The sequence below is a fragment of the Pseudomonadota bacterium genome, from assembly GCA_039024915.1.
GTDB lineage: Bacteria > Pseudomonadota > Alphaproteobacteria > Rhizobiales > MH13 > MH13.
On the sequence record JBCCPK010000005.1, the window covers coordinates 287,894 to 345,380 of the forward strand.

The following is a 57,487-nucleotide window of genomic DNA, read 5'->3' on the forward strand; positions in this document are numbered from 1 at the left end:
CCGCGCTTCCCCTGACGACCTGATCGGCAAAAGCCTGTTTGAAATCATCGAAAAGCGGGGCATCCCCCAAAATAAGTCGCGCTTCCAAAAGCGCGGTTCGGATTGTCATATCCTGCTTGGCAAGCTTCACGCACTCATCGACCGTACGCGTCGCGTGGCCGACCTTGAAGCCGCAGTCCCACAGAAAATACAGCAAGCTCTCGACGATCTGTTCGCCCCAGGGCGTCTGTTTGGCGGGGCGCAGAAACAACAGGTCAATATCGGACTGGGGTCCGAGGGTTCCCCGTCCATATCCGCCGACCGCACAGATGGCCAAGCGTTCGCCTGCTGAGGGGTTTTCAAGCGGGTACCTGTAATGCGTGACGATATCGAAAAGCGTTCGGATCAACACATCTTCGGCCAACGACAACCTTTGCGCGCACGCGAGGCCGCCGCCATCCTGCATCAGCCTGGCTTCTGCGCCCTTTAAAATATCAACAACAGCACCCTTGGTCAGTGCAATCAGCGTCGGATGAGCCGCGTCATAGCCGCCGGCCTCCTCGATCGCAGCTACCATGCGTGCATGAAGTGCATGGCCGTCGAGCAATGGCGGCGCATCATCGCGCTTAACGAGCTTGCGCATGGAACGGGTCTCATGAAGAGCCATAAGTGGGTGTTTTCCTCAATCGTCGCGCGATCACATCTTGCGAAGCTTTGCGGCGAGATCATAGACGAAATCAAGGGCCTGCCGTGGTGTCATTTGATCGGGGTCTGCCTTGGCCATCAGCTCTGCCAGTCTGGCCTTGGCCGCAGCTTCAATATGTTCGTCGCTCGGCTGCGCTGTTGGAGCAGGCGCCTTAGCCGCTGCAAACAAGGGCAGGCCTTCAAACAGATCATCGTCGCTTTGTCCGTCTGTGCCGTCGACGCGTCTTTCAAGATGATCAAGGACAGCCCGTGCGCGCGTGATCACCGGCGCTGGAAGTCCGGCGAGTTTGGCCACTTGTAGTCCGTAAGACCGGTCGGCAGCGCCGGGTAGAACCTCGTGCAGAAAAATAACCTCGCCTTGCCACTCCTTGACGCTGAGTGTGCGATTTTCGAGGCGAGCAAGACGCTCAGCCAATACAGTCAACTCGTGATAATGGGTGGCAAAAAGGGCGCGCGACTTGCACTGCTCGTGGAGATGCTCAACGCAAGCCCATGCGATCGACAGCCCGTCATAGGTCGCTGTTCCGCGGCCAATCTCATCGAGAATGACCAGGCTTTTTGGACCTGCTTGGTGAAGGATCGCAGCCGTCTCCACCATTTCGACCATAAAGGTCGATCGCCCGCGGGCGAGATCATCTGCAGCCCCAACCCTGCTGAACAGGGCATCGACAATCCCAATTGTAGCGCTGTCAGCGGGTACATAGCAGCCCGCTTGCGCCATGACGGCGATGAGCGCGTTTTGCCGCAGGTACGTCGACTTGCCGCCCATGTTGGGGCCGGTGACGACGTGCACCTTTCCCAACTCATCGCCCTCGTCCCCCAAAGCGCAATCGTTGGAGACAAACTGCGCTCCGCCTTGCCGTTTTAACGCTCGCTCAACGACAGGATGGCGGCCGCCGACGAGGCTGAAGCAGGTATCGTCGCGCATGATAGGACGGATATGCCGATCAAGGATCGCCGTTTCGGCAAGGCCAGCGGCGACATCGAACGTGGCCAAAGCATCAGCGACTGCTTGCAACGGTTCGCGCGCCGCTATCACCGCCTCGCACAGGTCGTGAAACCGATCCAACTCCAGTGCCAGCGCACGGCCGGTCGCGCCTGCTATCTCCGCTTCGAGTTCGGACAGACGCTGGGTTGAAAAGCGCATGGCATTGGCCATGGTCTGACGGTGAAAGTAGGTGTCGGGCGCAGACTGAAGGGGTCCTGCCTGAGCGGAAGGCACCTCAATGAAAAAGCCCAGAAGGCCATTGTGTTTCACCTTCAGTGAGCGCGCGCCGGTCTGTTCACAATAGGTACTTTGAAGCCCTGCGATTACTTTGCGCGTGTCATCACGTAGACGGCGGGCAGCATCGAGGTCGGCATCAACCCCCTCGGCGATAAATCCGCCATCACGCGCAAACAGCGGAAGCTCGTCCGCCAATTCGCTTCCCAGACGGGTACCCAAGCCTTGAGGTCGCGCTTCGAGCTTAGCTCGTGCTTCTTTTAGCAAGATCGCTTCGGTGGCAGCGGGCCAATGTTCAAGCAGCGCCTCAGCCTGAGCGATCGCGGTACCAATGGTCTGCAGGTCGCGCGGTCCAGCCCGCGCGAGCACGACCCGTGCAAGGGCACGCGAAAGATCGGGAAGACCGGCGAGGCTGTTTCGAATGGTCTGACGGGCCGCCTGCGCATCGATGAAGGATGCGACGGCATCCAGACGCGCTTCGATGGTATCGCGCTCCGTCGACGGAGCTGATAGTTGGTCGGCGAGCCGCCGCGTTCCTGCGGCGGTCACGCATCGGTTGATTGCCGCAAGCAAGGTGGTGCCGTCATCGCCGGTTTTCGAGCGGACGATGTCGAGGCTCGTGCGCGTCGCCTCGTCGATCGCCATGGCCGTTCCCAAGCGCTCGCGCACGGGAGGCTTCAAGGCTGCGAAAGCCTGCTTTTGGGTCTGTTCGACATAACCGATTAAGGCTGCAGCCGCCCGGAGTTCGCCACGACTCAATTCCCCAAACGCATCTGCGCTTGCGACGCCGAAGGCCGTCGCAACCCTCTCGGCGGCGTCACCACCATGGAAAAGTACGGCCGGGAGTGGCGACAACGCTCCACCGAGGCGTTCAAGCGTCATGAAGAGGGGAGTTGTATCGGGCGTTAGATTATCTGGGTAAAGCGTTTCCGCTGGCGCGAGGCGCGCGAGCTCGGCATCCAGCCGGGCAGTGGGAAGCGTGGCGAGGTGAAACGATCCCGTCGACAGATCGAGCCAAGCAAGCCCCAGCGAACTGTCGTCAGCTGCGGGTGCAACAGCGGTCAGCCAGTTCGCCGAAGCGGTCGGCAGAAGCCCGTCCTCGGTCAAGGTTCCCGGTGTCACCAATCGCGTGACATCGCGCTTTACAACCGCCTTGGATCCGCGTTTTTTCGCTTCTTTCGGATCTTCGATCTGCTCGCAGACAGCCACCTTGTGACCAGCAGCAATCAGCTTGTGCAGGTAGTCCTGCGCGGCATGCACCGGTACGCCGGCCATTGGGATGTCTTGGCCGCTATGTTTGCCGCGCTTCGTCAGGGCGATGCCAAGCACCTTGGCGGCGATGTGTGCATCGTCAAAAAACAGTTCATAGAAGTCGCCCATCCGAAAGAATAGGAGGCTGTCAGCGTTGGCGGCCTTGATCTCAAGATATTGCGCCATGACCGGCGTCGCACCCTTCGCTGTCGGCGGTGGCTCGTTGAGTGCCGGAGCACGCGCGATTTCATCGGTAGATGGCGGCTTGGTCATGGTGCGTAAACTATCAGAGCAGCGCTGAAAGACCAGTTTGAACTCGGGTTGCACCGCCCCTCACTTGTGGTCAACGTCCCACCAAAAGACGGACAAAAAAGTCGCGGGCGACCGGTGGTTATCGGTGTGCAGCGCATCTAAAGTCCGGCGCTTAACAAGAACAAGAATCCCACAGGACCACGCTGCCATGGCCAAGAAGCTTCCGGGCGATACCCATCTGTCCCGCAACACCTTCGGCTCAAACCGTCCAGCCATTACAGACCAAGATGCGCTCGACTTTCACGCCTACGGGCGCCCCGGAAAACTTGAAGTCATTCCGACCAAACCGATGGCGACGCAGCGCGACCTTTCGCTCGCCTACTCGCCCGGAGTGGCGGTACCGGTCAAAGCGATCGCGGCCAACCCGGACGTCGCCTTTGATTACACCGCCCGGGGCAACATGGTGGCGGTGATATCCAATGGCACCGCGATTTTGGGATTGGGCAACCTCGGCGCGCTTGCATCCAAGCCGGTGATGGAGGGCAAGGCCGTCCTTTTCAAGCGTTTTGCGGACGTGGATTCGATCGATCTTGAAGTCGACACGCAGGATGTGGACGCCTTCATAGATGCAGTCAAACATCTCGGGCCGTCCTTTGGCGGCATCAACCTCGAAGACATCAAGGCCCCCGATTGCTTCATCATCGAATCGCGCTTGCGCGAGGAGATGGATATCCCGGTCTTCCATGACGACCAACACGGTACGGCAATCATAGCACTTGCAGGCTTGATCAACGCACTCGACCTGACCGGTCGCGACATCAAGGAAACAACTTTGGTTTGCAATGGCGCGGGCTCGGCGGCAATCGCCTGCATCGAACTGATCAAGGCGCTCGGCATGCCGGCCGACAACATCATCCTGTGCGACACAAAGGGGGTCATCTACCAGGGTCGTGAAGCGGGGATGAACCAATGGAAGGCAGCCCACGCCACGCGAACCGATGCGCGTACGCTTGAAGAAGCCGTGAAGGGCGCGGATGTCTTTTTCGGCTTGTCTGTCCAAGGCGCGTTGACCCAGGAAATGGTCATGTCGATGGCCGATGATCCCATAATCTTTGCCATGGCCAACCCGGATCCGGAGATTACACCGGAGCAGGTGGCGGAGGTACGCTCGGATGCCATCGTCGCAACCGGGCGGTCGGATTACCCCAATCAAGTCAACAATGTTCTGGGGTTTCCCTACATTTTTCGCGGCGCGCTCGATGTTCGTGCGACCACAATCAACGATGAGATGAAGATCGCGGCCGCGCGTGCGCTCGCCGACCTGGCGCGCGAGGATGTCCCCGACGAAGTGGCCTCGGCCTATCAGGGTGCAAGGCCCCGCTACGGGCCGAACTACATCATCCCGGTTCCTTTTGATCCGCGTCTAATTTCGGCCATCCCAGCGGCGGTCGCCAAAGCTGCTGCAGACACTGGCGTCGCGCGCAGGCCCGTTATCGATGATGCAGGTTACCGCGCCGAACTATCAGCTCGGCGTGATCCTGTCGCTGGGGTCCTCAATCGTATCTATGAGCGCGTCAAGCGGCTCCAAAAGCGCGTTGTGTTCGCTGAAGGTGAAGAAGAGCAGGTCATGCGCGCCGCGGTATCGTTCAGCCATCAGGGTCTCGGTCACGCGATTCTTGTTGGGCGTGAGGATGAGATACGCCGGGTAGCTGAAGATGGTGGTATCGACCTGACCGGTATCGAGATCGCAAACGCGCGCGTATCTTCGAGACAGGAAGACTATGCGGAGTTCCTCTACCAGAGGCTCCAACGCAAGGGTTTCCTGTTCCGTGATTGCCAGCGCATGGTGAACACGGATCGCAACTACTTCGGCGCTTGTATGGTTGCGATGGGCGAAGCCGACTCCATGGTGACGGGAACGACGCGCAATTATTCGGTGGCGCTGCAGGTGATCCGGCGTGTGGTCGATGCGAAGCCCGGGCACAGGGTGATCGGGGCATCACTGTGTCTGGCGCGCGGGCGAACGGTCCTGATTGCAGATACCGCCGTGCACGATATGCCGACGTCTGAAGAACTTGCCGATATTGCCGAAGAAGCAGCTGGCGTTGCTCGACGTCTTGGCTACGAGCCGAGAGTTGCGATGTTGGCGTACTCCACCTTCGGCCATCCTCCCGGCGAGCGGTCGGAGCGTGTGCAAGAGGCGGTACGCATACTCGACAAGCGCCGGGTCGATTTTGAGTACGACGGTGAAATGAACGCCGATGTGGCGTTGAACATGCAGATCATGGAGCAATACCCATTCTGCCGATTGTCTGGTCCTGCGAACGTGCTTGTCATGCCAGCGTTCCACTCGGCCTCTATCGCTACAAAAATGCTTGAAGAACTGGGTGGGTCGACCGTGATCGGCCCACTGCTTGTCGGCATAGATAAACCGATCCAGATTGCGCGGCTGGGCGCAGGCGATAGCGAGATCGTGAATATGGCGGTGCTATCCGCCTATAATGTTAGCGCTTAGTGCGGGTAGCGTTTAGGCGGCCTTGAGGATGCGCACGCGCAAAGCCTGGGGCATGGCCATCAGCAGTTTTTTGGCAAACGGGCGTAGGCCTTGCAGGATGCCAATTCGATAGGCCCAACCCTTGAGGCTGCGCGGCACCATCACGTCGGTGACCGGCAGCGCATTGGTGCTCCATGATTGCTTGTAGTCGGCCATGGGAGCAAGCAGATCGTATGCTGGCCAACCATTCTCCAATCCGTGGCGAACCGTCAGTTCCATCTGCACCTTGCCCGGGCTGCGCGCCTCATAGGCCGGATCGTACATTCCCATGAATGCCATGCTGGCCGATCGATCAATGAGGGCTATCTCGATGGCAATTGGGGTTTCGTCCAACCAAAGTACCCGGAGGCCTAGTGGATTGTCCGGGTCCTGGCATTCCGCCAACGCCTCAAGAGTTTTAAGGGACAGAGTGTCCATGAATGCGCGGCTAGAGAGACCACGCGCAGCGAGCCAGTCTTTCTTCCACGCAAGCGCAAGTTCGCAAAGCTGCCGGGCCTGTCCACCAGGTTTGACCAAGGAAAACCGTAGTTCGCCCATTTCCTCCAGCCGCCGGCGTTTGAGACGCAGTCCCTTGCGCGTCGATCGTGAGAAGCGGGCGAAGTATGTTTCTGCCGATTGAAACCCGCGTAAGTCGGCAATTGCCGCCTCGCGGCCCTCACCTACCTGCCAGCGTTCGGTCGGCATCACGAGCGCGACGCGAGCGTCCGCCCGAACACTCCGAAGCAACAGGCCGTCGATTTTCCATCCATCGATGGCCTCAAAAAGGGCTTGCCGAACCTTCACATGATCCGCCTGGGGATCAAGGAGTACATCGCCATACTGGATGAGTGGTTCCCCGACCCACTCAACAATCGAGAGGCCTCGATTTTCCCGTTGTGCAAGCGGTGCAAGGCAGACCAATTGGCCCGCGCTGTTACGTATGCAAACGATCCGAGCGCGGTATCTAGGGTCATCGCCAAAGGCGTAGTTTTCAAGCCAAGTCAGGCAAAACGCGAAGACTTGGAAACCCGTTGAGCCTTCGCTTATGCCTTCAAGTCGACACCATTCCTCCCCCAGAGCAGCAACGGCTTGGCGGTCGTGGACCTCGCTGAAGGTGTAATTACCCCCAACCCCAGTTTTACCGTTCGCCTCGATCGCGGAACTTGGTGCATCGGTCAGGGTTTGCAGAGTTTGGTCGATGCTGAGCATGGAGGCATATGGATCGAATCGGTTGCGAATCCACACACCCTTAGCGCCAGCTGCTTAAGATTTGAGGAAACCGGATTGTTCTCAAATCCTTAAAACGACACGCGCGTCCTGCAGCTGGGATGGCGAAAAGCCCTGATATGTCTGGATTTGAAACATCGTGCGGTCCAGGCATCGTAAGGTTTTGGTAACGCTGGCAGCACTTTACAAACCCGCCATTCAACCAGAACACAGCCATCGGTTCTGGCGCGTTAGCCGGGCCCGAACCCCTCGGGATTGAGGGTTGACGCTCCGGTAGCTAATCGCAGACATCTATCCCCCGAAGAAGTCCTTGACCTTGGAAAAGAAGCCATCCGTCTCAGGATTATTGTGCGCACCGCTTTCTTCTTCGAACGCTTCGAGCAATTCGCGTTGTTTACGCGTCAAGTTCTGCGGTGTTTCAACAACCACCTGAACGTACATGTCTCCGGCATCGCGCTGCCGGAGAATGGGCATACCCTTCCCGCGCAAGCGAAACTGCTTCCCGGTTTGCGTGCCGTCTGGCACTTTTACCCTCGCGCGCCCACCATCAAGCGTTGGGACTTCAAAGGCGCCCCCCAAAGCGGCCGTTACGATTGAGATTGGCGCGCGGCAAAACAGATCAGCACCGTCGCGCTGAAAAATCGAGTGCGGGGTGATCGAGACAAAAATGTAAAGATCGCCTGCTGGCGCTCCCCGGACGCCTGCTTCGCCCTCTCCTGCGACGCGTATGCGGTTGCCATCATCGATACCTGCAGGGATGTTGACCGATAAGGTGCGCTCCTGCACGACGCGGCCGGAGCCGGAACATGTCTCACAGGGATCCTTGATAACCTCGCCGCGTCCACCGCACGTTGGGCAGGTTCGTTCGACGGCGAAGAAGCCTTGGCTCATCCGCACTTTGCCCATCCCGCCGCAGGTTCCGCATGTAACCGGGCTGGTTCCCGGCTTGGCTCCCGAGCCGCTGCAGGTCTCGCAAACCACTGAGGTCGGTAACTGCAGGTCGACGGTTTTTCCTTCGAAAGCTTCTTCGAGCGAAATCTCTAGATTGTAGCGGACGTCCGATCCGCGTGCTGCTCCACTGCCACCACGACGGCGGCCGCCCATGAACTCACCAAATATCTCTTCGAAGATGTCGCCCATTCCGGCGCCACCCATGCCCGCGCCGCCAAACCCGCCGCCCATCCCGCCTTGTTCAAACGCTTGATGGCCGAAACGATCGTATGCCGCGCGTTTCTGGTCGTCGCGAAGGACCTCATAGGCCTCATTGACTTGCTTGAACTTCTGCTCCGCCTCCCCATCGCCAGGATTGCGATCAGGGTGGTACTGCATCGCCTTTTTGCGGAAGGCGCTCTTGAGCGTCTTTTCATCGGCATCGCGAGCAACGCCCAAAAGGTCATAAAAGTCGGGTTTAGCCATGGAGATCGGAAAGGCGCGTTGAGTGGGTTCAAAGGCTTCGGTGAGCAGGTGGACGTTCGGTGTCAGTCTCGCCCATACCTGTCAACTGGGACGGGCGGCTGTACGCAGCAAATGTAGGTACCCAACCGCCTCATTCTAGTAGGGGTTGCCAGCTTTGCGCAGCAAGCATGTACAAAGGTTTGCCGAAAGATCTAGGTTCATTCCGTCAAGATGCGAAGTATCAGTAGCTTGAACGTCATAGCCCTCCGCGATAGGTGCGTGGGATGGCGAAGAAAAAACACCGCAGCAAACCGGGCGACAAGCGCTCAACAAAACGCGACCTTGATACGAGGGACGCTGGCGAAAATCGGACTGATATGGGCGCTGAAAGGCGTGCTGTAGCGACACAGACCTCCGCACTTGTCGATCTGCTCGAGCGTTTCGAACCTCTCTGGCGAGCTTACCAGGCTGGGAGCCTTCCCAAGACCACCAGCGTTTCGCGCATGCGCGTTCTGTCCTTGCTTGCTGATCAAGGTCCGATGACCATGACGGAATTGAAGCTGGCAATGGGCGTTTCGGCGCAGAACATCACCGGGCTTGTCGATCGATTGGAGGCCAGCAACGAGGTGGAGCGTCAGCCTGATCCGGCAGACCGGCGAAAGATCATCGTCAAGTTATTCAAGCCACTCAAGGACACCGTTCGAGCGTATCGCGATGATCACCGGCGTCAGGTTGGCCAAGTATTCGACACGCTATCGTTCAAAGAGCAGAAGCAGCTTTCGCGGGCTTTATCAAAGCTTGTGAACATTCTGGAGGATAGGGCCAACGCGCAATAATGCGCAGCCTAGCGGACTCGGCAACCGGCAAGACGACACCACGGTAAGATTGGGACAGACCGGCAATGATTGGCGTCTTTGAAACAGCGTCTAAGCCATGAAGGATCGCAGGTACAAAAAAACCCGGCGCTTTGGAGCGCCGGGTTTGTCTAAGCCATTAGCTTAATAGCCTCCAGCTACGACGCTTTCTTCTGATCGTCATCGTCGACATCTTCGAACTCGGCGTCGACGACATCATCATCCTGCATCGTATCGGCAGCCTCGTCTGCTGCAGCGTCGGCAGCGGCATCAGCTTCCGCTTGGCTCTCGGCGTACATCGCCTCGCCAAGCTTCATCGAGGCGGTCGCGAGCGCCTGAGCTTTCTCGTCAATGGCGTCTTTATCGTCACCTTCAAGCGCAGACTTCAGATCAGCGATCGCAGCTTCAATGGCCGACTTGTCATCGTCGCCGACCTTGTCGCCATAATCGGATAGGGCTTTCTCGGACGAGTGAACCAGCGCTTCGCCTTGGTTCTTCGCCTCCACAAGCTCACGCCGCTTCTTGTCGTCCTCGGCATGGCTTTCGGCGTCCTTGACCATTTGCTCGATGTCATCATCGGAAAGACCACCGGAGGCCTGGATGCGGATTTGCTGCTCCTTATTGGTGCCCTTGTCCTTCGCCGAAACGTTCACGATGCCGTTGGCGTCGATGTCGAAGGTCACCTCAATCTGCGGCATGCCACGCGGCGCCGGTGGAATGCCCACCAGATCGAACTGGCCGAGGATCTTATTGTCCGCCGCCATTTCGCGCTCGCCCTGGAAGACGCGGATCGTCACAGCTGACTGATTGTCTTCGGCGGTCGAGAAAACCTGGCTCTTCTTGGTCGGGATCGTCGTGTTGCGGTCGATCAGGCGGGTGAACACGCCACCGAGCGTCTCGATACCCAGCGAAAGCGGCGTAACGTCCAGCAACAGAACGTCCTTGACGTCCCCCTGCAGCACGCCGGCTTGGACGGCTGCACCGATGGCAACAACCTCGTCAGGGTTCACACCCTTGTGTGGCTCCTTACCGAAGAACTCTTTGACGGTTTCCTGCACCTTGGGCATGCGGGTCATACCGCCTACAAGGACAACCTCGTCGATGTCGCCTGCCTTCAGGCCGGCATCCTTGAGAGCTGCGCCCATGGGCTTGACGGTCCTCTTAACGAGATCGTCTACCAATGTTTCGAACTTTGCCCGGGTCAGCTTCATCGTCAGGTGCTTCGGTCCCGAAGCATCGGCGGTGATGAAGGGCAGGTTGATCTCGGTCTGGGTCGAAGAGGACAGCTCAATCTTCGCTTTCTCAGCAGCTTCTTTCAGGCGCTGAAGCGCAAGCTTGTCCTTCTTGAGATCGACGCCCTGCTCTTTCTTGAACTCGTCCGCCAGATATCCAACCAGACGCATGTCGAAATCTTCGCCGCCCAGGAACGTGTCCCCGTTGGTCGACTTCACTTCAAAGACCCCATCGCCGATTTCGAGAATCGACACGTCGAACGTACCACCACCAAGATCGTAGACGGCGATGGTCTTCCCGTCATTCTTCTCAAGCCCGTAGGCAAGGGCAGCGGCGGTCGGCTCGTTGATGATGCGCAGAACCTCAAGGCCTGCAATCTTGCCCGCGTCTTTCGTGGCCTGGCGCTGTGCGTCGTTGAAGTAGGCGGGAACGGTGATCACGGCTTGATCAACGGTTTCGCCGAGGAAGGCTTCGGCTGTTTCCTTCATCTTCTGCAGAATGAAAGCCGAAATCTGTGACGGCGAATAATCGGTGTCGCTGACCTTCACCCACGCATCACCGCCTTCAGCTTTCACGATTTCAAAAGGAACGAGCTCTTTGTCTTTTTTGACCGCTGGATCATCGTAACGCCGACCGATCAAGCGTTTGACCGCGAACAGCGTACCGTCAGGATTGGTCACGGCCTGACGCTTCGCGGGCTGCCCGACCAAACGTTCGCCATCGTCGGTAAAGGCGACCATAGACGGTGTTGTCCGTGCACCTTCCGCGTTCTCGATGACTTTAGGGCTCTTGCCGTCCATGACGGCGACGCAGGAATTGGTTGTTCCCAAATCAATACCAATGACTTTCGCCATGGATGTTACCTCATACAGTTTCGGCAGATCGCCCGGACCCGTATCATCGATCGTTTCGATCAACAGCGTTCCAGAGAAGCGCGAGCGGATATCAGAAAAACCGCAGCGAAGCGATCCCCAAGGGAAATATTGAAGACTTTGGCAGACCGGCAAACAGCGCCAGTCGGCGACGAGCGATATATAGGAAGGTGCTTTTCGGGCTGCAAGGCGCAGTGACGATGGCGCGGGGATGCGGTGTCGTTTCCATCGTTATTGCGGCATGATTGGACTAATCGCCCGGTTACGCCCCAATCAAATTGACCTATCGTAATGTCCAGCTTACGCGCTTGGACGGGGGTCTACATGCCGCAATACCGGCTCTTGAATGGCATTGTACTGGCTAGCTTGGTGCTGGCCCTTGTCGCACTAGCCGCGCCCATGCCTGGTCAGGCACAATCGTTTAGCTGCGCCAGCGCGGGCACGAGTACTGAGCATGCGATCTGCGCAAACAAATTCTTGGGTAATCTCGACCTCGAAATGGTTGCGCAATACCAGCGCCTTCGCAGCGTCATGAACGCAACCCAGCGCGCGGGCCTGCAGGAGGATCAGCGGCGCTGGCTTCGTCAACGCAACCGGTGCGGCGGGGCTTATGGCTGCCTAGAAGTCGAGTACAGCAATCGGATTTCTGCACTGATCGAGTGGCGCGCTGATCTGTATTAAGCTCCGCGCAGGCGCCGTAAGCGCATGTGCGAAACGCAGATATTTTCAGCTCACCTTGCGCCGTGCCGCGTCGGCTCCATAGAAGCTTATATACCTGTGCGAAATCTCTTCGACCGGCAGCACGATCAACACATCGGTCGTCCCGAACTGATGATCCACAACCGCTCCCTCGCCCACCTTCCCGCCAAGGCGCAGATAGCCTTTGACCAGAGCGGGAAGCGCGCGAAGGGCTTTTTTCGGATCAATCGCTTCGACAGGTAGCTTCTCCATCGGCTCGAACCGGCTTTCAACGGCATTTGTACGCCATCTTGCATCCGCCATGGCAAAATGATGCAGGTAGGCAAGCGGCAGTGCGAGCGCGTTCGGGTCTGTCCCTTCGAGGCTGGCGCATCCGAAAAGAACATCAATCTTTCGGCTGACAACGTAGCTCCAGATGCCATGCCACAGCAGCTCTACCGTTCGTTTCGACCTGTACGGTGCCCGAACGCATGACCGGCCCAATTCGAGAAAGCGCAGGCTGGGGTGTCGGCCAATCAGCGTTCCGATGTCGAATTCGCTTTGGGAGTAAAAGCCCCGGTTCTGCTCGGCGACCTGTTGGGTCATGAGCCTGTAGGTGCCAACAACCGCCGGCCCACCGGTATCTGGATCAGGCGGCCCCTGATGGTCGAGCACAAGCAGGTGATCGCACAATCGGTCGTAGGCGTCGAAGTCGCGCCGCAACAGGCGGCGCATCGGCCCCGGCCTGGCCTTCATCTCCTGGTAGAAAATTTCATAGCGCAGCCTCTGGGCACGGTGCAGATCCGTTGCGGACTGAGCAAGGCGTACCTCAAGCGACCCGATGGACCCTAATACAGGGTTCGATAGGGCTGCCTCGGCGTCGGCCTCATCTGGCAAATACAGAGGGGTCCCTGGAAGCGGCAGACTGTTGCTGCGCCCTTTGCTTGCCATCGGATCAGGCGCGCTTGATGGCCGGTTTAATTTTCCTTCGGACGCAGCTTGGGACCGGGGAAAACGGCCATAGCCTGTCGCTAGAAGGGCGGTCCACGCATCACCCTTGGATCGCAGCATATCCGAGACGATCGAGAACGGACCGCCAGCCTTCTCGAAAGGCGCTTCTGCTTTGCAGGCGGCAGCTCTTTTTTCTGGCGTGACAGTTCGTGGCATTTCCATCGCCGGGCGTTTCGGGCGGACTGATCAATGGTGTGTTCGCTGCCCTGTGTTTAGCCAGTCGATCGGGTTTGCGCCACCGATTTGAGCAGTGATTAAGTGTGCTTTCGACGTTAATCGGGCGCGGTATCTGGCTGGACTTTACCCGTCCACGAGCTTCTCGAGCTCGTCAGGCGTCACTGGCTTTTGCGCGAAGCCGTCAAACCCCGCTTTAGCCAGCTTGCTGTCAATTTCCGGGTCTGTGTTCCCCGAAATAGCAATAATACGCCCGGTAAATCCCTGCGCTCGGATCTGTCGAGCGGCGGCAAAACCATCGAGAACTGGCATGGAAAGATCGAGAAGGATCATGTCAAACGGTGAGCCTGCTTGATCGTGAGCTAACGCGATCGCCCGCGCACCATCGTCAACAGTCATGACGGTGTGGCCTGCCCGCTCCAGCGCTGCTTTGACGAGAAGTGCGTTCACCGGACTATCGTCGGCGAGCAAGATGCTTTTGGCTTCACTGATTGCAACGCAGGAAGAGGGTTCGCGATCAGCTGGATCGTTGCGGAAGCCGCTGTCCTGGTCTGACTGAAAACGGTCAGTCAGCATGGCTATCATGGACGCCCGGCGAACCGGCCGCATCAGGTAGCCACCGAAGCCGGCCCGTTGAAGCTCTGCGAGTTCGTTGCGCTCCTCAGCGTTGATCAATACGACAGGTCGGATTCCGGTTCCGGGCAGGCATAATCGCGCCCATAGGACAGCGTGGCTGAACCGATGATCGATCAGGACGTGGTCGGTGTTGTGCGGTGGGCCGTTCAGCTGCGCAGCATCGCTCACCAGCCGGGTCGTAGCACCAGCGGCTCGCAGGGACGCCGCCAAGGTCTCTGCTTCGATGGAGATCTGCTCATCTTCGTCTGCTAGCATCGCGATTAAAACACGAAGGCCATCAAGCGGCCCGACGTCGGCAGAAAGGGCGATTGGACAATCCTCGATCGGGATGGCCAATCGCATGCACGTCCCGCTGGCTGGCTCTGAGTGGGCCAACTCAAGTGTCCCACCCATGGCGGTCGCCAAACCCCGAGAAAGTGGTAAGCCTAGCCCGGTACCCTGGGTTCCCATGATATGGGCGCTTTTTGATCGACCAAATGGTTCGAAAATCAAGCCTTGTTCACCAGGTTCGATGCCATCGCCGGTATCGCTGACTTCGATGATAAGCGTTGCGTCCGCGTCAGGTGATTTCGCCGTCACCGGTTTTGCCAGGAGCGGCTCAAAATCATGATGCGTTGCAGCCGGCTTATGGCTGAGGCGAACATCGACGCGAACACCTCCGCTGCGCGTGAATTTTACAGCGTTTGAAACGAGATTTGTAAGAATCTGACGCACGCGAGCGGCATCGACACGAAGGGGGTAGGCGATACTTGGATCAACGAAGCTGCCCAGCGCCAGGCCGTGTGCGTGGGCCGCAGGCGCGGCAAGCTCCAAAGTCTGGTTCACAAGCTGATCGATATCGCAAGGCGTGCGCTTGATCGGCACCGCGCCAGATTGCAGCGCCGTCAAATCCAGCAGGTCATTGACGAGGGTCAACAACACGTCCGCGCTGCTTTGTATCGCTTCAAGATAGTTGCGCTGGGCCTTGTCGAGGGTTGTGTCGGCCAGAAGATGGGCCATTCCAAGGATGCCATTGAGCGGATTGCGCATTTCATGGCTGACAGCGCCTATGAGACGCACGGCTTCGTGACGCGCTGCGCCGTCATCGGTGCTTGGTGATGCGGCGTCGGCCGAGCCGGCTTGACCTTGCCGACCGTGCTCTGTCGCGTTTGAACGATCCGTTGCGCCGGCACTCTGCATGGAGCGGCCGCGGTTGTGTGGGGTGCGCGAGTTGCTTTGCGTCTTGGTTGGCGAGCGGCTCATCGATCCTGCGCCTGCGTTCGTAATCGACAGGTGACGCCGAATGCCGAAAACGCGGCATCTGAGGGCGACATACGGTTCAACATTAAAACCGTATGGTTAACAAGCGTTCACTACGCCGGCTTGGTATCGGATGAACGGTGACCACGCATAAGCTGCAAACCAGCTGCGCGGGGGCCGCTACAGGCTGTTGTGCTTTACGCAGCGACCCGGATTCCGGGCTCAAAGCCACGATATCCAAGCGCTTCCGCGAGATGTGGGCGGCGGACCTCATCGCTTGCAGCGAGATCGGCGATGGTCCTGGCAACCCTGAGGACCCGGAAGTAGCCCCTCGCTGACAACTCGGCTTGATCAGCTGCCTGCGCCAGAAGTTGCTGTGCTGCATCGTCGAGAGAAATCTGCTTCTCGATTTCCGACTGGCTGACCCTCGCATTGACCGTCGCTCGGGCCATCTGGCCTTGTCCGGCTTGTTGACGCGCGGAGCGACCCGTCATGTGATTGTCGTCGCCAGTGTACCGGTGCAGTTGCCGCTCGCGGGCGTCTGCCACACGGGCTGCCACCTGCGAACTCGTCTCGCGCTGACCCGGGTCTGAGAGATCGCGTGCTGTGACCGCAGGTACATCGATGCGCAGATCTATCCGATCCATCAATGGACCTGAGACCCGGTTTTGGTAATCGGATGCGCATTTAGCCCCCCGGCTGCAGACATGGCCGGGCTCTCCAGCATGCCCGCATCGGCACGGATTCATGGCTGCGATCAGCTGAAAAGCAGCCGGATAGGTCACATGATGGTTGGCGCGCGCGATCTGACAGACGCCCGTCTCAAGCGGCTGGCGAAGGCTGTCGAGGACCTGGGGCGAAAACTCGGGCAATTCGTCGAGGAACAGAACGCCATGGTGGGCCAGCGAGATTTCGCCGGGTCTAGCCCGCATGCCGCCGCCGACCAGTGCCGCCATCGATGCCGAATGGTGCGGCGCCCGGAAAGGCCTCTTGTCGCTCAAGGCACCTGCCTCAAGCGTTCCCGCGAGCGAACAGACAACGGAAAGATCCAGTAATTCACGCGGGCTGAGCGGCGGGAGCAAGGCGGGTAACCGTGCCGCTAACATGGATTTGCCCGAACCCGGAGGCCCAATCATCAGAAGATTGTGGCCACCGGCGGCCGCAATCTCCAGAGCGCGTTTGGCGCCATGCTGCCCACGGACATCGTGCAGATCGGGCAGCCCTTCGGTCCACTGGTTGCGGATGGCCGGTCGCGGCCGACTGAGCAGCTGCCGTCCTTCAAGGTGATTGGTTAGGTCGATCAGCGATTTGGCAGCGATGATATCCAATCCCTCGCCCGCCCAGGCTGCCTCCGAACCTGACGCATGAGGGCAGATCAGCCCCTCTTGCCGACCCACGGCCATCATCGCTGCTGGCAGGACGCCCGAGACAACAGCAAGCTGGCCGTCCAATGACAGTTCCCCGAGCACGACATGTCCGGCTATGGCGTCGGCTGGTACCGCCCCCATCGCCGCCATGATGCCCAGTGCGATAGGCAAATCGAAATGGCTTCCCTCTTTGGGCAAATCCGCCGGAGCGAGATTGACCGTGATGCGCTTGGCCGGCAGCGCCATGCCGCAGGCGACCAGCGCCGACCTGACGCGCTCCCGGCTTTCGGCGACAGCTTTATCGGGCAGTCCAACAATCGAAAAACCGACCAGGCCCGATGAGATATGCACCTGCACATCCACGGGGACTGCATCAACTCCTTGGAATGCAACGGTGGTTACGCGCGAAACCATGACCGCGATCCTTTCGTTTCCAGAAAAGATCAAACCATGGCTGGTTCGAACAAACAAGAACAAAAATAGAACATTAGTCGCTTCTAAACGATCGTAGACGCTGCTCGACGAAGGTTTGAGATCAGCTGTCTGCAGATTTGCGCTCGCGACGCCGGTTGAGCCAACCACCAAAATCGATGACGGTCATCAATGCGCCAGGTATAGCAAGAAGGACAGGTAAGCCGGTGAAAGCGCTCAAGAGAACCACGTTCAGCGTAATCCCTGCGAGGAAGGATCCGAAAGCACTGTCGCACGAAAAGGTCGCGCCGGCTGGCACGCACAGGCCGCTCGCCGGCAGGAACCAGAGCATCAAAAAGCTCAATACGACCGCAAACAGGTCACGGTAGCCGACAAGCCGGCAGAGCCAAAGGAGAACCCGCTTGAAGACAGATGGTTTGTCGCGCCTCGCCCTCACCATCAGTGCCGATAGTTAGCGCGCCAATCTATGCTTCTCTTCAATCGCATCCCACATTGCCGCCGCTGCGTTGCCGCCACCCAGGTTTGCCAGCGCGCGAATGCCGGTCGGAGAGGTCACGTTGATCTCCGTGATGAAGCGGCCGATCACGTCGATGCCGACAAACAGAAGCCCCATCTCCCGCAGAGTGGGCCCGATGGCCGCGCAGATCTCCCGATCGCGATCGGTCAGCTCGGTTGCTTCAGCCCGACCGCCGACCACCATGTTGGATCGCAGGTCGCCCTGAGCGGGCACCCGATTGATGAGGCCAAACGGCTCCCCCTGAACCAGCAAGATCCGCTTATCGCCCTGCGCGATCTCCGGCAGGAAGGTCTGCACCACCCAGGGTTCGGGAAAAAGATCGCCGAACAGTCCAAGAAGCGATCCCAGATTCTGGTCGCCCTCCCGCAGCCGCACAACGCCCTTGCCGCCATGGCCGTAGAGCGGCTTGATGACGATATCCCCATGCTCTGCCCAGAAGGCCTCGATGGCCGCTTTGTCTTCGGTGATCAGTGTGGGGGGCATCAGATCCGGGAAGCGCATCACGAGAATTTTTTCGGGCGCGTTGCGAACCGCGGTCGGATCATTGACCACGAGCGTCGGTCCGGTTGTCTGCACGGTCTCAAGCATGTGCGTCGAGGTTATGTAGGCCATATCGAAAGGCGGGTCCTGGCGCAGCAGGATGACGTCAAACTCAGTCAGTTCGCGCCGGACCTGATCGCCCAAAGTGACGTGATCACCCACCACATCGCGGACCTGCGCACTGTGCACCGACGCGGTCACGTGACCCGCCTGAAAGGCCATAGTTTGGGGCGTATACACGCTGAGCGTATGACCACGCGCCTGTGCCTCAAGCAGCATGGCAAAGGTCGAATCGCCTGCAATGTTAATCGACTGAATGGGGTCCATTTGGACCGCAACGGACAAACCCATCGCACGTACCGTCGTCTGGGCTGCTCAGAAACCGTCGTCCTGCGCAGCGGGGAAAGCGTTGGGGATATGGACGGGATCAACGCCCGGCGCAACCAGCACGACATCGCAGCGAATGGATCTTGTCGCGGCGCGCTCTCCGCTCGGATCGTGTATCGCCAGCCAGGCACGCAGCCCCGTGCGAATGCGCGCCTGCTGGCGGGCGCTGAGCGATTCCGCACCCGCAGAGAGCTTCGCGCGCGCTTTGACTTCGACGAAGATCAATGTCTCGGCGTCCTCCATAATCAAATCGAGTTCACCGCCCTTCATCCGGGCGCGCCTATCGATCTCGACAAACCCCAGCGCTTCCAGCCACCGCGCGGCCACATCCTCGGCGTCGACACCACGCTGAAACGCAGCCTGCCGGTCGACCGGGTCGCGCGTTCGTGGTTTACTAATCGCCTTCTTCATCATGCTCGTCCGCGGTGAGTTCCAGAGCTCTTTGATAGACATCGCGTCGGCGCAGTCCAAAGCTCTGTGCAACCTGCTTGGCAGCGTCTTTTAGGCTTTCGGTCACCAGGGCTTGGCGCAATGCTGCGTCGAGCTCATCGGCATCTGGCGCCGTCGGCGGGGCTGGCCCGACCAGGATCACGATCTCCCCGCGTGGTTTCTCCTGCAGGCGATAGTGGTCCGCAAGCTCGGCGAGGGTCTCGCCTTGGATGGTCTCAAAGCGCTTGGTGAGTTCCCGTGCGACACGTGCCGGCCTTCCGCCTCCGAAAATATCAACCAAGCTCTCCAAAGTGTCCGCGAGGCGGCTGGGGGCTTCGTAGAAGCACAGAGTGTGTCGTTCCCTATTCAACTCTTCCAATACGCGCCGACGCGCAGAGGCTTTGGATGGCAAAAAGCCAGCAAAAAGAAACCGATCGGTCGGTAGACCAGCAATCGACAGAGCGGTAATGATCGCGCTCGGACCTGGGATGGCGACAACGGAATGCCGGGCGTCTCGCGCCGCCTCGACCAGCTTATAGCCAGGGTCCGCGATGAGCGGTGTACCTGCATCAGAGATCAGAGCAACCGATTGCCCCTGCTCGAGCCGCTTAAGCAGCGCAGGCCGCGCGCGGTCGCCATTGTGATCATGATAGGCGGTAAGCGGCGTCGAGATCCCGTAACGATCGCACAATGTTCGGCTGGCCCGCGTATCTTCGCACGCGATCACATCACAGGAAGCGAGGGTTTCCAACGCTCGCACGGTGATGTCACCGAGGTTACCGATTGGTGTCGCCACGATGTACAAGCCAGCTGAAAGAGACGGCGCCTCGTAGGTGGCAGGCCCGATCGAAAAGCGACCCTGTGTTTGCAAATCGTTAACCATCCGCTGAACAAAGAGAGTGTTAACCCAGATTTCGAGGAGTTTGCCCGTCCATTTTCTTGCTTTATCTGTTTTTTTCGCCCGATTGTCGTTAAAGCGACTGGTTAAGGCAGGGTTTGAAGCTCCGGGCGGGGGTTGAAGTCGGGCGAACTGAGATTGTTGGTCTGCCCATTTGTGGTGAAAAGGATGGACACCATGGCGAATAAAAAGGCGCCCCGGAAGCCGGACGAAGACGGCGTATCGTCGGCCGCCTCTCATAAACCGATGACCCGGCGTGTGGCCTCCCGAGGAATGCTTGGTGCGGGTTTACTCGGGTTAGCGGCGTGCAGCCCTGCAGGTTTCCCGGGCCTTGGCTCCGGAGGCAGAACGACAGGACCGCTGGTTGGAGCGACCCCATCCGTTCAACCTCAAGGGCAGGTGCTGGGCACCGGCTCGGCGCGGGTGGCCATGCTCCTGCCGTTGACCGCAACCGGAAACGCTGGGCAGGTCGGCCCGAGCTTCCGTAATGCGGCTGATATGGCAATTGCGGCGTTGGGCGGCTCGGATATTTCTTTGATCATCAAGGACACTGGTGGAACGCCTCAGGGTGCGGCTGCGGTGGCATCTCAGGCGCTTGCCGAAGGTGCGCAGCTCGTCTTGGGGCCTATTTTTGCGGCCGAAGTGCGCGCAGTTGCCGGGGTCACGCAGCCAGCGGGCGTGCCGGTGATCGCATTCTCGTCCGATGCGTCGGTCGCGAGCAGCTCGGTCAAGCTTTTGAGCTTTCTGCCAAGCTCTGATGCGCGGCGGATCATCAACTACGCCGCGGCGCAGAACCGGACATCCCTGGGTGCGTTGCTTCCCAACAATGCCTACGGGCAGATCATGGAAGCGGAAATGCGCCAGGCCGCTGCAACAGCCGGGCTGCAGGTTGCGACAGTGCAACGCTATGATTTGACGACGGTCGCCGTTTCCGCTGCTGCATCAGACATTGCGCGCAATCGGGCGCAGTTCAATGCCCTCTTCGTGCCCGAAGCGGGTGACATCATGGTGTCTATCGCGCAGCAGCTATCAGCCGGCGGGCTGACCCCGGAGAACACACTGTTTCTGGGTTCCGGGCAGTGGGAGGACGCAAGGGTTCAAAACAGCCCGGCGCTTGCCGGCGCTCTCTACCCGGCGCCCCCACGCGCGCAGTATCAGGATTTTGTCAGCCGTTACACCAGCCGCTACGGCAGCCAACCAACGCGGATCGCCTCGCTTGGTTACGATGCCGTTACGCTTGCCGCCGCACTGGCGCGGGCTGGCAACGGCCGGATCGACCCTGCCCAGCTTGACGCACCATCGGGCTTTTCTGGTCTCGACGGTATCTTCCGATTCCTTTCGAACGGCGTTTCGCAGCGCGGTCTCGCGGTTTATCGCGTGACAGGCTCGGGTACGGAAATCGCTTCCGCCGCGCCGCGCTCGTTCCAGGGCGTCTTTTAGGCTGCCAGATCGGCGACAACCGCGTCGAGAAGAAATGATCCCTCTCGCGTTGCACGCAGGCCATCGCCGCCATCGGTTTCGATAAACCCTTGCTCAATAAGCATATCGACCTGCTTTGGATCAAACGTCCTGCCACCTGAGAGCGTTTCGTAACGGGCGCGTGAGATGCCTTCGCGCAAGCGAAGCCCCATGACCAGATACTCATCGCCCATCTCTTCGGCGGTCAGCGCATCGTCTGCCACAAGGCCGTGACCAAACTGCTCGACCCGTGCCAGCCAGTGTTCCGGGTAGCGTTCGGTGGAGGTTGCGACACGCGGACGGAAAGGGTCATCGGCCTTGATTAAACGGCCATGAGCGCCCGGTCCGACTCCAACATACTCGCCGTAACGCCAGTAAACGAGATTATGCCTCGACGCAGCTTCGCTCGCGGCGTGGTTGGAAATCTCATAGGCTGACAACCCCCGAGCCGACGTCAGTGCCTGCGTCGATATGAACATTTCTTCGGCGATTTCTGGGTCGGGAACCTTCAGACGGCCTGCCTTGTGCAGGATCTCAAACTGCGTTCCGGGCTCAATGGTCAGCTGATAGAGCGATAAATGGTCAGCGGCGTAACCAAGGGCCGTGCCAAGCTCTTCTTCCCAGCGGTTTACCGATTGGTCTGGACGCGCATAGATCAGGTCAAACGAAATCCGATCGAACGCATCGCGAGCGATCTGAACAGCGCGCAGCGCATCGGCCGCGGAATGGGTCCTACCCAGAGCGTGAAGATCAGTATCGTTGAGGGCCTGAACGCCAAGTGAAACCCTGTTGACCCCAGCCTTGCGAAACCCTGCAAACCGGTCCGCCTCAACGCTTGTGGGATTGGCTTCGAGCGTGATTTCGGCGGATTTGCTGACCGCCCAGAGTTCGCGGATGGCGCCGAGGATCGTCTGAACCGTTTCAGGGCTCATCAGGCTTGGCGTGCCGCCGCCAAAAAAGATGCTTGAGACCGTGCGTCCCTTCGTACGCTCCGCCATCGCTTCCAACTCGGTTCGGAAGGCTTGCGCATAGCGCTCTTCGTCAACACCCTTGGCGCGAACATGTGAGTTGAAATCGCAATAGGGGCACTTCGAGGCGCAGAACGGCCAGTGCACGTAAACGCCGAAGCCAGCATCTTCGTCCCGCTTTATCGGCTGAAACCGATGATCCGTCGCCGCGCTGTCCACGGTCAGGCCGGCCCCGCCGATGCGATGGCGTTGAACAGTTTTTCGAACGCTCGCGCGCGGTGCGACAGGCCGCTGGTTTGTCCGGGAATCCAGCCGTGCTTCTCTTCGGCGGTCATCTCGCCAAACGTGATCTCAAAGCCCTCCGGCTTGAACATGGGATCGTAGCCGAAGCCCTTTTCGCCCCGTGGCGGCCAGACAAGTGTGCCTTCAACCTCGCCTCGGAACGTCACCTCAGAACCATCGATCTTGATGAGGGCAAGCACGGCAACGAAGCGCGCGGTTCGTTCGTTTGGATCGCGAGCACCGACGCTTTGGAGCTTTTCCTCCACCGTCCGCATGGCCATGGTGAAGTCGCGATCCGGACCGGCCCAGTCGGCGGTGTAGACCCCCGGGTCTCCGCCCAACGCATCAACGCACAAACCCGAGTCGTCCGACAGGCTCGCGGCACCCGTCGCGGCATAGCCCGCCCGTGCTTTGATCAGTGCGTTCTCTTCGAACGTCGTGCCGGTCTCTTCCGGCACCTCCAGTTCGAGGTCAGCCGCCGAGGTCACCGGCAGACCTGTCGGCTCCAGTAACTGCCGTAGCTCGTCGATCTTGCCGCGGTTGTGGCTGGCGATCAGAAGTCGCTCGCCAAACCCCTTGAGCGCGACCATTCTGTTAGCCCCCAACCGTCTGGGTTTGCAGCTCGATGAGTTCGCCAATGCCTTTCTTTGCAAGCGCAATAAGCTGAGCCAACTCGTCCTCGGAAAACGGCGCGCCTTCCGCCGTGCCTTGCACTTCGACAATCCCGCCGGAACCGGTGAGCACGAAGTTTGCGTCGGTTTCGGCCGCCGAATCTTCCAGATAGTCCAAGTCTAGAACCGGTTGGCCCTTGTAGATGCCGCAGGAAACTGCAGCCACCTTGTCCTTCAGCGCTGCGCCCTTAAGCATGGAACGGTGCTCCATCCACTGCAGGGCATCGTGCAGTGCCACCCAAGCGCCGGTGATGGACGCTGTACGCGTTCCGCCGTCGGCCTGAATGACGTCGCAGTCGACCGTGATCATCACCTCGCCCAGAGCCTTGAGATCAACCACCGCCCGCAAAGACCGTGCGATAAGACGTTGAATCTCGAGTGTTCGGCCAGACTGCTTACCGGTGGTCACCTCACGGCGCATGCGCTCATGCGTTGAGCGCGGCAACATCGCATACTCGGCCGTAACCCAACCTGAACCGCGACCGCGCAGCCAGCCAGGCACGCGGTCTTCCACGCTCGCAGCGCAAATCACCTTGGTGTTGCCAAAGCTCACCAGGCATGAGCCCTCGGCGTGGCGGGCAAAACCGCGTTCGAGTGTAACGGGCCGAAGGGCGTCGGCAGCGCGATTGGAAGGACGCATGGTTTCGCCTCTGCGAAGCAATGTGAAGGAATTGCCCGCCTTTACGCGTCACCGATCAAGCTTGCAAGACGCTTTGCAACTATGGAAGTCTCAGAAATCTTCCACTAAATCGTCCTTATGAGTGTAAACCCGCCCGGCTCCCGCCCTTTTGGAACCCTGTCAACTGAGGGTGACGCGACCTCACCGAGGCTCGAGGATCTCGATGAGCGGTCGCGCGACATTTTCAGGCGCGTCGTCGATCATTATCTCGAAGCGGGCGAGCCGCTTGGCTCGCGGACGCTGAGCCGCGACCTGGGGCGCAGCAACGCGCACACCTCGCTTTCTCCTGCGACTATCCGAAACGTCATGAGCGATCTGGAGGCGTTGGGACTGGTCTTCGCGCCTCACATCTCAGCGGGTCGGCTCCCGACCGAACTTGGGCTGCGCTTCTTTGTCGATGCCTTCATGGAGGTGGGGTCCATTGCGGAGGATGCGCGCAAGTCGCTCGACGCGAACCTCAACGCTAAACGCCAGACAGGGTCTGTTGAGGATGTCTTGGCGGAAACGTCCTCGCTCTTGTCGGGGCTCACAGCGGGCGCCGGGCTTGTGTTGGCATCGAAAGCGGATCGTCGGCTCAAACACATCGAGTTTATACGCTTGGAGCCGACAAAGGGTCTGGTGGTGCTGGTTGGCGAAGACTCACAGGTTGAAAACCGTCTGATTGACCTGCCGGAGGGATTGCCAGCATCCGCTCTGTCCGAGGCGAGTAATTTTCTGAACGCGCATCTACGCGGGATGACGCTCAGTGAGGCGCGCAAGGCGCTCGCCGAACAAGAGAAAGCACTGTCCGAAGAAGTTGGCAGGTTGACCCGCGCACTGGTCGACGCGGGTCTGGCCAGTTGGGCCGGAGCGGAAGAGGGCAACCCTCAACAGCTCATTGTGCGTGGGCGCGCTAACCTGCTCGAGGATGTATCGGCACTAGAAGATCTTGAACGTATCCGACTGCTTTTTGAGGATCTTGATTCAAAGAAAGAGTTGACGCGTCTTCTCAACGCTGCGGAGACGGCGGACGGTGTGCGCATTTTCATAGGTTCGGAAAACAAGCTGTTCTCCCTGTCGGGTTCCTCAATGATCGTTGCGCCCTATCATGACGATGCCGGCACGATTGTTGGTGCGGTCGGGGTCATTGGCCCGACACGGCTGAATTACAGCCGTATTGTCCCGGTGGTTGACTATACGGCGGGCCTCGTAAGTCGGCTAATGTCCTCAAGCTGACCTTGTGTGACGTTGCACACTTGATTTTTGGTGCCCTAGCCCTGATATCGCACACCCGATACGCGAACTGTGCAAGCGATGAGGATAATCATGAGCGGTGGGGACAAGTCAGCGGAGCAACGCGCGGCGGAAGACGCAGCCGCTGCCATCCATGCCGACGAGGCTGCCGAAGCCGCTGAGGAAGCCATCAACGAGGCCCTTGGAGACCTTGATGAGGGCGGAGAACCGAGCGCGTGGGAGACCGCACCGACCGAGGGCCCTGACTACGAGGCTGTGATCGGCGCGCTGCAGGATGAGATGGAGCAGATGCGCGAGATGCGTCTGCGCGATGCCGCGGAAATGGAAAACCTGCGCCGCCGCACGGCCCGTGAAGTTGCGGACGCCAAAAAGTTCGCAGTTTCCAGCTTTGCGCGCGACTTGCTTTCGGTTTCCGATAATCTGACGCGCGCGCAGACTGTCATCAGCGACGATGACAAAGCGGCTGCATCCGATGTTTGGCGTAACCTTCTTGAAGGCGTCCAGATGACAGAGCGCGAGTTGCTTTCGGTGCTCGACAAAAATGGTGTCAAAAAAATCGACCCCAGGGGCTCGCGTTTCGACCCCAACCAGCACCAGGCCATGTTTGAAGTGCCTGATCCATCTCAGCCTGCCGGAATGGTCACCGAGGTGGTTGCACCCGGTTTCATGATTGGTGAACGCGTTCTGCGGCCCGCTATGGTCGGTGTCTCGAAGGGTGGCCCAAAGATGGACCCGAAGGTTGAGCGGCGCGGAGCCGCTGAACCCGAGCAAGCGCCGAAGCCGACTGACGGTGCGCATACCGAAGGCGTCGATCGTTCGGTCTAAGCGGCGGAACTGTGACTCCCTGCCACTGTCATCTTATGCTAGTTTAACGGGGTGGTCCCGGGCGACCGGAAGACCTGTCGACGCTTACTGCCTCGGGGGAGATGCACATGACCGACCATGGCTATTTTCACTGGAATGAATTGATGACCCGTGATGTGGAGGGAACAAAGGCCTTCTACACCGATGCCTTGGGCTGGGATTGGGAGTCGATGTCGATGCCTGATGGTATGTACCACTGCGCTGTTGTCGGCGGTCAGATGGTTGCCGGGCTGTTCGACATCACCGGCCGGGACGAGTTTGCCAACGTACCCGCGTCATGGATGGCCTACATTGCGGTCGATGATGTGGATGCGCGGCTCGAAAAGGCGACCGCAAGCGGTGCCAAGGTCATGGGTGAACCATTTGACGTGCCCGGCGTTGGGCGGATCGCGATGGTCATGCAGCCTGATGGTGCCATGATCGGGTGGATGACCCCATCAGACGAGCCGATGCCAGCCGAAGGCTAAGCTAACTAAGCTTTGGCCCGGTCCAGAAGCCTGTCACACTCAAGTCCACCGCATAAAGGCTGGTCGAAGACGTGATGTAGAGCCGGGCCAAGTTTGGTCCGCCGAAAACGACGTTAGCGGTTTTCTCGGGTACCTTGATCTTGCCGATGAGAGTCCCGTCAGGCTCGAAGCAATGAACGCCATCGAATGCGCTGGTCCAGATGCGGCTATCGGTGTCGAACCGAAAACCATCGAATAAGCCTGCTTCGCATTCGGCGAACACCTCTCCGCTCGAAAGTGACATCCCATCTTCGGACACTTTGAAGCGACGCATATGATGCTCGCCGCTTTCAAAGTGCGTTGCGCCCGTGTCGACGATGAAAAGCTCGCTCTCATCGGGTGAAAACGCGATACCGTTGGGGCAGGTGAAATCGTTGGCTACCCGCGTGACCTCGCCGGATGGATCAATCCGATAAACGTGCCGCCCATCCTGCTCCATCGGGGCTTCGAACCCTTCATGGTTGGAGATGATTCCGTAGAACGGGTCGGTGAACCACACCGAGTCATCTGATTTCACCACCACATCGTTAGGACTGTTGAGCTTCTTGCCATCATACTGATCGGCGAGGGTGGTGATCGAGCCGTCGTGCTCAACGCGCGTAATCGATCGTGTGCCGTGCTCACACGCGACGATCCGGCCCTGGCGGTCCAGCGTCGAACCATTTGTGTAAGCGTCTTGACCCTTTCGGATTTCGCCGACCGAACCCGTCAGCTCGCAGTACCGCAGGCGCCTGTCGTTCGGAATGTCGGACCATATGACCGAACGCCACGCCGGAGAGTACACCGGTCCCTCGGACCAAACCGCGCCGGTCCAGAGTTTCTCCAGTGGTGCATCGCGGTTGATGCAAGCTTCAAAACGCGGATCGCGCACCTCGTAGATGTCGTGGCTCATTGTGTTTCCCCCAAGATGGCTGGGCTGGGTGTAACCCGCCTCATCGTTAGATTGATCCGCCCGGGCGCGTCGAGCAGCGTCGACGTTCCTGGATAGATGCGGCTCACGCCGTGATAGCAAAGCCGCGCCGGGCCGCCCAGCACCAGAACGTCCCCAGACGTTAGGCGGATCGCTTCGGTTTTGCCGCCCCGTGTCGGACCACCCAGCCGGAAAAGCGCGTCATCGCCCAGCGAAACGGATACAACTGGCGCGCCGAACTCTTGCTCATCGCGGTCTTGATGCAGCCCCATCTTTGCGTCCGGCCCGTACCAGTTGATCAAACAGGCTTCCGGCGGTGGCGCCGTCGGTGCCACGCTCTGCCACAGCGTGATCAAGGCGTCTGGGATCGGTGGCCAAGGCTCGTTCGTGGTAGGGTGATGGCTCTGATAGCGATACCCGGACCGATCGGCGACCCAACCGAGAGTTCCGCCGTTCGACATGCGTACCGACAGCGGCTTTCCGGTCCGCGGCATGGATGGAACGAAAAGCGGCGCCTTGCGCAGCATCGCGCGAATGTCCGCTACAAGTGAGCGTTGCGCGTCTCGATCAAGCGCACCGGGGAAGAGAAGGCACCCCGGTTGAGATGTTGTGACCGAGACAGTTGGACGAAGATCCATCCGATTAGGCCACCTTTATCCGATCCGTGGAGCGAACTGATCGTGGCGTGGCTTTCAAGGGCAGCACAGTGTTAAAGCTCCTTTTCAAGACGCTTGAGCGCTAAGCTCCATCCCTGTGAAGTTCAACATCGCAATGACACCTCGTTCAGCAAAGACACCCGACATGCCAAAGGTTCGGGTGGCCCATATTCATGTCCCAAAGTGTGCCGGTTCAACGGTCGAAGCCCATCTGAAAGCCTGTCTTGGTGAACGATATCTGACCGCGCCTGCCCGCGGTCGGAAAGCCGTTCTCGCTTATTCCGGCAGGAAGTACGATCAGCGAAAGCTGGCCGCCGAACGGACGAAGCTTGACGCCATTTCCGGCCATTTCATCGGGCGCTCGATCGCCACGGTGCTCAGCGACAGGCCGCTCGTCACGACACTCATCCTCCGCGATCCGATTGACCTGATGCTGTCTTGGGTCAACTTCCGAAACATGCGCTATGTCAGTCAGGGTCGAGGCGCAATCCCTCTTGAGGTTGCCTTGCGAGCCCTGCCCGATGAGCCAACAAGCAAGTTTCTGCTCGAGCGCTGGTGCGAGGTTCCGTGGCCTATACTCGCCACACTGTCGCGGGACCGCAAGCGCGCCATGCTTGATGAGGCGCTCGGAGACGTCGATACCATCGTGGATATCAGTGAAGCCGATCAGCTTGTTCGCTCCATGGGTGATCTCCTGGACATCGCTGCAAAGGCCCAACGGGAGAACACGTCGCAACAGTGGATGGCGCAGACCGGGTGGCGACCAATAATGCGTGACCAGCTTGATGATCGGCTCGTTGCTGATCTTTCCAGTCGCACGCAGCTCGATAGCTATATTTGGCGCCGCTGGGCGCTGAAGCAGGATATCGCGTTCGAGCCGCGCCCTGCCCGCCCATTTCTCGTCAGCGAATCGACCCGCGCAGTCGCACAGCTCCAGCGCCGTTGGCACCGCAGCAAAACTGCGTGAATAGGCCCTAGCCTCGCAACACAATTGCCGCATTGGTTCGCTTTGCTGAACGCAATGTTGTCGAAGACGAGGCTAGCTTTGCGAGAGCTTTGGTCTAAGTCACCGGCTATCGAATGCCGATTGGGGCGCGTCTGAAGATGATGCTCCGGCAACGCACAAGGAGCTATCATGTCCAAAGTTCAGCCTACCCGATCAAAGCTGAGCACCGCTTTGATCATCACAACAGCGCTCGCCGGCTTTGCGATGCCCGCGCAAGCTGCCGACCTCGCTATCCCCTCAGGAACCTACACCAACGACCCGACACACACATCGTTCCTCTGGTCGGTGAACCATCTCGGCCTGTCGGAATACACCGCACGTTTCAATACCGTTGAAGCAACTGTGGAACTCGACGCAGATGACATCTCGAATTCGACCCTCACAGCGACCATTGATATGGGCTCGGTCGATACAGATTTCCCGTTCCCCCAGAATACCGATTTTAATGCAGAGTTGCGCGGATCGGACTGGTTGAACGTGCCCGACCACCCGCAAGCAACCTTCACATCGACGCAGGTGACCAAAACCGGTGATACCACCGCGACGGTCGCAGGTGATCTGAGCTTTCGCGGTTTGACCTTGCCGGTCACGCTGGACGTCGAGCTGATCGGCGCCCTTGAGCAGCATCCGTTCATGCCGGTCGCCGCCTTCGGTATCCAGGCAACAGGGACAATCGACCGTTCCGAGTTTGGGTTTGATCGCTTTGTGCCCAATGTTGGTGCCGCTGTCGCCATAGAGATCAACGCTGAGTTCTTGCAACAGATGTAATCTCACAGCTGCCGCCAGAGGCCTGTACGCAATGCGTCAGCCCTTCGTTCGAAGCGGCGATCTGAAAACAAGCGCGGCCATTCAGGTTCGAGGAGCGAAAGATGGCAGTATCTGTATCCGGGTCTGTGATCGACCAAGACCGTTCCGACCAACGCTATTCGGCGGTGGCGATCGTCCTGCACTGGGCAATCGCCATCGCCATTGCTTTTCAGGTCATTGGTGGCAAGTGGATGGTATCCGCTGGGGCGCAGGCGACCCAAAGTGTTTTCACAATCTTCCAAATCCACAAGACCATCGGGCTGAGCATTCTTGCTCTGACCATCGCCCGGATTATCTGGCGGCTCGCCAACCCTGCGCCAGCCCTGCCTGAGGGCATGACGAAGTTAGAGATCGTCGCCTCGAAGGGCACCCACATTGCGTTTTACATCCTGTTGATTGCACTCCCGCTGACGGGCTGGGCCATGGCGTCGGTTTCCCCTACTGGCGTGCCGACGCTGTTTGCGTTGATCGAAGGGCTGCCGTTCGCGCATTTGCCCTACGGTGATCTGAGCCTAGACATGCGGCACACCGTCGAAGGCGTTTTCAAGAACGCGCATGCGTACCTGTCCTTCGCGATGGGCGGTCTGATCGCCCTGCACATCGCTGCGGCGCTCAAGCACCAATTTGTTGCCCGCGATAACTTAATTGCGCGGATGGTGATTTCGGCGCGTACGGCACCGATACGAGCGGGAAAGTTTTCGACAGGTTGCGCGGCATTTGGTGCTGCAGCGGTTTTCCTGGTTTCGGGCATTGCTTGGGGCATTGCCCAACGCGCGCCCGCTTCATCCTCTGTGGCTGCGGTGTCCTCTGAGCCGGTCGCATCAACACCGGGCGAGGCTTGGGTTATCGATCATGAGGCCAGCTCGCTCGGCTTTTCGATCACATTCACAGGTTCGCCCGTTGAAGGCAGCATCGCCACATGGTCTGGCGATGTCGTGTTTGACCCTGCCAATCTTGATGACGCGGAAGCCGTCATAACGATCGACGCGGCGTCCATTTCCATTGCCAATCCTATGTTGCAACCTCAGGCCGGAGGCGCAGATGGCTTTGATGCGGTCAACCACCCCGTCGCCATTTACGAGGCAAATGCGTTTCGCGCCAACGATGACGGCAGTTTCTCCGCCGAAGGGGAGCTGACGCTGCGGGGCGTTACAGCAGATGCGCCATTAACCTTCACCTTTGAAGAAACGGACGGGGTGGCGCGGGTGATCGGCGCAGCCGAGATCAACCGCCTCGACTTCGGCATTGGCGCGGTTGGCGCGGCCGATGAAAGCTGGCTGCAGCACACAGTGACAGTTGAGTTCACCCTTCAGGCAAATCGGCCCTAGGACTGCGCATGGGCCCATCATTGTTCCGTCATGGTGATCGGGCACGTCTCATCTGCGTAGAAGGTGGGTGTGTCGCGGTTGACAGGCGGAGAGAGGCACGCTTTCCCATCGCCAGACGCAGCCATGATGTGTGATTCTTGAACTTTGAAAAGCCTATCGGCGATGCCACCTAGCCAGCGATTGAACAAGCGTTCCACTCAGCACGATACGGATCGTACCCTGGCTGCAAAGCTTGTCGATGACGGGCGTTTTATTCGGCAATGGCTGGACAACCCCTTGTCAATTGGCGCAATTGCCCCGTCGGGTCCTGAGCTGGCCGCCGCCATGGCGCGGGCGGTCGAACCGAACGTTGCTGGGCCGATTGTTGAGTTGGGGCCGGGCACAGGCGTGGTGACCCAAGCACTGGGCGCGCGCGGCATTGACCTTGATCGCCTGGTGCTGATTGAAGCGTGCGACGGGTTCGCTCATCTGCTTCGTAAACGATTTCCAAACGCGTGTGTCGTGCAGGGCGACGCGTTCGCGTTGCGGTCGCATCTTGCTAAGGAAACGCTTCCCCTCGCAGCTGTGGTATCCAGCCTACCGCTGTTGACGCGTCCGTATGACGAGCGTCGCTCGCTGCTCCTTGACGCGCTTGATCATCTGGCGCCCGGTGGCGGTTTTATTCAGTTTTCTTACGGACTTGGACCACCCGTGCGCCCTGAGTCCGGCCTGTTCTCGGTGACACGATCGGGTTGGATTGTCCGAAACATGCCCCCTGCCCGTGTTTGGGTCTATCGTAAGTGCCTGACCTGACGCGATAGTCCCCGCCACCTCCTGACGAAAGCAACTGCCATGTCCGTCTCCTTTCTCGCTCTGTCCGGATCGACGCGTCCGGGATCATTGAACACGATGTTGGCGACCACGATGACGAAACTCGCCGCCGATATGGGCGCGGACGCGACCCTGATTTCTCTGGCGCAGTACCCGGCCCCACTGTTTGATCAGGAGTTCGAGGCCGCTAATGGCATTCCGCAGCCAATCCAGGAGCTTTATACGCTCATAGCCGCGCAGGACGCGGTTTTCCTAGCATCGCCGGAGTACAATGGCGGCTACACGCCGCTGCTGAAGAACACGATTGATTGGCTCAGCCGGGTGAAACCGGACGGACGTCACGCCTTTCGCGATCCGGTTTACTCATTGGGCGCCGTTTCGCCGGGCATGCAGGGTGGCGTGAATGGGCTTTACCAGCTGCGCCCGACTATCGCGCGGCTCGGCGCGATCGTGATGCCAGAACAATTGACCATCGGTGGAGGCGCGTCGGGCTTTGGCGAGGCCGGTGGTTTCAGCAATGACCGCACCACAAGTCTGGCGCAAGCTCAGCTTCAGCGATTGCTTGCGGTGGCAGGCAAGCTGAAAGGCTAGGCAGGCATGCCAGCAATGACGTCTGCTTCACCCGCAAAAGACCGCCTGGCCCTGGCTTTGGATGTGTCGGGCGCGGATGAGGCGCGTCGCATGCTGGATCGGGTTGGCGATGAGGTCGGCATCATCAAGATCGGCTATCAACTCGCTTTCTCGGGCGGGATGGATCTGATTAGAGAGCTGTCGCACGCGGGCAAGTCAGTGTTTGCCGATCTCAAGCTGCTCGATATCGACAACACCATGGCCCACGGCATTCGATCAGTGGCTGCGTTGGGCGCCACATTTCTCACCATTCACGCCTATCCGAAAGCGATGCGGACCGCCGTTGATACACTTGGTGATGATCACGCGCTAACGGTCCTGGGTGTGACCGTTCTGACGTCGATGGACGATACAGACCTATCCGAAGCCGGTTATGCCGGTTCGACCCAGTCGCTGGTGCGCCTGCGCGCTACCCAGGCGCAGCAGGCAGGCATGCCAGGGCTTGTTTGTTCGGCGCGTGAAGTTCCACTGCTTCGCGAACTTGCCGGGTCAGACATGCTGCTCGTAACCCCTGGTATTCGGTTTGCCGATGATGGGGCGAGTGATCAAAAGCGTATCGTCACCCCGGATCGCGCGATTGCTGATGGTGCTGACATTTTGGTCATGGGCCGTCCGATCACAGGAAGCGGTGATCCTCGTTCTGCGGCACGGCGCGCCGTGGAGGCAATTGAAGCCGGCCTAGAGGTCAGAGCCTGATCCTCGGATACGCGGTTGCGCGGATCGCTGGCGGTGCGCTAGATGCGGTCTGCTTCAACCCCTTCTTTTCGAATTGAGCGCCCCTTGTCCGATGCTGCCGCGCCCTCAACGTCCACCAGAGTAGCTGTTGTCGGTGCCACGGGCCGCATGGGCAGGGCGCTCGTACGGGCGGTCGAGGAAGCCGGTGGCGCAAAACTATCCGGCGCAGTCGAGCGAGAGGGCTCTGAGCATCTCGGCAGGGACGCGGGACCTCTCGCGGGGCTCCAGGAAACCGGTGTCGTGGTCACGGATGACCCTTTGCCTGTTTTCGCCGCTAGCGACGCCGTGCTCGATTTTACGGCGCCAGAGGCAACGCTCTTCTACAACGAACTGGCTGCTCAAGCCCGGATTGTTCACGTCATTGGTACAACCGGCATGATGCCTGTCGATGAGGTCAAGCTAGACGCAGCTGCGCGCCACGCCGTCATCGTCAAGTCTGGAAACATGAGCCTTGGTGTTAACGTGCTCGCCGTGCTCGTGGAGAAAGCGGCCGCGGCATTGGGCCCCGAGTGGGATATCGAGATCATCGAGGCGCATCATCGGGGGAAGGTCGATGCGCCTTCTGGCACCGGCTATTTGCTTGGTGACGCTGCCGCCCATGGCCGCGGCATCGACCTTGCAGACAGGGCGGTCTTCACACGGCACGGTGAGACCGGAGCAAGGCCCGATGGCGCCATAGGATTTGCCTCGGTTCGTGGCGGCTCCATAGTCGGGGACCATACGGCGTTGTTCGCCGGCCCGGCAGAGCGCATCACCTTAGGCCATCATGCCGAGGATCGAAGCTTGTTTGCGCGAGGGGCCGTAAAGGCTGCATTATGGGGGCACGGTCGCAAACCCGGGCGGTATACCATGCGCGATGTCCTTGGCTTAAACGACTAGACTCAACCCTCTGGGCAAAGGAAACGCTATGGAACGGCTACTTGTTCTCGTCCGCCACGGTCAAAGCGAGTGGAACCTGAAGAACCTCTTCACCGGTTGGAAAAATCCAGACCTGACCGAAAAAGGCGTCGAGGAGGCACGTCAGGCCGGCCGTTCTCTTAAAGAGATGAAACTCTCTTTCGATGCGGCCTACACCTCCGATCTCTTGCGTGCGCAAAAGACGCTGGCATTGATGCAGGAGGAAATGGGAACAGATCTTCCGGTTACGAAAGATCAGGCACTGAACGAACGCGACTATGGCGATCTAACAGGTATGAACAAGGATGAGGCGCGCGAGCAGTTCGGTGAGGACCAGGTTCACATCTGGCGCCGCTCCTATGATACGCCGCCTCCGGGCGGCGAAAGCCTAAAGATGACTGCTGAGCGTGTGTTGCCATACTTTGAAGCGGAGATTTTGCCTTTGGTCCTGGCGGGAAAGCGCATTCTCGTCTCAGCCCATGGTAACTCGCTGCGCGCACTCATCATGAAGCTTGAAGGGCTGACGCCCGAGGCTATTCTGAAGCGCGAATTGGGTACCGGTACCCCGATCATTTATCGCCTTGATGAAGAGGGCGGCATTATCGAGAAGATCGACTTGGCCGAGTAAGGTTGCACATTTACCGGCCTTAAAGCCCGAGCTCACCTTGCGCTGGTTCACCAACCTTGCCGACGCTGGCAGCTTCCCATCCAAGCATGGCGCGTTTGCGCGTCAGTCCCCAGTGGTAGCCCGTGAGATTCCCGGTCGCTCCGACCGCGCGATGGCACGGGACGACGAAGGAGATCGGGTTCTTGCCCACCGCCGCGCCGACCGCTCGTGATGCTTTTTCCTTGCCGATATGGCGCGCGATTGCGCCGTAAGTCGTGGTGGAGCCAAGGGGGATTGCAAGAAGGGTTTCCCATACCCGCACCTCGAAATCGGTGCCGATCAGTGTGATGCGAACCGGCTGGTCCTGCCTCCATATCCCCGGGTCGAAGACGGCCCGCGCGTCATCGGCGGTTCCCGCGTCGTCGCGCACATAGTTCGCCGCGGGCCAGCGATTGGCCATGTCGTCGAAGCAGGCGATCTCGCCACCCTGATCACAGAATGCGAGGCCAACCAGGCCATGCTCGGTCATCATCACCAGCGCAAGGCCGAAGGGTGAAGGATGAAATCCGTAGCGGATCTCCAGCCCTGCCCCCTTTGCCCGATAAGCGCCCGGTGGCATGGCCTGGTGGGTGACGAACAGATCGTGGAGCCTTCCCGGTCCCGACAGACCGCTGCCATAGGCCGCGTCGAGCACCGGCTCGCCGGCTTCGAGGAGCCGTTTGGCGCGATCGAGCGTCACCGCCTGCAGGAAGGCCTTCGGTGTCAGCCCCGCATAGGCGCGGAACTTGCGCGTCAGGACTACCGGATGTTCGCCCACCGCGCGCGCGATGGTCTCAATATCGGGCTGATCGATGGCCTTGTCGGTGATAAACGCGATAGCTTCGCGGACCGCCTCATACGCGGCGCACCGTTGATCGTAGGAGCCCAAGGCGCCGTCATCATCCAGCTCTGCCGGACTAGCGGCGAGGCCTGAGGGTTCACTTTGAGCGGTTGTAGCGTGGGTCATGGGCGCCTTGTGGCCTATCGATGAGCCACCCGCCACCCGAAACCGAACCGGAGACGAAAGCTAGGCAGGAAGCGCGCCCCGTCTGATCCGCGAGAGGACATCGCCGAGAGCATTGGCGAAGCTCTCCTTGTCGGCCGGGTTCATGAAGGAACCAACCGGGAACTGCTGGCCCTTACTTTCAAGCTTGATTGCGAGCACACGCTCTTCCTCATGATCGTAGGCGGTCTTCAGCCGTGTCCATACCGGATGCAGGCTGTCCGTCGTTACGCGGCCCCAGCCGCTGACCCGTTTGATGGTCAGGCAGTCGGGGGTAACAACAACCTCTTCGTAGGCGCGGCCGGCGCGATAATTGATTTGGAAGGCGGCCCAAACGATGAGCACATCGAGCACGAGAAACGCAAGAACGGGCCATGCGCCAACGGCCAAGAACATGATGCCCGATGAGGTGGCCAAACCCGCGATTACAACCATCATCACAACAAACCCGTTGCGCGAAAGCGAGCGATGCGGTGTCAGCTTTGCCGAGAAGACCGGGGCACGTTGACGCTCGTTGTGAGCACTGCCTGCTGTCGGGTTGTGATCGTCCATAGCGCTCTATATGCCAAACAAATGCGGGCGATTGAACCGCGGCCTCTTGCGACAAACCATCTCTAGTCAACTCATCATGCAGCCGACCAGTTCCGTAAGTCCTGCGCCTGTACCGGCGAAGCCACCGCGTAAGCGGCGGCCGCGGTCCAAATTGTCGCGTGATGAAATTGGACAGCTTTTTGCTGCGTTCCACGCGATTGAGCCTGACCCGAAGGGCGAGCTTGAGCACGTTAACGCCTACACATTACTGGTGGCCGTGGTCCTGTCCGCACAAGCGACCGATGCGGGTGTGAACAAGGCGACTGAGCCGCTCTTCAAGATTGCCGATACGCCCGCCAAGATGCTTGCGCTTGGCGAAGAGACAGTGCGGTCCCACGTCAAGACGATCGGGCTCTATCGGGGAAAAGCGAAGAACGTCATCGCTCTGTCCCAGCGCCTCTTGGACGATCACCCTGACCTGCCTGCGGGCGAGGTGCCGGAGGATCGCGACTATCTCGAAAGCCTACCTGGGGTGGGACGCAAGACGGCAAATGTGGTGATGAATATGGCGTTCGGCCATCACACCAATGCCGTCGATACCCATGTCTTTCGGGTGTCAAATCGCACGGGCCTTGCGCCCGGCAAGACGGTTGAGGTGGTGGAGAGTATTCTCGACCGCGTCATTCCAGAGACCTACGGCTTGCACGCCCATCACTGGCTCATCTTGCATGGCCGCTATCTTTGCAAGGCACGAACGCCCGAATGTTGGCGGTGCCCAGTGATCGACGTTTGCCGGTTCAAGGACAAGGTGCTGGAGCCGAAGTCCAAGTCCTCTGCCCGCTAGAACTTGAGAATAACCAAGCCTACTGGCGCGTCTTGTCCGAGGAGCACGACCGCAGCGTGTCAGCTTGCTCCACGCGTCGCAGCGCCTCCCCGATCACACAACAAGAATCGGGGAGTTCGTTGCGACGCGGCCGTACAAATCGATGACGTCCTGATTGAACATGCGAACGCAGCCTGACGACACCGCTTTTCCGATAGACCAGTCTTCCGTTGTGCCGTGGACCCGGTACAGCGTGTCGACATTGCCCTCAAAGATGTACAGAGCTCGTGCACCCAGTGGGTTTCCAAGACCGGGGTCCATGCCACCATTCTCGATCGAATAGGGCTCAAGCTCAGGTTGGCGTGCCACCATTTCATCCGGCGGTGTCCAGCGCGGCCAAGGGCGTTTCCAGGCGATGCGCGCGCGGCCCGACCAATCAAATCCCTGACGGCCAACGCCGATGCCGTACCGCATCGCCTTGCCGCCTTCCTGAACATGATAGAGGTAGAAGTTGCGCGTATCGACGACCACGGTGCCCACACGTTCATTGGTCGGATAGTCAACCTGCCGTCTAAGAAAGCGCTCCTCGACCTGGGTGAGATCGACAGCTGGCACAGGGAACTGCTCGTGCGGCAAGGGGCCGTACATCATCGCAAAGCGGCTGGGGGCGACGGGCTCTGCCGGCGCAAAGCTGGTTTGCGGTGCGGCGGTCATGCAGCCCGAGACAGCAAGGCCGCTCATCAGGGCTGAGCCGGCCATAAACTGCCGGCGTGAAAGAACTGGGTTACGCATAGATACTCTCCAGCGGATAGGAACAAATAAATGGGAACGAGGCGCAAGGGCCGCGCGCACAGTTTCGTTTCGCTGGTTAAGGGCGCGGTGGCCGCAGGCGTTGCTTGACGCGGAATTCTGCGGCCGACATTTGGCCCGTGCTGCGCCCGCCCATCATCGCGGCGAGCTTGGGTTCTTCGGGCTGTGGTGCCAGCATCGGGCAATCGCCGGAACAAACCGATGCGCTACCGCGTGCGTCAATCCTCTGCTGGGGCTCGCAACACGCCTCGAGCGTGACCATAGAATCGCCTGCCGCCGCACTCTCATAGACAAGCGCATCGGACGCGCCACTCTCGGACGCAACCGCTAATGCCCCGCCGGGTAAGGCAAGGATCAAAAGCGCCAGTGCAAGACTGACAAAGGATTTCGCACCCCATAACATGGTGTGTGCTCCGACACGGCAATTGAGACAATCCTGAGGCATGTAAAATGCTCGCAAGACAGCAGACATTGGTGTTGCCTGTGCGCAACGCCTATCACGGGATCATTTAAGGTTTGATCAATTTCGGGCGTCCGGCACCTCAAAATTGCGCGAGGATCATTAAGCCACCGCGCTGTCGCGCCGACCCTGCTCATCTTGATGCGATAATCGCTTGTGTAGATGGACCATCAAGGCTGTTGCAAACAGTGGGGTCAGGAGGTTGACGATCGGGATAGCGACAAGACCGGCTATCACGAGGCTAGCAAGGAAAACCTGCCCTCCGTTGGCTTTGCGAAGTGCTTGAACCTCGCGTTTTGAGCGATGGCGCAAAGCGGCGAGTTCGAAATACTCCCGACCCAGCAGATAGCCATTGGCAAGCAGGAAGATGATCGCGTTGACGCCTGGCACCAAAAGCAATGCCAAGGCGCATACATTCACAGCGAGGACCACGAAGAAGAAACCGACCGCTTCCCTCAGACCTTGCAGCAGCGGCAGAGGCCGGCCTGGTGGTTCAGCGCCGTAATGTGTGCGTTCAACGGTCTCGGCGATGTCATCGAGAAAAAGGCTGGCAACCAGCGCCGTCACCGGGACAACCAGAAATATCGCGCCGACGATGAGCGCCAGACCGGACAGGACTTGAATTGCGCCGTCCATCCATCCCGTTTCGATCTGCACAAGATGATCGATCAGGGTCGCGAGGCCGAACCACGCGACAATCAAGGTTAGGACGGTAAGGCCGAGCGACTTTGCCAGGACACCGCGGAAAGGCGGTGACAAGACGTCGAGGAAAGCCTGGCGGATCAGCGCAAACACGAGCGCGTGTCCGGGAAGCGGCAGTTTACGGCGACAATCATCGCAGGCACATAGGCAGTTGTCGGCAAACCCACAATGGTCCATGACCAGCGACAGCAAAGACTGCAACTTCAACACTTAACCGATCAGGCTCGCAAAGCACCGCCATGACCAACACGACCGAAACACGTTTTGACGTTGTCGCCATAGGCAACGCTATTTTCGACATCCTTGCCCACGTGGAAGATGACTTTCTGGTGCGCGAAAAGCTTGTGAAGGGCTCGATGCGCCTGGTTGATGCTGCCGAGTCGGCGCGGCTCTACAACCGCATCGGACAGGCCACCCGCATGTCTGGTGGTTCCGCAGGCAACACTGCCGCCGCCATCGCCTCGCTGGGAGGAAGCGCCGCTTATATCGGGAAAGTGGCGCAGGATGACACCGGGCGCGCCTACGCCCACGACATGCGCGGCATCGGCGTACACTTCGATGTTCAGCCCCTGTCGGCTGCGCAGGGCATTCACACGGCCACGTCGGTCATCCTTGTCACCCCCGATGGCGAGCGGACGATGAACACGTCGCTGGCGGCCTGTCAGGAACTAACGGTCCAAGACATCGAGCCCAACGTCATCCGTGCGTCCGCCATCACCTACATGGAAGGCTATCTGTGGGATCCGGCCAAGGCCAAGGAAGCTTTCCGCTATGCGGCGAAGATCGCCAAGCAGGCTGGCCGCCGTGTTGCCCTAACCTTATCCGATAGTTTCTGCGTCGACCGTTTTCGCAGCGAATTCATAGATCTGATGCGCTCAGGTACCGTCGATACGCTCTTTGCCAACGAACATGAGCTGAAAGCGCTGTACGAAACGGCTGACCTTCCAACGGCGTACAATGCCCTTGCGCAGGACTGTGATCTGGGCATCGTGACGCTTGGCGCGAAGGGGTCGATGTCGATCCAGGGCGAGGAGCGTGTTGAAGTTGGGACAAAGCCCGTCGAGGATTTGGTTGATCTTACCGGTGCAGGGGACGCTTTTGCCGGGGGCTACCTGTTTGGTCTGGCCCGGAAGATGCCGCTGAATATTTGCGCTGAACTGGGCCACCTGGCGGCGGGTCACGTCATCCAGCAGATGGGGCCGCGCCCTCAGGTCTCGCTCAAACAGTTGGCGTTTGACGCCGGTCTGTTGATCGAAGCCTGATCGATCTTGGACCCTGTCGTTCCCAAACCTGGCTCATCCATGGAGCGGGTGGTAAAGGCCGCCCAGGCTTTGGGACTGGATGTTGAGCTTCGAGTGATGGATCAGTCCACCCGGACCGCTCAAGACGCAGCGCGCGCGTGCGGTTGCAAAGTGGACCAGATCGTTAAATCGCTGGTTTTTGAGAACGCCGAAACAGGCGGGCTCGCGCTGGTCCTGATCAGTGGCGCGCATGATGCCGATATTGAGCACCTCAAGCGAGCGCATGGACTGCATCTCAAGCGCGCCGATGGTCGGCGGGTGCGCGATGAAACAGGCTTTGCGATTGGTGGCGTTGCACCGATAGGCCACAAGGCACCCATCGCCGTGTGGATGGATAATACTCTGCTGGGCTTTGGTGATGTATGGGCCGCTGCTGGTCGTCCCGATAGCGTCTTTCGGGTTGATCCAAGAAGCTTGGTCGCTGCCACCCATGCCTCAGTTATCGATGTGCGCCCCTAGCCGCGCTCGTTCTTTGGGCTATCGAGAACAAAGTAGCTTGTGATCGAGGCCATCTGCTCAATCGTCCCCAGTACATCTGTATGCAGTCGCTTGTAAGCGGCAAGATCAGGCACTTCGACCAGCAAAATGTAGGCGACGGAGCCGGAGACGTTATGGCATTCTCGTACTTGCGGGATGGCCTGCATAGAACGCTCGAACGCAATCAATGCATCTCGTGAGTGCCGCAGCAGATCGACCGCCACATAGACTTTCAAGCCACCATCGAGCTTTGACCGGTCAATGACGGCGCGGTAGCCGGAGATTATGCCGGCGGCTTCAAGCGCTTGAACCCGCCTGAGGCAGGCCGATTGGGACAGGCCGACGCGTTCCGCCAGCGCCGCGTTGGATAGCCGCCCATCCGTTTCGAGCTGACGCAAGATTTCTCGATCTTTCTGGTCAGGCATTCGCAGATAATTGCACAAAGCAGATTCGCTTTGCAATCTTTGCAAGCACCTTGCGCTCTGTACGCGCTAAGCTGCCGCATCATGTTTGAAGCCATTATCGCCTTGTTTGTCTTTGCTTTTGTCGGCGCCGGAACGCCGGGGCCGAACAACGTCATGCTGATGGCGTCGGGCATGAATTACGGGTTCCGGCGGTCGCTGTCGCATATCGCCGGCGTCGCCTATGGCTTACCCTTGATGATCATCGCGATCGGGCTTGGACTGTCATCGGTGTTTGCCGCCCTGCCCTGGCTCGAACAAGCGCTGCGTATCGCTTGCGCTGTGTATCTTGTCTACCTCGCCTACAAGATCGCCACGGCACGCCCAACGGTGACGGCCGATGGTCTTGAAGTAACCGGCAATCCGCTGACCTTCTGGCAGGCTGCTGCCTTCCAATGGGTCAATCCGAAGGCATGGGTCATGGTGACCACAGCGCTGACCGTTTATGCGCTACCGCTTGATGGCGTGTGGCCCGCACTCGGCGCAGCGCTGGTGTTCGCTTGCGTTGGCACCGTGACGGCAACCAGCTGGACGGCGCTCGGCGACCGGCTCCGTCTGTTCTTTGAAGATTCCGTACGCCTGCGCGCGTTCAATATTTGCGCTGCTGTCGTGCTGCTTTTGACGCTTGTCCCGGTCTTCTGGCCCGGTCTCCTGTAGGTCGCTTTTCGGCCTGCTCAGATATCAAGATTGTCGACCGTCAGAGCATTATCCTGAATGAAGGTGCGGCGTGGATCGACATCATCGCCCATCAGGTCCGAGAAGACGCCATCGGCCTCGTCGGCCTCGTTGATTTTGACCTGCAAAAGCGTGCGCACATTCGGGTCAAGCGTGGTTTCCCAAAGCTGGTCGGGGTTCATCTCGCCAAGGCCTTTGTACCGCTGGATCGACACGCCTTTCCGGCCCATCTCCATCAAGGCAGAAACAAGCGCGCGTGGTCCGCGAATAGGTGTCTCGCTGTCCTTCCGGCGCAGCACAGCTGCTTTTCCGTAGGTCTCTTGAAGTTGCTCGGCGAAGCCATCAAGACGCAGCGCATCGGACGAATCGAGCAGAGCTGTATCGATCGTGTGCGCGTCTGTTACCCCACGCAAAGTGCGTGTGAACCGCAGATCGCCGCTCTCAAGCCTGCGCCCCTCCCAGCCCTTCTCAAACTCGTCCGCCAGGATATCGATACGCCGCGCGACATACGCCGCTGCATCTGATGCTTGGGAGGGATCGGCCAGCAAATTGGCATTGAGCGCGCCCGCGATCGCGGCTTGCTCAACCACATCGCGGTTGTACCGATGGTGAAGCCCATCGATGACAAAGGCGATCCGCCGCGCCTCGCGTACGGTTTCCAGCAGGTCCTGGCCGGACCGGACTTCCCCGTTCGCCAACACGAGGCTGGCGCCATCCAGGCCGCCATCGACAAGATAGTCTTCAAGTGCCTGCTCGTCCTTAAGATATTGCTCGGACTGACCGCGCCGGACCTTGTAAAGCGGCGGCTGTGCGATGAACAAATGGCCGCGCTCGATAAGCTCGCGCATCTGACGGAAGAAGAATGTCAACAGCAGCGTGCGGATGTGCGAGCCATCCACATCGGCGTCCGTCATGATGATAATCCGGTGATAGCGCAGCTTGTCGGGATTGAACTCTTCGGTCCCGATTCCGGTCCCCAAGGCGGTGATCAGCGTTCCGATCTCGTTGGAGGACAACATTTTGTCAAAACGCGCACGCTCGACGTTGAGGATTTTACCACGCAGGGGCAAAACGGCCTGAAAGGCGCGGTTGCGGCCTTGTTTGGCGGACCCACCTGCCGAGTCGCCCTCGACCAGAAACAATTCGGATTTCGCCGGATCGCGCTCCTGACAATCGGCCAGCTTGCCGGGCAGGGATGCCACGTCCAGGGCGCCCTTGCGCCGAGTGAGTTCGCGCGCCTTGCGCGCTGCTTCCCGTGCGGCTGCCGCTTCGATGACCTTCGAGACAATGCTCTTTGCGTGTGCGGGGTTCTCCTCAAACCATATCTGCAGAGACTGGTTGAGCACATTTTCGACCACCGGCCGCACCTCCGACGAGACAAGCTTGTCCTTCGTCTGGGACGAGAATTTCGGGTCGGGGACCTTGACCGACAGCACCGCCGTCAGACCTTCGCGACAATCGTCGCCGGTCGGCGAGACTTTTTCCTTCTTGGTCAGACCCGACGCATCGGCGTAGCCGGTGACCTGGCGTGTCAAGGCTGCGCGAAAGCCGGCGAGGTGCGTTCCGCCGTCGCGCTGCGGGATATTGTTGGTGAAGCACAAGACGTTTTCGTGGTAGCTGTCGTTCCACCACATTGCGACTTCGACGGTGATGCCGTCTTTCTCCGAGGTCACAAAGATCGGCTCTTCAAGGACAGGCTTTTTCTTCCGGTCCAGAAAGGCCACAAATTCCCTGATGCCGCCCTCATAGTTGAGGGACACCACGCGATCCTCAACGCCTCGCTTGTCCGTGAGTGTTATTTTGACGCCCGAATTCAAAAACGCCAGTTCGCGCAGACGATGTTCGAGCGTTTCAAAATTGAATTCGGTCTTTGAGAACGTCTGAGGTGAGGGCAGAAACGTCACTTCCGTTCCGGTCGCTTCGCCCGCATCGCCAACCACGGCGAGCGGCCCGTCGGCATTGCCGTGGCTGAAGCTCATGACGTGTTCTTTGCCGGCCCGCCGGATGCGTAAATCGAGCCGTGTCGACAGCGCGTTGACGACGGAGACGCCCACACCGTGAAGGCCGCCTGAAACTTTATAGGAATTCTGGTCGAACTTTCCGCCCGCGTGTAGCTGGGTCATGATGACTTCGGCAGCTGAAACGCCTTCTTCGGCGTGCAGATCTGTCGGAATCCCCCGCCCGTCATCGGTCACGGTGACCGAACCGTCAGCGTTCAACGTGACCGTGACCTCGCTTGCATGGCCCGCCAGCGCCTCGTCGATCGCATTGTCGACGACCTCATAGACCATGTGATGCAGACCGGATCCGTCGTCGGTATCGCCGATATACATGCCCGGCCGTTTGCGCACGGCGTCCAAGCCCTTGAGAACCTTGATAGAGTCGGCGCCATATTCGCCATTATCCACTTCGGCTTCTGGTGCATCGGGCAGTGTTTCGGGGCTGGGTTCGCTGGTCAAACTGCGGCCTTTCGCATGCGCGGAGAAGTGCCCAACTCAAGGGCCTCGGCTGGACCGCATCAGCGGTCGAGAATCATTTGGATTTTATACCACCAATCACGGCAAAAAAGCGAAGCTTTTGCGCGCTTTAGACCGATTGGCGCTGGATGAAATATGTGGGTATGGCCCCCCGATTTCACAAGCCGCCTTGGCTGCCAAGAAAGCGCGCCGCGGCTCTGCCTGCCCACTGGCCTGTCGCAAGGCAGCCTGTAATGAGATATCCGCCGGTCGGTGCCTCCCAGTCGAGCATTTCCCCGGCGCAGAAAACTCCAGCTTTCGCGGTCAGCATCAGGTCTGCGTCGAGGGCGCTCCAGGCGACCCCTCCGGCAGTGGATATCGCCTCATCAAGTGGGCGGGGCCCCTTATGCTTCAACGGAACAGCTTTCAGGAGGGTCGCAAGAGCGTCGGGGTCACCGGGCAGGGGGCGGGCAAACTCAAGCAGGAGCGAGCGCTTCACCCCTTCGATGCGGACCGTCTTGCGCAGATAGTTCGCCATCGAGAGCTTCCCACGCGGGCGGGCAAGCCTTTTGCGAACCTGATCCAAGGTGAGATTGGGAAGCAAATCGATTGCGATGTGCGCACCTTTACGGGCGTCGCGCGCGATCGCGTAAATCGCGGACCCTTCAACACCGGTTTCGGTGATGACGAACTCGCCTTGACGGCTGGGGGTTGGTGCGTCGCCCAGCCCTCCAGCAGTACAGAATAGCGCGACCGGTTTCACAGCCTTGCCGAAATGGGTGCGCATCTGATCCGACCAAGGCACGTTGAAGCCCATATTGGCCGGCTCAAACGGCGTTAGTGAGACCCCCTCTCCTGTGAGCGCAGTCGACCACTTGCCATCCGAACCCAGCCGCCGCCAGCTTGCGCCGCCAAGGGCCAAGATGCATACTTGGTAAGCCAGCCTGTTCGTCCCTGTTGGCGTATCGAAGACAAGCGTCTGTCCATCAAAGCTAACCCATCGCCAGCGCGTGCGCAGGTCGAGCCCCTGGCTTTCGAGCCGGGCGATCCAAGCGCGTAACAAGGGTGACGCTTTCATCGCGCGCGGAAAAACCATACCCGACGACCCTGTGAAGACCGGTTGGCGTAGGTCTTCGGCGAAGCGCTTGACCTCCCCCGGTCCCATATCGTCGAGCATCGGCGCCATGTGCTGCGCGGCGTCCCCATAAGCTTGAATAAAGGCCTCATCAGGCTCGTCTTTGGTGATGTTCAGCCCTGATTTACCGGCCATCAGGAACTTTCGACCGACCGTCGGCATCGCATCGCACAGGATGACAGCTGCCTCAGCGGCGTTACCACCCATGGTATTGAGCATTGCCTGTGCGGCCATCAGGCCGGCGGGACCGCCGCCAATGATCACCGCCTTGGGCTTGGCGTGCCCTACAGTCTTGAGCGTTTCGGTCATGACGCCCGGTTTGCGATGGTCATAAGGCCGGGTTTCCCCGCCGGTCAGGCGTACCCATGAACGAGGCTTGGATGGTCCCATCCCGCCGTCCGGCAGCCGCCATCGTAGACGCTCTGCAAGAAGCCAAGCAGCGCCTCGCGCGGATCATCAAGCTTCCGCAAATCGTCATAATCGAGAACCGCAAGCGCGCCGCCATTTCGGGTGATCCACCGTGCCGCATCCGGCATCAGAGGCGTTTCCATCAGGCCTGCAGGCTCGGGATAAGCGTAGCCGTAAAACGCGGGATGCGGATAAGCATCATCGCCAGGCCAAAAGCCCGTTGAGATGTTTTGGTGCGAATAGGCTTCGATATCGGACTGTCGACCACTTTCGAGCGGCGCAGCCTCGCCGGAAAAGCGCGTAGAGACGAGATCAAAGGAGTGCCAATAAAGCTGCACCGGGGTCTGTTTGCCGACAAAACGCGTCCGGTACACTTCGAAAACCGACCCGATCGCACACAAGGCGCGCCAGAACGTTGTCACCGCGTCGTGATCGTAAGCCCGATCCGCTGTGTCCTTGGCAAAGGGAACCGTCGACTTGTTGTCATAAGGCTTGGCGACGATCCTTACAGCAATACCGAGGGCATCCAGCGCTCCAAAAAGAGCCGTATGAAACCCGGCGACGGATTTGCCTGGCACAGAAAAGCTCTCCCGGCCACCATCATTGGTGGTGATCTCAACCGTGTGATCGACCATATCGAAAAAGATCTCGAACGCGCGGTCACCGTACGGAATACGGTGGGTCGTCAGGCCTCTTGTGTCCGGATAAAGCGTAACATGCCACCAATGATTGAGCTTGGGATGGGCAGCCATGCGCACCTTGCCGATCATCTGCAAAAACAGGTGCAAGGTATCTTTCGTGTCGACCCACTGATCGTAGGGCAACGGCGGGAGCGACAGCGACGTGTTCATGGGTGTACCCCGTGGATGGCTGTGGAGGTTGTCGGGTCGCCGGTATGGTGATGGTACAGTGGCTAACCGTGACCCGGAGATCGTTTTTAGACGCGCCCGGTGCAGCTTTGAAACTTGCGTGGGCGCCAGCAAACACTAAACGCCTACCTGTGGCGGCGCGCAAGCATCTGTCGCGCACTGCAACGACCGTCTGGCCCCTCAAGACACGGTTAGGAGATCTCATCATGTCAACGGTACCCCTTGTGAGCGACGAAGACGCCAGCCCAGCAGCCCAGGCCGTCTTCGATGATATCCGTGAGACGCGCGGCACGCAGACCATCAACAATTTCTGGCGAGCACTTGCTCACAATCCCGCTGAGCTCGAGCGCGTATGGGCCGATGTGAAGCGCGTCATGGGGCCGGCCGAGCAAGAGGGCAGGCTTGATCCCCTCACTAAGGAGTTGATCTACATCGCCGTATCTGTGGCCAATGCGTGCACCTATTGCGCCCATTCGCATACCGCTGCTGCACGCCAGAAAGGCATGACTAATGAGCTTTATGCCGAATTGATGGAAATTGTTTCGCTTGCGGGACGGACCAATCATTTGGCCACAATGCTGCAGATTCCTGTCGACGACGCCTTTGATTGCAGCTGACTAGCTATCCAATGCCGTGACGGTGCCGTCTTTCACAGCGAAGCGCTGAGAACGGTCGGGCAAATCATCGAACAAGGCGGCATCTGTACCGGTCATGAAGGTCTGGCCGCCAAGTTCTGCACACAGGGCGAACAGGGCCGCCCGTCGCCCTTGATCGAGATGCGCGGCAATCTCATCGAGAAGCAGAACCGCCGCCTGGTCAGTTTCCCGTTTGATGAGCTGCGCTTGTGCGAGAACAAGGCCGATCAGCAGTGCCTTTTGCTCGCCGGTCGAAGCGAGACGCGCTTCTATATCCTTCGGCCCATGCCGGACAAGAAGGTCGGCACGATGAGGTCCTTCCAAAGCCCGCCCGGCCGCGCGGTCTCGCTGTCGCCCCGAAGCTAGCCGCTGCGCGTAATCATCGGCTCCGTCAAAACCTTGAAGATCTATCAGTGCGTGCGGAAACGCAGAAACCTTTTCGCGGGCCTCGTTAATGGCATTCCTTAGAAGTGAAAGGGTTTTTTCACGAGCTTGGCTGATCGTCATTGCCGCCTCAGCCATCTGCGCCTCAACGCCATCAAACCAGACCGGGTCGTGAACGCCGGTATCGAACAGCTTGTTGCGCGCCCGCATGGCAGCTTCGAACCGGTTGACCTGTTGGCCGTGGCGGGGGTGGAGCGCAAGCACCATACGGTCGAAGAATCTTCGCCGATCGGACGCACCACCGGCGAACAAACCGTCCATCGCGGGGGTGAGCCAGACGATTGACAAGCGCTCTAGAAGCGCTTCAGCGGACTTCACAGGAACCTTGTCGATACGGATGTCGCGCCCACTTGTGGCCGCGTCCTGGACACCCGTCCCAATCCCCACAGGATCGTCTGCCGGCTCAGCATCAAGAGGCCTCAGTTGAGCAGCGACGGCAAAACCTCGATCGCGACCATCGCGTTCGCCGCTACCGATCATATCGACGTATCGCGCCCGCCGCAGACCGCGACCGGGTGAGAGCAAACTCAGCGCTTCAAGTATGTTGGTCTTGCCTGCCCCGTTCGACCCCACAAAGGCGACCTGGCGGCCTTCGATCGCAAATGCTGTGTTCCTATGATTGCGGAAGTTGGTCAGGCTCAGGCGCACAATTTGCGGGCCGGCAAGGTGAGCAGTCTTTGCCTGCGTCATAACGGATCCGCAACGACATAGTGCAAAACGGCTCTTAGACCCGCATGGGCATCAGCACATACAGTGTGTCTGACCCATCGGAATCCTGGACCAGGGTTGGCGCGCCCGCATCGGCAAGAAGAAACCGCGCATTGTCGGTCTCAAGCTGCCCCGCGATATCCATAAGGTAGCGGGCGTTGAAACCGATCTCGAGTGGGTCACCCTGATAGTCCACCATGAGTTCTTCGGTCGCCGAACCGGAGTCTGGGTTGATCACGGTAAGGGTTAGGCGCCCATCTGCCATCGCCAGCTTGACCGCGCGCCCGCGCTCGGAAGCGACCGTAGAAACGCGATCAACTGCGGACGAGAACGCAGGTCGATCAACGTCGAGCACCCTGTCGTTGGCCTGCGGAATGACGCGGGCATAGTCAGGGAAGGTGCCGTCGATCAGTTTGGATGTGACAACGATATCATCGAGGCTGACGCGGATCTTCGTTTCAGACAGCTCCACCGATGCTTCACCGTCGTGACCCTCTAAAAGCTTGAGAAGTTCTCCGACGGTCTTTCGTGGAACAATGACACCTGGCATGTCAGCTGCCCCTTCCGGTGCCGTTGTCTCGCTTTTGGCCAGCCGGTGACCGTCGGTCGCAACCGCCCGCAACCGAAGGCCGCCGTCCCCATCGATGGCATGCATGTAGATACCATTGAGATAGTAGCGCGTTTCCTCCGTTGAGATCGCGAATTGCGTGCGCTCGATCAAACGGCGAAGATCACTGGAAGAGATCTGAAACACGTGTGAAAACGTGCCGGCCTCAAGGTTGGGGAAATCCGTTTTCGGCAAGGCCTGCAATTCAAAACGCGCCCGTCCAGCCTGGACCAGAAGCGCGGTCTCGCCACGCATATCGACCTCAACCTGTGCGCCGTCGGGTAGCTTACGAACGATGTCGTACAGCATGTGGGCGGGCACTGTTGTGGCCCCAGCTTGCTCGACCATGGCGGGCACGATCTCGGATGCTTCAAGATCAAGATCGGTTGCCTTCAGGCGCAGCGCACCATCGGCAGCATCCAGCAGCACGTTCGCAAGGATGGGGATGGTGTTGCGCCGTTCGACAACGCGATGGACGCGGCCAAGCGCGCGAAGGAAAGGCGTGCGATCAAGTGAGAACTTCATAACCAAACCTACACAAAACGATCCGCAGCGCTGCAGTCGCCAGATAGCCCGCTCTCAGTAGAGCGGGCACGAACCAACAGCTTTGACGAAACAGCGTCGCCGATCATACTGACCTGAGCGGACCATATGTGCGGTCGATGGCCCGGTTTGGCAAGCCGTGCAGGCTTCAACCGGGTTGGTATGCACAGCTTGGGGCCAAACTGCCAGCAGCAGAGAGCCATGTCGCGTGCGATGCTCGGCGCCTCGCACGCGACGGTTTTGGTCTTGCCGGTTCGGTCCGGACAGGTCGGCCGTCGTTAACTTTGGGAGAGAATTGCACTCTTAAGCGCTTCAATGGTCTTCTGAAGCGCCGGATCGGTTTCCAGTTCCCGTTCGATCTTTCTTACCGCGTGCAGCACGGTCGTATGATCACGACCACCAAAGCGCCGACCGATGTCAGGCAAAGAGCGGACTGTCATAACCTTGGACAGATACATGGCAATCTGCCGTGGCCCAACGATCTGTTTGGTCCGACGATGGGACAGCAGATCGGTTTTCGTCAAACCGAACTGCAAGGCAGTCGCGCGCTGAATGTCTTCAATTTTGACGCGGGGTGCTTCTGCTGCTGACAGCAAGAAGCCGATCACCGACGCGACGGTGTGCTCCGTAACCGGGACATTGTTCAGCCCGATTTCAGCGATGATCCGGTTGAACGCGCCGTCCAGATCGCGCCCATTGGTGGTCACGAGGTCGGCGACCTTCGCGAGGACTGCGTCGGAAACCTCGGCTTGCCCTCCTTCCGCTTTGTAGGCAGCGCGTCTACGTTCCAGAAGGGCAAGGCGCACAGTCCGGTCCATCGCGGCAATCTCAACGACAAGCCCTGAAGACAAGCGCGATTGCATGCGCACATCAATACTGTCCAAGGCCGCCGGAGCCCGGTCGGCAGCAACGATCAGGGTCTTACCGCTGTCAATCAGAGTATTGATAACGTGACAGAATTCGCCTTGTATGGTCTGGCCGGAAAGGAACTGAATGTCATCCACGACAAGCACATCGATGGTGCTCAGCGCCTCCTTGTAGTCGACGGTTGCCTTTGTGCGCAGCGAGATCACGAAGTCGCGCATAAATTTTTCAGCCGTCAGATACAGCGTGCGGTGACCGCTTCCCGAGAGCTGATGCGCAATCGCCTGGCAAAGATGGGTCTTTCCAAGGCCTACGCCGCCCCGGACAAAAAGGAGTTTGCACCCAAGTACCGAGCGTTCATTGGAGATTTCAAGCGCTGCCCGATAGGCGAATTGGTTGCTCGCGCCAACCGCGAATGCGTCAAAGGTGTAGCGCGGATCAAGCGGCGTCCCTGACGCTGTCCCGGCGTCGCCCGTCACCGAAACACCCGCACCGGAGCGGCTGGTCAGACTGGCCACAAGCTTTTGTGGATTACGAGACGTGTCGTCGTTTGAGCGAGCTGCCTGCAGACGATCGGCAGACCTGGGCGACTGGCGGGTCTGCGCCGTGTTTGTGCCAACCGGCGAGCGGTTCGTGTTGGCGGGGGCATGGGCAGCCGCCCGCAGATCCAAATCGTTGGTGGGGCCCAGGCTCGGTTTCTTCCGAACCCCGACGGTCCGCACAATGATGCTGATGCGTTCAACGGGGTCGCAGGGCTTTGTCCCGCCAGTCGAACCGTCTCGGTTTGACGATGCGCCCCTTGTGGAGCTCGATTGCTGGGTCGAGAGCGTCTTGTCGACCTCCAATAGACCGTCCCTCGCCGTCGCGGTCGCGGTCACTCGATCGGCGTCCTGCTGATCTTCGGTCTCACGACCGGCAACGCCTTTACTCTTGGAGGATTTGTCTGACTTGTCGCCCGCAACGCCGCCAGCGCGGGTTTCCAGTGCCCACAGCTCCAGAAGCCGGTTGCCGAAATTGTGTTCGATCCAGTGTTTGAGGAACCGTGTCGCTACCGAAATGACAACATGGCCTTGCGAACAGGACTCAAGCTTGGCGCTAGAAAACCAAGACGTATAGACGTCTTCACCCAATTCGGCGCGCAAACGGGTTTGCACGCGGTCCCAATGGTGCGTGTTGGGAACGAAAGCGGGATCAATTGGAGCAGTCATCGGTCGGTCAACTTTCAAAATGGGCAGCACGGTGTCGAGCTCATCGAGCAAAGCGTTCAAGGCAGGTCTTGTATCCGCAGGCCGGCGGGGAAGCCGGCAAACACCGTAAACAAGACGATGGTTTGGAGCCCAAGCACAGTGCTTGCTGAACGGTACAACGCGCGTTGGAGAGTTTCGGGCCGGGAACCGGACTGGACGAAAGCCCAGACAGTGCCGACAGCCGCGGCGGCGGACAGGATAATGATCTACGCCGCTGGGGGAGCCCCGCTTGCCCAGGAGCCTGTAAGCGACCCCAATGAATGCAGCGGTCTGCGCCATCTGCAATCGGGCCGCAGGTTCGGCCGCGAAACCTTGCGGTCAGCGTGGTCGTGCGCTCCAAACGGACGAACTGTTTCTCCGACCGTTTGCAATAAAAATCGCACCCAAGGCGGTTGACCCGCCTGTGTGTTTAAGTGCCCTCGATCTGGCCCGAAAGCCAGTGATTGCCGAACATCCGCTCTATGATGCACGGACCATCCTCCTTTGTGATGAACAAGGTTTGGCTTACATCATCGAGCAACGAAGGCTCGCTGTAAGCTCAGCACCGCCCGCAATGGTGCTGCCTTGCGCATCTGCCACACACGCCATGATCGCACGCGATCAGCGTGCATCATGCCATCCCAACCTCAATCGGCGGCCCATCGGTAAACTGTCCCGGTATCCGGAGCTTGGAGACCCTCATCTCCTTGATGCTCCGCGTCGCAGCGGCCGCCCTCCGCGGTTGGTAGGGCGCACCGAGCGGCTCGTCGGCCGTTTTAGGGGCCGCACCACCGAACAGTTCCACGCAGGCGGACCGCCTGCCACACGAGCCAAATGCATGTTGTCCTCTGAACTCGACCTGCACGTCCCGTCACGCATCCCGCACCAGAAACAGCCGTGCACCATAAAGTGCTCATCTGCCAGCAACGATTTCGGCTTCCGCAGACACCCCGAACCCCGCCGGTTAGCTCTGCTTGAACTTCCCCCGTCTGCTGCAACCGACCGCAAAAGCGCCCGGCGCGGGTAACTTTAAAACACCAACACTGCCGTTACGCGGCTTGGCAAAACTCCTGCCTACTCTCACCTCAGCGCCAAAGCGCCTCACTTACGCACCCCGGTATTTTCGCGGGCCTGCCGCAAGAATACCCAACCTCACCGTGCCCCCAGCATCGCATCACCGCGTGCCGGACACATCACGCGCACTTCCCCTGTTACGCGAAGCTTCCACGACCTGCGCTTCTAAGCTTGAGCGCCCGTGCATTGCTTCGCGCATCCGTCATGCGCAACGATCTGTATGACCAAAGGGGCCCACGCCTACCGCGAGAACACTCCCGCTTAAGATCGGCGGACAGACCCGCCCCACGCAGACGCCAACTTTGACATCTAAGATTTCAATCGCGCGGGATTAGTATCCGTTGCGATTGCAGTAAGTGTAAGAAACTATAGTTGCTCAACAGCATCACTATATAAGTGATAAATTGCCATCGATCCGACTATTCCAATCCCTTACCACCTAACTCATCTTCAGCTGCTCGCTTCCGACGAGTTTGGTTCTATACAGCGTGTGAGAGGGTCGCAAGGGGCGAAAAAAGACTCTTTTGCCTTGACTCTCGAAGCCGATAACGTTCCAGCGGGCTGGCTGTAGGATAGGCGTTTGACTCCGTTAACAATTCTAGCCCAGGACGCATTTCGACAAAAATGTCACGCTCGGCGCAGGGCTGTCATAATTTCTTAAAATTACTCGCAAAATCATTTCGCGCAACGAAAACGATCCCTGATTGCCTTATAAAGTCCGTAACGTAAACCATTGTAATATCGATATATATCAAAAAATAGCATCAAAAGTCGACCATGTGCGGCCGCGAGGTCGCCATCCGAAAGGTCGCAACGATCACATCGGCCCGGGCCGAAACCGTTATAGGTTAGCGGGCTCGTCGATGCGAGCGGCATGTTGCAGCCAACCATCTGCGTAAGGGTATATCCATAAAGAAAAAGCCACCCAACTTGGGTGGCCAGAAGTTGACGTTGCGTGAGGGCTGTTCGGAGCTCCCTTAGATATAGAAGGCGGTGGTCAAGCCTCCATCGCCTTTACTTTGCTGGCGAGCCGCGAAATCTTGCGTGATGCCGCATTTTTGTGAACGATGCCCTTGTTGGCCGCACGGACAATCAATGGTTGTGCGTCCTTGAGCGCCGCAACCGCTGCGCTGTGATCTCCTGAGGCAATAGCTTCGTCGACGCGGCGGATGTAGCTGCGCATCTTGGATTTGCGGTCGCGGTTGACTTCAGTTTTGCGCGCGATGCGGCGCACCGCCTTTTTGGCGGATGGTGTGTTGGCCATGGTCTTTCCTCGTGTTTGGCACGGTGTTGCGCTAGCCCGGGTGCGCTCTTGGTGGCGCTATACCGGGGGAGGCGGTCATCTGATCGTGCGAACGAGATGAACTGGTGCCTCCGAGCGGCCCCGCTGGTGGGGATCGCGGGGCTTTAAGAACATTTGCTCATGCCGTCAACCACACGCGTTCGTTCCAGTCTGTTGAGGGGCATGCTCACATGGTGAGCGCCTCGGCCGGGCTCCGCTCAATTGTTCCGAAACTGCGCAGAGCGTTTGTCCGTGAAAGCCTCCATCCCCTCTTTTTGATCCTGGGTAGCAAACAGGCTCTGGAACAGGCGCCGTTCGAACACCAGCCCGGCCGAAAGCGGCATCTCCGCTGCCTGGTTGACCGCCTCCTTTGCCATCATCACCGAAGCCTGGGACAGTTCGCCGATCTTCTCGGCCGCGTCCAGTGCGGTGTCCAGCAGATCGTCAACCGGTACGACGCGAGCCACCAGTCCGCAGGACTCGGCCTCCTTCGCATCCATATGTCTGCCAGTGAGGATGAGATCCATCGCCTTGGCTTTGCCGACCGCATGGGTCAGGCGCTGGGTGCCACCTATTCCTGGTATAATGCCCAATGTGATCTCGGGTTGGCCGAATTTCGCGCTGTCAGCCGCAATGATGATATCGCACATCATCGCCAGTTCGCAGCCACCGCCCAGAGCATAACCGGCCACCGCTGCGATGACCGGCTTACGCGTTTTCGCGATCGCCTCATAACTTGCGGCATAATTCGCCGCAAAGCTGTCCGGAAACGTCAGCTCAGACATTTCCTTGATATCCGCGCCCGCCGCAAAGGCCCGTTCCGAACCGGTGATGATGCTAGCGCCCAGACGTGGATCAGTGTCCGCATCAGCCAGCGCCGCGGCTACTTCCGCCATGACCTGCGCATTTAACGCATTAAGCGCATCGGGTCGGTTGAGCGTGATAACCAGAACATGATCGCGTTTGTCGGTCAGAATAGTCTCGTATGCCATGCGGCCTCGCTGGTTGTGGGGATGCGCGCGTTGCAGGTTGGGCGCAACGGTGTGTGCATTGATTGTCCCGACCCTAGCGCTGACAGGTGGGACAATAAAAGGTGGAACGGCCCGATTGCACGATGCGTTGCACCGTTCCCCGGCATCCGGCGTTGGGGCAGGGGGCGTGTTCCCGATCGTAAACGCCGAAACTGTGCTGGAAATAGCCAAGTGAACCGTCAGTTTGGCGATAATCCCGCAAGGAGGAACCGCCTGCGGCAATCGCTTCGGCAATGACCTCCGTGATGATGGTCGTCAGGGCGCGAAGGCGATCGGATGGCTGACCATTTTTCTTGACCAGCGTCGCGGCCAGTCTTCGCGGCGACAGGCGGGCACGGTTGAGCGCCTCGCACACGTAGATGTTCCCTAGACCGGCAATGATTTTCTGGTCGAGAAGAGCAGTCTTTAAAGGTGTGCGTTTGCCGGACAGCGCGCCGGCGAGATAATCCGCCGTCAAAGCGTTGCCCGTCGGTTCTGGTCCGAGACTGGAGAGCATGGGATGGCTGTGCAGCGATGCCGTGGGGCTTACCAGCACGAATCCGAACCGGCGCGGATCGTTGTAAATCACAGCGGAGCGCAAGTCTTTCGTATCTTGAACATCAAGCACAAGATGATCGTGCGTCTGGATCATGTCCCGCTTATGGTAAAAGACACCCGGCTGTGAAACCGCGCGCTGTTGGCTGGAGGCTCCCTGCGCGAGGGTGGGCGCGTTGTCGCGGTTTTGACCCAGCACCGGATCGGCCACGACGCGGTAGCTGCCTGACATCCCCAAATGCAGGATGAAGGTCTCCTGCCTGTCTGTTTCGAGCAGCAAATATTTGGCGCGACGCGTCAAGGCGAGCACCCGCGCCCCGCTGAGCCTGTCCGCGAGGCCCTCGGGAAAAGGAAAGCGCAGATCAGGCCGCCGGACCTCCGCTTTCACAATCAACGCTCCTTCAAGTGTCGGCGCGAGTCCTCGCCTGACCGTTTCGACTTCTGGCAGTTCTGGCAAAGCTGCTCCCATTAGCGATGCGACACGAAGACCGGCGCCAAGATGTGCCATGGCGTAGCGCAGCTGCGTCCGCTTCGCTATAGCTCCACACGACGCGCCGGGGCGAGCACGCCCAAACAGCCCGCGCAAGGGGATCCATCCGTGACCGAAATAGGCAACACATTCGGCAATCGCACAATCGATATCGACGACAAGCAGCCGCTTGTGGATGATGTCTTCCACAAGGTCGCCGATCGCTACGACCTTATGAACGATCTTATGAGCGGCTTTCTCCACCGGGCGTGGAAAGATGCCATGATCACGAAGATCAAGCCGCGCAAATCAGGTCGACCATTTCGGGCCATCGATGTTGCAGGCGGAACAGGGGATATTGCTTTTCGCCTGGCGCGGGCTGCGCGAGGCAATGCCTCCATTGATGTGGTCGACATCAACGCATCGATGCTCGCGGTTGGCGAAAAACGTGCCGAAAAGCTGGGATTGTCCGAAAAGGTCAGTTTCATCGAGGGAAATGCCGAAGCGCTTGACCAGCCCTCGGATCACTATGATGCGTACACGATCGCTTTCGGCATTCGCAACGTGCCGCGAATTGAATCGGCGTTGTCCGAGGCGTACCGAGTTTTGGCGTATGGCGGTCGGTTCGCGTGCCTTGAGTTTTCTAAGGTCGATGTGCCGGGCTTTGATGCGCTGTACGACGCTTATTCCGACGCCGTCATTCCGCGAATGGGCGCGATGGTGGGTGGCGATGAAGAAAGCTACCGCTATTTGGTTGAATCGATCCGTCAGTTTCCCAACAAGATGCGCTTCAAGACAATGATCGAGGCAGCGGGTTTCCGGAGGGTTGAAGCCATACCGTTCTCCGGTGGGATCGCGGTTTTGCATACAGGGCTGAAATTCTAGATCCATGTTTGGGACCATCGCTGCGCTCTATAGGCTTGCCCGCGCCGGCTTCGTGATGGCCCGTGAAGGGGTCTTTGAAGGCGTCGAGGTGGACCTGACGCCGCCACCAGCGCACGTTCCGTTGCGCCTTGCAAACATGATAGCCCGGAAGGCGACG

54 protein-coding genes (2 of these 54 cut by a window edge) are annotated in these 57,487 nt (G+C 59.3%); 22 read left to right on the forward strand and 32 right to left on the reverse strand.

Annotated features, from left to right (window positions below; all coding sequences use genetic code 11):
• Positions 1–622, reverse strand: the beginning of a protein-coding gene (locus AAF739_11915; protein ID MEM6383373.1) for a [protein-PII] uridylyltransferase. The gene continues 2,294 nt to the left of window position 1, outside the view; the window shows 622 of its 2,916 coding nt (coding positions 1–622); it begins with the start codon at positions 620–622; its stop codon lies beyond the left edge, outside the window.
• Positions 623–676: 54 nt separating this feature from the next.
• A complete protein-coding gene (mutS, locus tag AAF739_11920) occupies positions 677–3,430 on the reverse strand; it encodes a DNA mismatch repair protein MutS (GenBank protein MEM6383374.1) in 2,754 nt (917 codons plus the stop codon).
• A gap of 187 nt (positions 3,431–3,617) precedes the next feature.
• Between mutS and AAF739_11925 the strand changes: the two genes are divergently transcribed.
• Positions 3,618–5,924, forward strand: coding sequence for an NADP-dependent malic enzyme (locus AAF739_11925; GenBank protein MEM6383375.1), 2,307 nt, complete (start codon positions 3,618–3,620; stop codon positions 5,922–5,924).
• 12 nt (positions 5,925–5,936) lie between these two features.
• On the opposite strand, the gene AAF739_11930 is transcribed toward AAF739_11925, so the two are convergent.
• Positions 5,937–7,151: a GNAT family N-acetyltransferase gene (locus AAF739_11930; protein ID MEM6383376.1), complete on the reverse strand. Its 1,215-nt coding sequence runs from the start codon at positions 7,149–7,151 to the stop codon at positions 5,937–5,939.
• A gap of 309 nt (positions 7,152–7,460) precedes the next feature.
• On the reverse strand, positions 7,461–8,585 hold the full coding sequence (gene dnaJ, locus AAF739_11935; GenBank protein ID MEM6383377.1) for a molecular chaperone DnaJ: 1,125 nt from the start codon (positions 8,583–8,585) through the stop codon (positions 7,461–7,463).
• A gap of 263 nt (positions 8,586–8,848) precedes the next feature.
• On the opposite strand from dnaJ, the gene AAF739_11940 reads away from it, so the two are divergent.
• On the forward strand, positions 8,849–9,400 hold the full coding sequence (locus AAF739_11940) for a MarR family transcriptional regulator (protein ID MEM6383378.1): 552 nt from the start codon (positions 8,849–8,851) through the stop codon (positions 9,398–9,400).
• A gap of 176 nt (positions 9,401–9,576) precedes the next feature.
• On the opposite strand, the gene dnaK is transcribed toward AAF739_11940, so the two are convergent.
• The gene (dnaK, locus tag AAF739_11945; GenBank protein ID MEM6383379.1) at positions 9,577–11,505 is read right to left on the reverse strand and encodes a molecular chaperone DnaK; all 1,929 of its coding nucleotides are present in this window, start codon (positions 11,503–11,505) and stop codon (positions 9,577–9,579) included.
• A gap of 309 nt (positions 11,506–11,814) precedes the next feature.
• Here dnaK and AAF739_11950 point away from each other — a divergent pair, with 309 nt between their 5' ends.
• Positions 11,815–12,204, forward strand: a complete 390-nt coding sequence (locus AAF739_11950; GenBank protein ID MEM6383380.1) for a lysozyme inhibitor LprI family protein — start codon at positions 11,815–11,817, stop codon at positions 12,202–12,204.
• A gap of 45 nt (positions 12,205–12,249) precedes the next feature.
• Here the strand turns inward: AAF739_11950 and AAF739_11955 are convergent, their stop codons facing one another.
• The 7 genes from AAF739_11955 to rsmI all read right to left on the reverse strand — a co-directional run bounded on the left by AAF739_11955 (position 12,250) and on the right by rsmI (position 19,729).
• Positions 12,250–13,368: a GNAT family N-acyltransferase gene (locus AAF739_11955; protein MEM6383381.1), complete on the reverse strand. Its 1,119-nt coding sequence runs from the start codon at positions 13,366–13,368 to the stop codon at positions 12,250–12,252.
• A 144-nt stretch (positions 13,369–13,512) separates the two neighbouring features.
• Positions 13,513–15,264 carry a response regulator gene (locus AAF739_11960; protein MEM6383382.1) on the reverse strand — a complete coding sequence of 584 codons (1,752 nt, stop codon included), beginning with the start codon at positions 15,262–15,264 and terminating at the stop codon, positions 13,513–13,515.
• Positions 15,265–15,458: 194 nt separating this feature from the next.
• Positions 15,459–17,042, reverse strand: coding sequence for a YifB family Mg chelatase-like AAA ATPase (locus AAF739_11965; GenBank protein ID MEM6383383.1), 1,584 nt, complete (start codon positions 17,040–17,042; stop codon positions 15,459–15,461).
• Positions 17,043–17,163: 121 nt separating this feature from the next.
• Positions 17,164–17,391: a hypothetical protein gene (locus tag AAF739_11970; protein ID MEM6383384.1), complete on the reverse strand. Its 228-nt coding sequence runs from the start codon at positions 17,389–17,391 to the stop codon at positions 17,164–17,166.
• Between the two features lie 120 nt (positions 17,392–17,511).
• Positions 17,512–18,468 (reverse strand): glutathione synthase, encoded by a 957-nt coding sequence (gene gshB / locus AAF739_11975; protein ID MEM6383385.1) that lies wholly within the window; start codon positions 18,466–18,468, stop codon positions 17,512–17,514.
• A 24-nt stretch (positions 18,469–18,492) separates the two neighbouring features.
• Positions 18,493–18,918, reverse strand: coding sequence for a YraN family protein (locus AAF739_11980; GenBank protein MEM6383386.1), 426 nt, complete (start codon positions 18,916–18,918; stop codon positions 18,493–18,495).
• Positions 18,899–19,729 (reverse strand): 16S rRNA (cytidine(1402)-2'-O)-methyltransferase, encoded by an 831-nt coding sequence (rsmI, locus tag AAF739_11985; protein ID MEM6383387.1) that lies wholly within the window; start codon positions 19,727–19,729, stop codon positions 18,899–18,901. The genes AAF739_11980 and rsmI overlap by 20 nt, the downstream gene beginning before the upstream one ends.
• A 279-nt stretch (positions 19,730–20,008) precedes the next feature.
• Between rsmI and AAF739_11990 the strand changes: the two genes are divergently transcribed.
• Positions 20,009–21,271: a penicillin-binding protein activator gene (locus AAF739_11990; protein MEM6383388.1), complete on the forward strand. Its 1,263-nt coding sequence runs from the start codon at positions 20,009–20,011 to the stop codon at positions 21,269–21,271.
• On the opposite strand, the gene hemW is transcribed toward AAF739_11990, so the two are convergent.
• From hemW to rph, 3 genes are read right to left on the reverse strand one after another with little or no spacing between them, the layout of a single operon-like run.
• A complete protein-coding gene (hemW, locus tag AAF739_11995; GenBank protein MEM6383389.1) occupies positions 21,268–22,476 on the reverse strand; it encodes a radical SAM family heme chaperone HemW in 1,209 nt (402 codons plus the stop codon). The genes AAF739_11990 and hemW overlap by 4 nt on opposite strands.
• A gap of 2 nt (positions 22,477–22,478) precedes the next feature.
• Positions 22,479–23,129 (reverse strand): RdgB/HAM1 family non-canonical purine NTP pyrophosphatase, encoded by a 651-nt coding sequence (gene rdgB, locus AAF739_12000; GenBank protein MEM6383390.1) that lies wholly within the window; start codon positions 23,127–23,129, stop codon positions 22,479–22,481.
• A 4-nt stretch (positions 23,130–23,133) separates the two neighbouring features.
• Positions 23,134–23,850, reverse strand: a complete 717-nt coding sequence (rph, locus tag AAF739_12005; GenBank protein ID MEM6383391.1) for a ribonuclease PH — start codon at positions 23,848–23,850, stop codon at positions 23,134–23,136.
• Positions 23,851–23,967: 117 nt separating this feature from the next.
• On the opposite strand from rph, the gene hrcA reads away from it, so the two are divergent.
• The 3 genes from hrcA to AAF739_12020 all read left to right on the forward strand — a co-directional run bounded on the left by hrcA (position 23,968) and on the right by AAF739_12020 (position 26,453).
• On the forward strand, positions 23,968–25,104 hold the full coding sequence (gene hrcA / locus AAF739_12010) for a heat-inducible transcriptional repressor HrcA (GenBank protein MEM6383392.1): 1,137 nt from the start codon (positions 23,968–23,970) through the stop codon (positions 25,102–25,104).
• Between the two features lie 90 nt (positions 25,105–25,194).
• Positions 25,195–25,947 (forward strand): nucleotide exchange factor GrpE, encoded by a 753-nt coding sequence (gene grpE, locus AAF739_12015; GenBank protein ID MEM6383393.1) that lies wholly within the window; start codon positions 25,195–25,197, stop codon positions 25,945–25,947.
• A 107-nt stretch (positions 25,948–26,054) separates the two neighbouring features.
• Positions 26,055–26,453, forward strand: a complete 399-nt coding sequence (locus AAF739_12020) for a VOC family protein (protein ID MEM6383394.1) — start codon at positions 26,055–26,057, stop codon at positions 26,451–26,453.
• Position 26,454: 1 nt separating this feature from the next.
• Here the strand turns inward: AAF739_12020 and AAF739_12025 are convergent, their stop codons facing one another.
• Complete coding sequence (locus AAF739_12025; GenBank protein MEM6383395.1) at positions 26,455–27,384, reverse strand: SMP-30/gluconolactonase/LRE family protein; 930 nt, start codon at positions 27,382–27,384, stop codon at positions 26,455–26,457.
• Positions 27,381–28,040 (reverse strand): alpha-ketoglutarate-dependent dioxygenase AlkB, encoded by a 660-nt coding sequence (locus AAF739_12030; GenBank protein ID MEM6383396.1) that lies wholly within the window; start codon positions 28,038–28,040, stop codon positions 27,381–27,383. Before AAF739_12030 ends, AAF739_12025 begins: the two co-directional genes overlap by 4 nt.
• 163 nt (positions 28,041–28,203) lie before the next feature.
• Here AAF739_12030 and AAF739_12035 point away from each other — a divergent pair, with 163 nt between their 5' ends.
• The 8 genes from AAF739_12035 to AAF739_12070 all read left to right on the forward strand — a co-directional run bounded on the left by AAF739_12035 (position 28,204) and on the right by AAF739_12070 (position 34,899).
• Complete coding sequence (locus tag AAF739_12035; GenBank protein MEM6383397.1) at positions 28,204–29,025, forward strand: hypothetical protein; 822 nt, start codon at positions 28,204–28,206, stop codon at positions 29,023–29,025.
• Between the two features lie 168 nt (positions 29,026–29,193).
• Complete coding sequence (locus AAF739_12040) at positions 29,194–29,832, forward strand: YceI family protein (GenBank protein ID MEM6383398.1); 639 nt, start codon at positions 29,194–29,196, stop codon at positions 29,830–29,832.
• A 101-nt stretch (positions 29,833–29,933) separates the two neighbouring features.
• Entirely contained in the window at positions 29,934–31,199 is a 1,266-nt protein-coding gene (locus AAF739_12045) for a cytochrome b/b6 domain-containing protein (protein ID MEM6383399.1), read from the forward strand.
• A gap of 162 nt (positions 31,200–31,361) precedes the next feature.
• The gene (locus AAF739_12050) at positions 31,362–31,991 is read left to right on the forward strand and encodes a phospholipid methyltransferase (GenBank protein MEM6383400.1); all 630 of its coding nucleotides are present in this window, start codon (positions 31,362–31,364) and stop codon (positions 31,989–31,991) included.
• A gap of 39 nt (positions 31,992–32,030) precedes the next feature.
• Entirely contained in the window at positions 32,031–32,600 is a 570-nt protein-coding gene (locus AAF739_12055; protein ID MEM6383401.1) for an NAD(P)H-dependent oxidoreductase, read from the forward strand.
• Positions 32,601–32,615: 15 nt separating this feature from the next.
• Positions 32,616–33,335, forward strand: a complete 720-nt coding sequence (gene pyrF, locus AAF739_12060) for an orotidine-5'-phosphate decarboxylase (GenBank protein MEM6383402.1) — start codon at positions 32,616–32,618, stop codon at positions 33,333–33,335.
• 84 nt (positions 33,336–33,419) lie between these two features.
• Positions 33,420–34,253: a 4-hydroxy-tetrahydrodipicolinate reductase gene (dapB, locus tag AAF739_12065; protein MEM6383403.1), complete on the forward strand. Its 834-nt coding sequence runs from the start codon at positions 33,420–33,422 to the stop codon at positions 34,251–34,253.
• Between the two features lie 28 nt (positions 34,254–34,281).
• Positions 34,282–34,899 (forward strand): 2,3-bisphosphoglycerate-dependent phosphoglycerate mutase, encoded by a 618-nt coding sequence (locus AAF739_12070; protein MEM6383404.1) that lies wholly within the window; start codon positions 34,282–34,284, stop codon positions 34,897–34,899.
• A gap of 19 nt (positions 34,900–34,918) precedes the next feature.
• Here the strand turns inward: AAF739_12070 and AAF739_12075 are convergent, their stop codons facing one another.
• Together AAF739_12075 and AAF739_12080 are read right to left on the reverse strand one after the other, a co-directional pair.
• The gene (locus AAF739_12075) at positions 34,919–35,884 is read right to left on the reverse strand and encodes a bifunctional helix-turn-helix domain-containing protein/methylated-DNA--[protein]-cysteine S-methyltransferase (GenBank protein ID MEM6383405.1); all 966 of its coding nucleotides are present in this window, start codon (positions 35,882–35,884) and stop codon (positions 34,919–34,921) included.
• Between the two features lie 60 nt (positions 35,885–35,944).
• Positions 35,945–36,472: a DUF2244 domain-containing protein gene (locus AAF739_12080; protein MEM6383406.1), complete on the reverse strand. Its 528-nt coding sequence runs from the start codon at positions 36,470–36,472 to the stop codon at positions 35,945–35,947.
• A gap of 76 nt (positions 36,473–36,548) precedes the next feature.
• Between AAF739_12080 and nth the strand changes: the two genes are divergently transcribed.
• A complete protein-coding gene (gene nth / locus AAF739_12085) occupies positions 36,549–37,295 on the forward strand; it encodes an endonuclease III (GenBank protein MEM6383407.1) in 747 nt (248 codons plus the stop codon).
• 93 nt (positions 37,296–37,388) lie between these two features.
• Here the strand turns inward: nth and AAF739_12090 are convergent, their stop codons facing one another.
• From AAF739_12090 to AAF739_12100, 3 genes are all read right to left on the reverse strand, one after another.
• Entirely contained in the window at positions 37,389–38,066 is a 678-nt protein-coding gene (locus AAF739_12090; protein ID MEM6383408.1) for a L,D-transpeptidase, read from the reverse strand.
• A gap of 76 nt (positions 38,067–38,142) precedes the next feature.
• The gene (locus AAF739_12095) at positions 38,143–38,487 is read right to left on the reverse strand and encodes a hypothetical protein (protein MEM6383409.1); all 345 of its coding nucleotides are present in this window, start codon (positions 38,485–38,487) and stop codon (positions 38,143–38,145) included.
• A 159-nt stretch (positions 38,488–38,646) separates the two neighbouring features.
• A complete protein-coding gene (locus AAF739_12100) occupies positions 38,647–39,447 on the reverse strand; it encodes a sulfate transporter family protein (protein MEM6383410.1) in 801 nt (266 codons plus the stop codon).
• Positions 39,448–39,485: 38 nt separating this feature from the next.
• On the opposite strand from AAF739_12100, the gene AAF739_12105 reads away from it, so the two are divergent.
• The gene (locus tag AAF739_12105) at positions 39,486–40,508 is read left to right on the forward strand and encodes an adenosine kinase (protein ID MEM6383411.1); all 1,023 of its coding nucleotides are present in this window, start codon (positions 39,486–39,488) and stop codon (positions 40,506–40,508) included.
• Between the two features lie 6 nt (positions 40,509–40,514).
• Positions 40,515–41,006 (forward strand): YbaK/EbsC family protein, encoded by a 492-nt coding sequence (locus AAF739_12110; protein MEM6383412.1) that lies wholly within the window; start codon positions 40,515–40,517, stop codon positions 41,004–41,006.
• Here the strand turns inward: AAF739_12110 and AAF739_12115 are convergent.
• Positions 41,003–41,449, reverse strand: coding sequence for an Lrp/AsnC family transcriptional regulator (locus AAF739_12115; GenBank protein ID MEM6383413.1), 447 nt, complete (start codon positions 41,447–41,449; stop codon positions 41,003–41,005). The genes AAF739_12110 and AAF739_12115 overlap by 4 nt on opposite strands.
• Positions 41,450–41,530: 81 nt before the next feature.
• On the opposite strand from AAF739_12115, the gene AAF739_12120 reads away from it, so the two are divergent.
• The gene (locus tag AAF739_12120; protein ID MEM6383414.1) at positions 41,531–42,142 is read left to right on the forward strand and encodes a LysE family translocator; all 612 of its coding nucleotides are present in this window, start codon (positions 41,531–41,533) and stop codon (positions 42,140–42,142) included.
• A gap of 17 nt (positions 42,143–42,159) precedes the next feature.
• Here the strand turns inward: AAF739_12120 and gyrB are convergent, their stop codons facing one another.
• From gyrB to AAF739_12135, 3 genes are all read right to left on the reverse strand, one after another.
• Positions 42,160–44,592, reverse strand: coding sequence for a DNA topoisomerase (ATP-hydrolyzing) subunit B (gyrB, locus tag AAF739_12125; GenBank protein MEM6383415.1), 2,433 nt, complete (start codon positions 44,590–44,592; stop codon positions 42,160–42,162).
• A gap of 202 nt (positions 44,593–44,794) precedes the next feature.
• Positions 44,795–46,141: a TIGR03862 family flavoprotein gene (locus tag AAF739_12130; GenBank protein ID MEM6383416.1), complete on the reverse strand. Its 1,347-nt coding sequence runs from the start codon at positions 46,139–46,141 to the stop codon at positions 44,795–44,797.
• Positions 46,105–47,010: a DUF5996 family protein gene (locus AAF739_12135; GenBank protein MEM6383417.1), complete on the reverse strand. Its 906-nt coding sequence runs from the start codon at positions 47,008–47,010 to the stop codon at positions 46,105–46,107. The genes AAF739_12130 and AAF739_12135 overlap by 37 nt, the downstream gene beginning before the upstream one ends.
• A gap of 224 nt (positions 47,011–47,234) precedes the next feature.
• Here AAF739_12135 and AAF739_12140 point away from each other — a divergent pair, with 224 nt between their 5' ends.
• The gene (locus AAF739_12140; protein ID MEM6383418.1) at positions 47,235–47,645 is read left to right on the forward strand and encodes a carboxymuconolactone decarboxylase family protein; all 411 of its coding nucleotides are present in this window, start codon (positions 47,235–47,237) and stop codon (positions 47,643–47,645) included.
• Here AAF739_12140 and recF read toward each other — a convergent pair whose 3' ends face one another.
• The 6 genes from recF to mutM form a co-directional block, all read right to left on the reverse strand.
• The gene (gene recF / locus AAF739_12145) at positions 47,646–48,797 is read right to left on the reverse strand and encodes a DNA replication/repair protein RecF (GenBank protein MEM6383419.1); all 1,152 of its coding nucleotides are present in this window, start codon (positions 48,795–48,797) and stop codon (positions 47,646–47,648) included.
• A 34-nt stretch (positions 48,798–48,831) separates the two neighbouring features.
• Positions 48,832–49,947 (reverse strand): DNA polymerase III subunit beta, encoded by a 1,116-nt coding sequence (gene dnaN, locus AAF739_12150; protein MEM6383420.1) that lies wholly within the window; start codon positions 49,945–49,947, stop codon positions 48,832–48,834.
• A 296-nt stretch (positions 49,948–50,243) separates the two neighbouring features.
• Complete coding sequence (gene dnaA, locus AAF739_12155; protein MEM6383421.1) at positions 50,244–52,097, reverse strand: chromosomal replication initiator protein DnaA; 1,854 nt, start codon at positions 52,095–52,097, stop codon at positions 50,244–50,246.
• Between the two features lie 2,029 nt (positions 52,098–54,126).
• On the reverse strand, positions 54,127–54,393 hold the full coding sequence (gene rpsT, locus AAF739_12160; GenBank protein ID MEM6383422.1) for a 30S ribosomal protein S20: 267 nt from the start codon (positions 54,391–54,393) through the stop codon (positions 54,127–54,129).
• A gap of 236 nt (positions 54,394–54,629) precedes the next feature.
• Positions 54,630–55,403 (reverse strand): enoyl-CoA hydratase, encoded by a 774-nt coding sequence (locus AAF739_12165; GenBank protein MEM6383423.1) that lies wholly within the window; start codon positions 55,401–55,403, stop codon positions 54,630–54,632.
• 73 nt (positions 55,404–55,476) lie between these two features.
• Positions 55,477–56,433: a bifunctional DNA-formamidopyrimidine glycosylase/DNA-(apurinic or apyrimidinic site) lyase gene (mutM, locus tag AAF739_12170; protein MEM6383424.1), complete on the reverse strand. Its 957-nt coding sequence runs from the start codon at positions 56,431–56,433 to the stop codon at positions 55,477–55,479.
• A gap of 141 nt (positions 56,434–56,574) precedes the next feature.
• Between mutM and ubiE the strand changes: the two genes are divergently transcribed.
• Both ubiE and ubiB read left to right on the forward strand, forming a co-directional pair.
• Positions 56,575–57,330: a bifunctional demethylmenaquinone methyltransferase/2-methoxy-6-polyprenyl-1,4-benzoquinol methylase UbiE gene (gene ubiE, locus AAF739_12175; protein ID MEM6383425.1), complete on the forward strand. Its 756-nt coding sequence runs from the start codon at positions 56,575–56,577 to the stop codon at positions 57,328–57,330.
• Between the two features lie 4 nt (positions 57,331–57,334).
• Positions 57,335–57,487: the start of a 2-polyprenylphenol 6-hydroxylase gene (gene ubiB, locus AAF739_12180; protein MEM6383426.1), read on the forward strand. It continues 1,398 nt past the right edge of the window; 153 of the gene's 1,551 nt are visible here — the first part of the coding sequence; its start codon is at positions 57,335–57,337; the stop codon falls past the right edge of the window.

Coding starts and splice junctions, on each gene's coding strand:
- mutS (MEM6383374.1), bottom strand. CDS start 3,430: ATGACCAAGCCGCCATCTACCGATGAAATCGCGCGTGCTCCGGCACTC.
- AAF739_11925 (MEM6383375.1), top strand. CDS start 3,618: ATGGCCAAGAAGCTTCCGGGCGATACCCATCTGTCCCGCAACACCTTC.
- AAF739_11930 (MEM6383376.1), bottom strand. CDS start 7,151: ATGCTCAGCATCGACCAAACTCTGCAAACCCTGACCGATGCACCAAGT.
- dnaJ (MEM6383377.1), bottom strand. CDS start 8,585: ATGGCTAAACCCGACTTTTATGACCTTTTGGGCGTTGCTCGCGATGCC.
- AAF739_11940 (MEM6383378.1), top strand. CDS start 8,849: ATGGCGAAGAAAAAACACCGCAGCAAACCGGGCGACAAGCGCTCAACA.
- dnaK (MEM6383379.1), bottom strand. CDS start 11,505: ATGGCGAAAGTCATTGGTATTGATTTGGGAACAACCAATTCCTGCGTC.
- AAF739_11950 (MEM6383380.1), top strand. CDS start 11,815: ATGTCCAGCTTACGCGCTTGGACGGGGGTCTACATGCCGCAATACCGG.
- AAF739_11955 (MEM6383381.1), bottom strand. CDS start 13,368: ATGCCACGAACTGTCACGCCAGAAAAAAGAGCTGCCGCCTGCAAAGCA.
- AAF739_11960 (MEM6383382.1), bottom strand. CDS start 15,264: ATGAGCCGCTCGCCAACCAAGACGCAAAGCAACTCGCGCACCCCACAC.
- AAF739_11965 (MEM6383383.1), bottom strand. CDS start 17,042: ATGGTTTCGCGCGTAACCACCGTTGCATTCCAAGGAGTTGATGCAGTC.
- AAF739_11970 (MEM6383384.1), bottom strand. CDS start 17,391: ATGCTCTGGTTCCTGCCGGCGAGCGGCCTGTGCGTGCCAGCCGGCGCG.
- gshB (MEM6383385.1), bottom strand. CDS start 18,468: ATGGGTTTGTCCGTTGCGGTCCAAATGGACCCCATTCAGTCGATTAAC.
- AAF739_11980 (MEM6383386.1), bottom strand. CDS start 18,918: ATGATGAAGAAGGCGATTAGTAAACCACGAACGCGCGACCCGGTCGAC.
- AAF739_11990 (MEM6383388.1), top strand. CDS start 20,009: ATGGCGAATAAAAAGGCGCCCCGGAAGCCGGACGAAGACGGCGTATCG.
- rdgB (MEM6383390.1), bottom strand. CDS start 23,129: ATGGTCGCGCTCAAGGGGTTTGGCGAGCGACTTCTGATCGCCAGCCAC.
- rph (MEM6383391.1), bottom strand. CDS start 23,850: ATGCGTCCTTCCAATCGCGCTGCCGACGCCCTTCGGCCCGTTACACTC.
- hrcA (MEM6383392.1), top strand. CDS start 23,968: ATGAGTGTAAACCCGCCCGGCTCCCGCCCTTTTGGAACCCTGTCAACT.
- grpE (MEM6383393.1), top strand. CDS start 25,195: ATGAGCGGTGGGGACAAGTCAGCGGAGCAACGCGCGGCGGAAGACGCA.
- AAF739_12020 (MEM6383394.1), top strand. CDS start 26,055: ATGACCGACCATGGCTATTTTCACTGGAATGAATTGATGACCCGTGAT.
- AAF739_12025 (MEM6383395.1), bottom strand. CDS start 27,384: ATGAGCCACGACATCTACGAGGTGCGCGATCCGCGTTTTGAAGCTTGC.
- AAF739_12030 (MEM6383396.1), bottom strand. CDS start 28,040: ATGGATCTTCGTCCAACTGTCTCGGTCACAACATCTCAACCGGGGTGC.
- AAF739_12035 (MEM6383397.1), top strand. CDS start 28,204: ATGCCAAAGGTTCGGGTGGCCCATATTCATGTCCCAAAGTGTGCCGGT.
- AAF739_12040 (MEM6383398.1), top strand. CDS start 29,194: ATGTCCAAAGTTCAGCCTACCCGATCAAAGCTGAGCACCGCTTTGATC.
- AAF739_12045 (MEM6383399.1), top strand. CDS start 29,934: ATGGCAGTATCTGTATCCGGGTCTGTGATCGACCAAGACCGTTCCGAC.
- AAF739_12050 (MEM6383400.1), top strand. CDS start 31,362: ATGCCACCTAGCCAGCGATTGAACAAGCGTTCCACTCAGCACGATACG.
- AAF739_12055 (MEM6383401.1), top strand. CDS start 32,031: ATGTCCGTCTCCTTTCTCGCTCTGTCCGGATCGACGCGTCCGGGATCA.
- pyrF (MEM6383402.1), top strand. CDS start 32,616: ATGACGTCTGCTTCACCCGCAAAAGACCGCCTGGCCCTGGCTTTGGAT.
- AAF739_12070 (MEM6383404.1), top strand. CDS start 34,282: ATGGAACGGCTACTTGTTCTCGTCCGCCACGGTCAAAGCGAGTGGAAC.
- AAF739_12075 (MEM6383405.1), bottom strand. CDS start 35,884: ATGACCCACGCTACAACCGCTCAAAGTGAACCCTCAGGCCTCGCCGCT.
- AAF739_12080 (MEM6383406.1), bottom strand. CDS start 36,472: ATGGACGATCACAACCCGACAGCAGGCAGTGCTCACAACGAGCGTCAA.
- nth (MEM6383407.1), top strand. CDS start 36,549: ATGCAGCCGACCAGTTCCGTAAGTCCTGCGCCTGTACCGGCGAAGCCA.
- AAF739_12090 (MEM6383408.1), bottom strand. CDS start 38,066: ATGCGTAACCCAGTTCTTTCACGCCGGCAGTTTATGGCCGGCTCAGCC.
- AAF739_12095 (MEM6383409.1), bottom strand. CDS start 38,487: ATGTTATGGGGTGCGAAATCCTTTGTCAGTCTTGCACTGGCGCTTTTG.
- AAF739_12105 (MEM6383411.1), top strand. CDS start 39,486: ATGACCAACACGACCGAAACACGTTTTGACGTTGTCGCCATAGGCAAC.
- AAF739_12115 (MEM6383413.1), bottom strand. CDS start 41,449: ATGCCTGACCAGAAAGATCGAGAAATCTTGCGTCAGCTCGAAACGGAT.
- AAF739_12120 (MEM6383414.1), top strand. CDS start 41,531: ATGTTTGAAGCCATTATCGCCTTGTTTGTCTTTGCTTTTGTCGGCGCC.
- AAF739_12130 (MEM6383416.1), bottom strand. CDS start 46,141: ATGGGACCATCCAAGCCTCGTTCATGGGTACGCCTGACCGGCGGGGAA.
- AAF739_12135 (MEM6383417.1), bottom strand. CDS start 47,010: ATGAACACGTCGCTGTCGCTCCCGCCGTTGCCCTACGATCAGTGGGTC.
- AAF739_12140 (MEM6383418.1), top strand. CDS start 47,235: ATGTCAACGGTACCCCTTGTGAGCGACGAAGACGCCAGCCCAGCAGCC.
- recF (MEM6383419.1), bottom strand. CDS start 48,797: ATGACGCAGGCAAAGACTGCTCACCTTGCCGGCCCGCAAATTGTGCGC.
- dnaN (MEM6383420.1), bottom strand. CDS start 49,947: ATGAAGTTCTCACTTGATCGCACGCCTTTCCTTCGCGCGCTTGGCCGC.
- rpsT (MEM6383422.1), bottom strand. CDS start 54,393: ATGGCCAACACACCATCCGCCAAAAAGGCGGTGCGCCGCATCGCGCGC.
- AAF739_12165 (MEM6383423.1), bottom strand. CDS start 55,403: ATGGCATACGAGACTATTCTGACCGACAAACGCGATCATGTTCTGGTT.